The following is a 56,225-nucleotide window of genomic DNA, read 5'->3' on the forward strand; positions in this document are numbered from 1 at the left end:
ATACAGCGCCTGCGACAGCCCGCTCACATCGTCGACATAGCGCGAAATAAGCGCGGTGGGGTAGGGCTGATGGGTATCGATAGCGGTGTACAGCCCATGGGTAATCTGTTGGAGGCGCTCAGCGGAAACCTGGGCGAGCAATGCATTGACGATGTTGGTGATTTGTCCATCGTCGTAGTTGATCTTCATGAAGATCAATCGGGTGCTCAGCGCGTTCAGCACGCCGGTCAGCTGAATGGACTTCAGGTAGGCGTCTTTGCGAACGAGCGGTCTGACGTTGACGTCGATAATCTGATCGCTCAATTCCGTCAGTGACATATTCAGCCGGTTATTAAGGCGGATGGCCTCGAGAAACATAAAAGAGTCGGTATCCACCATCCGGGTATCGTAGGTGTAGCGGTAATAGCTCTTACTGGTTTGCGAGATGTAATAGGCGCTGTTGATGTTGAACAGATTGGCGTTGGTGTTATTGACCTGCGAAAGCTGCAGGTTGTCATTATCCAGCAGCTGTTCCATCAGGCTGATCATCGACAGCGCGGCGATTTTTTGCCGAACCCCGAGCTGTCTGGCGACCTCATCGTCCAGATGTTCGCGGATGCGGGTAATTCTTTCGCGCGCCGCCCAATCGGCGGCCAAACATTGCGCTCGGGTGATTTGCGGATCGATCAGGCTCAAGCGTTTGAGGCGGTGCGCCTGCAAGGCAGCCTGAAAGGCTTCGGAGATTTCTTTGGCGCGATCAATTTTGTACAGATTGAGTTGGTTATCGCGGTAGTCGGTATGGGCTTCGAGCAGCTCATCGACGATGAACAGAGAGAAGGAAGTCATCAGGCACAGGGTAAAAAAATAGATTGCGTATTTAATTTTCATAGTGCGAGTCATCCTGAGCCTGATGCCGCAATTATACCACCATGCCGCCTGCGTCGCCTCAACTATGCCGGCGCCCTCCGGTGGCGGTTTTTTAGCATTAAATGCTGATTTTTATTTAGCGATTGGTCACCTGCGCTATCGCCTGGCGGGCGATTTATGATTTGCCTCTGATTTCTCTCTCGTGGTCGCCCGGCGACTCTGGGCTTTTCGGCCAGCTGTGATACAGTTTATTCACAATTCAGGCCCACCGCGCGCCGCAGGGGAACACTCCGGCTGCGGTACGAAGCAGAAGAGCGGCCTGGCACCTATAACTCACCGAGACGTTTAAGGGTTTTTATGACACAACAGCCACAGGCAAAATACCGCCACGATTATCGCGCGCCCGATTACACCACGACCGATATCGATTTGGACTTCAGTCTGGACGCGGAAACTACGCGCGTGACCGCCGTCAGTAAAATCAAACGTCAGGGCGCGGCCGGCGCACCGCTGGTGCTGGATGGCGAAGATCTGACGCTGGTGAGCATTCAGGTGGACGGCCAACCGTGGAGCGCCTACCGCCAGCAGGATAACCAGCTGATCATCGAAGCGTTGCCGGCACAATTCACTCTTACCATCGTCAACGACATTCACCCGGCGAAAAACACCGCGCTGGAAGGGCTGTACCTGTCCGGCGATGCGCTGTGCACGCAATGCGAAGCCGAAGGTTTCCACCACATTACCTATTATCAGGATCGCCCGGACGTGCTGGCGCGCTTTACCACCCGCATCGAGGCCGACAAGGCGCGCTATCCGTTCCTGCTGTCGAACGGCAACCGCATCGGCCAGGGCGAATTGGCCGATGGCCGCCACTGGGTGCAATGGCAGGATCCGTTCCCGAAACCTTGCTACCTGTTCGCGCTGGTGGCGGGAGACTTCGACGTGCTGCGCGACAGCTTCACCACCCGTTCCGGCCGTAAGGTCGCGCTGGAGCTGTTCGTCGATCGCGGCAACCTGGATCGCGCCGACTGGGCGATGACGTCGCTGAAGAACTCGATGAAGTGGGACGAGACCCGCTTCGGCCTGGAATACGATCTCGACATTTATATGATTGTGGCGGTCGATTTCTTCAATATGGGCGCGATGGAGAACAAAGGATTAAACATCTTTAACTCCAAATACGTGCTGGCGAAGGCGGAAACCGCCACCGACAAGGATTACCTGAACATTGAAGCGGTGATCGGCCACGAATACTTCCACAACTGGACCGGTAACCGCGTAACCTGCCGCGACTGGTTCCAGCTCAGCCTGAAAGAGGGGCTGACGGTGTTCCGCGACCAGGAGTTCAGTTCCGATCTGGGATCGCGTTCGGTCAACCGCATCGACAACGTGCGCGTGATGCGCGGCGCGCAGTTCGCCGAAGACGCCAGCCCGATGGCACACGCCATCCGCCCGGACAAAGTGATCGAGATGAACAACTTCTACACCCTGACGGTGTATGAAAAGGGTTCCGAAGTGATCCGCATGATGCACACCTTGCTGGGGGAGGAGAACTTCCAGAAAGGGATGCAGCTCTATTTCGAACGCCACGACGGCAGCGCCGCCACCTGCGACGATTTCGTGCAGGCGATGGAGGACGCGTCCAACGTCGATCTGTCGCGCTTCCGCCGTTGGTATAGCCAGTCCGGCACGCCGCTGTTGACGGTGCGCGACGATTACGACGCGGAAACCCAGCAGTATCGTCTGCATGTCAGCCAGCAAACCGCGCCGACCGCCGATCAGCCGGAGAAATTGCCGCTGCATATCCCGCTGGATATCGAACTGTACGACAGCGAAGGCAACGTCATTCCACTGCAAAAGGGCGGCCTGCCGGTCAATAACGTGCTGAACGTTACCGAAGCGGAGCAAACCTTCGTGTTCGACGGCGTGGCGCATAAGCCGGTGCCGTCGCTGCTGCGTGAATTCTCCGCGCCGGTGAAGCTGGACTATCCGTACAGCGATCAGCAGCTGACCTTCCTGATGCAGCACGCGCGCAATGAATTTGCGCGTTGGGATGCGGCGCAGAGCCTGCTGGCGACCTATATCAAGCTGAACGTGACGCGGCACCAGCAGAAGCAGCCGCTGTCGCTGCCGCTGCACGTGGCCGATGCGTTCCGCGCAGTGCTGCTGGACGAAAAACTGGATCCGGCGCTGGCTGCGCAGATCCTGACGTTGCTGTCGGAGAACGAAATCGCCGAGCTGTTCGCCACCATCGATCCGGAAGCGATCGCCGCGGTACATGAAGCGATCGTTCGCTGCCTGGCGCGGGAGCTGGCCGATGAGTGGCTGGCGGTATATCACGCCAACAAGACCGACGGCTACCGCGTGGAGCACGCCGAGATCGCCAAGCGCGCCTTGCGTAATGTGTGCCTGGGCTATCTGGCGTTCGGCGAAGATGTGGCGCTGGCGGACCAACTGGTAAGCGAACAGTATCGCCAGGCGGACAACATGACCGACTCGCTGGCGGCGCTGTCTGCTGCGGTCGCGGCCCAGTTGCCTTGCCGCGATGCGCTGCTGGCGGCGTTCGACGAGCGCTGGCATCAGGATGGCCTGGTGATGGATAAATGGTTCGTGCTGCAGGGCAGCAGCCCGGCGGCAGACGTGCTGAGCAAGGTGCGCGCGCTGCTGCAACACCGTTCGTTCAGCCTGAGCAACCCGAACCGCACCCGTTCGCTGATCGGCGGCTTCGCTTCCGGTAACCCGGCGGCGTTCCATGCCGCGGACGGCAGCGGCTATCAGTTCCTGGCGGAGATCCTCAGCGATCTCAACCAGCGCAACCCGCAGATCGCCGCGCGCCTGATTGAACCGCTGATTCGCCTGAAGCGTTACGACGCGGGCCGCCAGGCGCTGATGCGCAAGGCGCTGGAACAGCTGAAAGGATTGGAAAACCTGTCCGGCGATCTGTACGAGAAGATCAGCAAGGCGCTCGACGCCTGATCTTTTCGCGCTGGATAGATCAAGGGACGGCCTGCGCCGTCCCTTTTTTCATCCTTTCAATTCGCCGCCCGACGGCCGCTGGCCGCTGTGGCCGGCGGTGATAACACCCGCTCCAGCACTTCGGCCTCCAGTTCCGCCAGGCGGGCGGAACCCTTGCGGCGCGGCCGCGGCAGATCGAGAGTCAGATCCAGCCCGATGCGCCCCTCTTCGATCAGGATCACCCGATCCGCCAGCGCGATGGCTTCGCTGACGTCGTGCGTGACCAGCAGTACGGTAAAACCGTGCTGTTGCCACAGCGTTTCTATCAGCCCCTGCATCTCGATGCGCGTCAGGGCATCCAACGCCCCGAGCGGTTCGTCCAGCAGCAGCAGGCGAGGGCGGTGGATCAGCGCGCGCGCCAGGGCGACCCGCTGCTTTTGCCCGCCGGACAGCGCCGCCGGCCAGTCGCGGGCGCGATCCGCCAAGCCGACCGCGTCCAGCGCCTGCAGCGCCGCATCGCGCCACTGGCCGCGCAGCCCCAGGCCCACGTTGTCGATCACCGTTTTCCACGGCAGCAGGCGCGCATCCTGAAACATCAGCCGGGTATCCTCTTTAGCGGCGGCAAGCGGCGCGTTGCCGCTGAGCAGCGCGCCGCTGCTGGGTTGTTCCAGGCCGGCCAACAGGCGAAGCAGGGTGCTCTTGCCGCAGCCGCTGCGGCCGACCACCGCCACGAATTGCCCGGCGGAAATGCGCAGTTGAATATTGTCCAGCACGGTGCGGTTGCCGTAACCTTTGCCGATGGACTCCAGCGTCACCGGTGTGCCTTGCGCAAGGCGAGCGGGAAGGGTCATAGCGCTTCTCCCTGTTTCAGTTGATAGGCCGGATGCCAGCGCAACCAGACGCGCTCCAGCAGTTGCGCGCCCACGTCCGCCAGCTTGCCGAGCAGGGCGTACAGCACGATCGCCACCACCACCACGTCGGTTTGCAGGAATTCACGCGCGTTCATCGCCAGGTAGCCGATGCCCGAATTGGCCGAAATGGTTTCGGCGACGATCAGCGTCAGCCACATGAAGCCGAGAGCGAAACGCACGCCGACCATAATCGACGGCAGCGCGCCCGGCAGCACCACCTGCGTAAACAGGCGGAAACCGCTCAGGCCGTAGCTGCGGGCCATCTCCAACAGGCCGCGATCGATGTTCTTGATGCCGTGATAGGTATTGAGATAAATCGGGAATAGCGTACCGAGCGCCACCAGAAAGATCTTGGCGGATTCATCGATGCCGAACCACAGGATCACCAGCGGGATCAGCGCCAGGTGCGGCACGTTGCGGATCATTTGCACCGAGCTGTCCAGCAGGCGTTCGCCCCAGCGCGACAGCCCGGTAATAAAGCCGAGGATCAGCCCGATGCTGCCGCCGATGGCAAAGCCGATCAGCGCGCGCTGGCTGCTGATGCTCAGGTGCTGCCATAGTTCGCCGCTTTGGCTCAGGCTCCAGAAGGCGGCCAGCACCGCGCTCGGCGCCGGCAAAATGCGGTTGGACAGCCAGCCGGTTTCTACGGCGATCTGCCAGAGGATCACCAGCGCCAGCGGCAGCGCCCAAGGGGCCAGCCGATACAGGATGCGTTGCGCGTTCTTTGCCATCGGGGCGCTCCTCAGCTCTGCGACACTTTTTGCGGAACATAAATGTTGGCCACCACTTCGCCCTGCGGGCGCACCGGCTGAAGGCGCGCGGGCGTTTCCTCCTGCGCCAGATCGAGGTGCGGGAACAGCAGTTCGCCGACGCGGTAGGCCTCTTCCAGATGCGGATAGCCGGAGAGAATAAAGGTGTCGATGCCCAGATCGGCATATTCCTGCATGCGCGCCGCGACCGTCGGGCCATCGCCCACCAGCGCGGTGCCGGCGCCGCCGCGCACCAGGCCGATGCCGGCCCACAGGTTCGGGCTGATCTCGAGGTTGTCCTTCTTGCCGCCGTGCAGCGCCGCCATGCGCCGTTGGCCGACGGAATCGAAGCGCGCAAAGGCCTGCTGCGCGTCGGCGATGGTTTCCTCATCGAGGTGGGCGATCAGCCGATCGGCGGCGCGCCAGGCCTCTTCGGTGGTTTCCCGCACGATGACATGCAGGCGGATACCGAAGCGTACCTGGCGGCCTTTCGCCGCCGCTTTGGCGCGCACCTCTTCGATTTTCTCTTTAACCTGCGCCGGCGGCTCTCCCCAGGTGAGATACATTTCTACCTGTTCGGCGGCCAGATCCTGCGCGGCGGCGGAGGATCCGCCGAAATAGAGCGGCGGGCGCGGCTGCTGCACCGGCGGGAACAGCAGTTTGGCGCCTTTCACCTGAATGTGCTTGCCGTCGAAATCGACGGTTTCGCCTTCCAGCACCCGGCGCCAGATGTGGGTGAACTCGGTTGAGGCTTCGTAACGCTCTTCATGATTGAGATGCAACCCCTCCGCCGCCAGCTCTTCCGGATCGCCGCCGGTGACCAGATTGAACAGCGCGCGCCCGTTGGACAGGCGATCCAGCGTCGCCGCCTGGCGCGCCGCCAGCGTAGGGGAGATGATGCCCGGCCGCAGCGCGACCAAAAACTTCAGCCGCTGGGTGACCGGGATCAGCGAGGCGGCCACCAGCCAGGAGTCTTCGCACGAGCGGCCGGTGGGGATCAATACGCCGCCGAATCCCAGCCGATCCGCCGCCTGGGCGATCTGCTGCAAGTAACCGTGATCGACGCTGCGCGCCCCCTGTGCGCTGCCGAGATAGTGGCCATCGCCGTGGGTGGGTAAAAACCAGAAAACGTTCAGGCTCATCGTCAGTGTTCTCCCATTGTTTATTGCGCGCTTGGGCGCCAGATGCGTTGTGAGATGTCGACCTTCACCGGCACCAGCCGGTTGGCGTAAAACAGGTCGGCGGTTTGCTGCTGCGCGGCGATCGTCTGCGCATCGAGCGGTGTGATGGCGGTCGGCGGGCGGTGATCCAGATAGCTGGCGATCACCGGCTCCGGCAGCCCCATGGCGTTGGCCAGCAGGGTCACGCTTTGCGCCCGGTCGCTGCGGGTGAGCGCATCGGCCTGGGTCAGCACGGTCAGAACCTGGCTGATAAAGCTGCCGTTGGCTTCGGCGTAGGGGCGCGCCGCCAGATAGAAGGAACCGGTCTGGTTCAGATCGGTGCCGTCGCCGAGCACCCGTACGCCGCCCTGCAGCAGCGCGGCGGAATAATAAGGATCCCAGATGGCCCAGGCATCGACGTTGCCCTGCTGGAAGGCGGCGCGCGCATCGGCGGGGGTCAGATAGGCGGGCTGGATATCCGTAAATTTCAGGCCGGCCTTTTGCAGCGATCGCAGCAGCAGGTTGTGCGAGCTGGATCCTTTCTGGAAAGCGACCTTATGGCCTTTCAGATCGGCGACGGTTTTGATCGGGCTATTTTCCGGCACCAGGATCACCTCCGCCTTCGGTTTGGGCGGCTCAACGCCGACATACAGCAGGTCCGCGCCGGCGGCCTGCGCGAAGATCGGCGGAATATCGCCGGTGCTGCCCAGATCGATGCTGCCGACGTTCAAGGCCTCGAGCATTTGCGGGCCGGCGGGAAACTCGATCCAGCTAATGCGGGTAGCGGGGAAACGTTCCTCCAGCAGCCGGTGGCTCTTCGCCAGCACCAGGCTGACCGATCCTTTTTGGTAGCCGATGCGGAACTGCGCCGGATCCTGCGCGGCGGCGGCAGTGGCCCAAACCAACGACAGCAGGCCGGTGAGGGTAGCGGCGCTCAGCCAGCGCCGTAAAACGATGTGTTTTTTCATTCAGGCTCTCCTTTTCCAGGCCTTTCAGGCAGTCTGTCGCGCCGCCAGCGGCGAGGCGACGCGCAGCGCGGGCGGTTTGCGGCGGCCAAGCGCCAGATAGAAACTGGCCAGCGCCTCTTCCAGCCGGGCGGCGACGGCGTCGGTGAGCGTGGCGCCTTCGCCGGCCAGTTGGATCTGGCTGTCGTCGGCGAACACGCCGTGCAGCACCTCTTGCGCTTTCAGCGCCGCCAGCACCGGTTTCAGCGCGTAGTCCACCGCCAGCATGTGGCCGATCGAACCGCCGGTCGCCAGCGGCAGCACCACCTTATGATCCAGCGCGCGTTCCGGCAGCAGATCCAGCAGGGTTTTCAGCGCGCCGGAGAACGACGCTTTATAAACCGGCGTGGAAATCAGCAGGCCGTCGGCCTGCGCCAGCTGCTCGGCAAACGCCTTGATCGCCGGGCTGTTGAAGTTGGCGTACAGCAGGTCTTCGGCATCGAAGTCGTGCAGGGTATAAGCCGTCACTTCCACCCCTTGCTGCCGCAGCCAGTTCTGACTCAGCGCGAGCAGCGCGGCGGAACGTGATGGGATGCGTGGGCTGCCGGCCAGTGATATAACGCGCATTGCCACTCCTTATAACTAAAAGTTAGGTTTAATTAGAAAATCAAAAAGAAGTGTTTTAAACCTACCAGCAACCGGGCGCGTTTTTTAAATCTCATTTTTTGATTTCGATATGCGCAAAAGCGGATTGGCGCCGATTTGGCGGTGAAGAGAGAAAACGATTGCGTAAAAACGGCTTTTTTTGCCTTTAATCAATTCCAATTGGGCGGGGGATACCGGATAATACGCCCCCGGTTTGCAACCGGGAAATCAGGAGAGTCCATGTACTACCCCCTCATCAGGAAAGCGTTGTTCCAGCTCGATCCCGAGCGCGCGCACGAAGTGACCTTTCGTCAGCTCAGCCGTATTGCCGGCACCCCATTAGCGTTTCTTGTCCGTCAGTCCGTGCCGACCAAACCGGTCAGCTGCATGGGGCTGTCGTTCAAAAACCCGCTGGGATTGGCCGCCGGTCTGGATAAAAACGGCGAATGCATCGATGCGTTCGGCGCGATGGGCTTCGGCCATGTGGAAGTCGGCACCGTGACGCCGCGCCCGCAACCGGGCAACGACAAGCCGCGCTTGTTCCGCGTGGTTGAGGCGGAAGGCCTGATCAACCGCATGGGGTTCAATAACCATGGCGTGGACAATCTGGTTGAAAACGTTAAGAAATCCCATTTCGGCGGCATTCTTGGGATCAATATCGGCAAGAATAAAGACACCCCGGTCGAACAGGGTAAAGACGATTATTTGATCTGCATGGATAAAGTTTATCCGTATGCCGGTTATATCGCGATTAACATCTCTTCACCGAATACCCCGGGGTTACGATCCTTACAGTATGGCGAAGCGCTGGACGATCTTTTAGCTGCGATTAAAAATAAGCAGCAGGAATTACATGCGCGCCATCACAAATATGTGCCGGTGGCGGTAAAGATCGCGCCGGATCTTTCAGAAGAAGAATTGATCCAAATTGCCGATAGCTTGGTGCGGCATAATATCGATGGCGTGATCGCCACCAATACCACTTTGGATCGAAAATTGATCCAGGGGTTAAATTACTGCGAACAAGCGGGCGGGTTAAGTGGGCGTCCGTTGCAATCACGCAGCACGGAAGTGATCCGTCGTCTTTCCACCGAACTGCAAGGGCGCCTGCCGATTATCGGCGTGGGCGGCATCGATTCGCTGACGGCGGCGCGCGAAAAAATGGAGGCCGGCGCGAGCCTGCTGCAAATTTATTCCGGATTTATCTATCACGGCCCGCGTTTGATTAAAGATATCGTTACCCATATCTAATATTTTTCCTCTCATTTTATTCCGGGGGTTTATTTCTGCCCCCGGCTCGTCTATATTTTGTTCGTTAGCATAAATATCGTTCGCGGAATTATCCGATGTTTAAGCTATTTTATCGGTGATAAAATCGCCTTTTAGGGTGAGTGCGGCGTTGGCATAGGCAGCGAGAAGGATACGAAATGAAGATAAAACCTGACGATAATTGGCGTTGGTATTTTGATGCCGAACACGATCGGCTAATGCTGGATTTAGCTAATGGTATGATCTTCCGTTCACGTTTCCCGGCCAAAATGTTAACGCCGGATGCCTTCGATGAATGCGCTTTTTGCGTGGATGACGCCGCCCTTTATTTCACCTATGAAGAACAGTGCAAGCAGATCAAACTCAGCCATGAGCAGCGCGCCGAGCTGGTGTTGAATGCGCTGGTCGCCTACCGCTTCCTGAAACCGCTGATGCCGAAGAGCTGGCATTTCTCGCAGCAGCATTACCCGCTGCAGCCGAAAAACGGCGAGCTGGCGGCGGTGAAGGTGATGGAAAGCGGCGTGGAAGCGCGCTTGCTGGTGGTAGAGGCCGGGGATAACGCCAGCCTGTGCCTGCTGGCGCAAAATCAACTGACTGTCGCCGGCCGCACCATGGTATTGGGCGACGCCATCAAGGTGATGCACGATCGGCTGAAACCCTGCGCGCAGGATGAAAGCGCCGCCCCGGCTTACGACAGGGCGGTATAGGGCGGATTACGCCAGGGTCAAATCACTTTTCGGGATACAGCTGCAGCACAGGATGGTGCCGTTGTCGCCCAGCGCGCTTTTCTTCAGCGGCGCGACTTCACCGCTCAACAACGTAATGCGGCAGCTGCCGCAAATCCCGGCGCGGCAGGAGTAAGGCACGCGAATGCCTTGCTGTTCCAGCTGTTCGAGCAGGATCTGCTGGTTGTTGCCGGTAAACACCTTTCCTTCGTATTCGATAGTGACGCTGTGCTCGCTGTCTTGCGGCGCTTGCACGCTCTCCACCACTTTGCCGGCGCCATAAGGGCGCGGCGGCTTGGTCGACAGCACTTCCACCGTATCGCCCACGCGGATGATGCCGCTGCTGCGCGCGATCATGTTCTGGCCGAAATCGATATCGCCGTTGTCGGCGGAGCGGAATTTTTGCAGCGTACTCAGCGGTTCGCCGCTCGGGTGCTTGCGGCCGCGCTCGGTGCTGACGGTGGTGAGCACGCAGCGGCTGCAGGGTTTCACCAGATCGAACATCACATCGCCGACGCGGATAACCTGCCAACCGTCCTCGGCCCAGGCGGCTGCGCCGCTCACCACCAGATTGGGGCGGAACTGCTCCAGCTTGATGCTGCCGGGGCAACGCCGCTGCAGATCGTTGAACGAAGCCTGGTTAATCAGCAGATAAGGATAGCCATCGGCAAAGGTCAGCGGGATTTCGGGGTGCTTCTTCACCCGGCGGGTCAACTCCGGCCCCAGCCAGCGCAGCTGAACGTCGCGCTGGAAATAGCCGCTCAGCCAGCGGTTGATCTCATCCGGCGCGATCAGTGCGGTGAAATGGTTGCCCCACACCTCGGTCGGCTGCGGCGCGGCGGTGAAGTCGCTGAAGCGAATGGCGGCGCTTTCGCCGTCCGGCGCGCTCAGGAACAGCCCGTCCGGCAGCAGCGCCGGCGTGAACAGCACCATCTGCGGGTATTGGCGCGCGGTAATAAAGGTGCCATCCGGCTCGGTGATCATAAAGTTGCGGTCGAAGGCCAGACCGCTGCTGCCGACCTGGGCGTAAGAAAGCTGCAGACCGCGCAGTGATTTAACCGGATGGACGTAGAGTCTGGAAAGCGTGATCACCCTCATCTCCGTGCGATTATTAAATAGAAGGGAGCAACTTTATGACAAGCGGTGCGGATTAGCTATAATGCGCAACAATTTTCTTTTTGGTGATAAGCACGATATGAACTCTCTGTTTGCCAGCACGGCGCGTGGATTGGAAGAACTGTTAAAAAGCGAGCTGGAAGCGCTTGGCGCTCACGACTGCAAAGTGGTGCAGGGTGGGGTACATTTTCAGGGTGACGATCGTCTTCTGTACCAAAGCCTGCTGTGGAGCCGCCTGGCTTCGCGCATTCTGTTGCCGCTGAACGAATTCCGCGTGCACAGCGATCTGGATCTGTACCTCGGGGTGCAGGCGATCGACTGGCCGAGCATTTTTGGCGTGGATAAAACCTTTGCCGTGCATTTCAGCGGCGTGAACGAAGAGATCCGCAACAGCCAGTATGGCGCGCTGAAGGTGAAAGACGCCATCGTCGACAGCTTCACCCGCAAACTCGACCAACGCCCGACGGTCGCCAAGCAGCAGCCGGATATTCGCGTTAACGTCTTCCTGCAACGCGATATGGCCAGCGTGGCCCTCGATCTGAGCGGTGAAGGCCTGCATCAGCGCGGCTACCGCGATCTCACCGGCCAGGCGCCGCTGAAGGAAAACCTGGCGGCCGCCATCGTGCTGCGTTCCGGCTGGCAGCCGGGCACGCCGATGCTCGATCCGATGTGCGGCTCCGGCACGCTGTTGATCGAAGCGGCGATGATCGCCGCCGATCGCGCGCCTGGCCTGCACCGCCAGCACTGGGGCTTCAGCGCCTGGAATGGCCACAACGCCGAACTGTGGCGTGAAGTCACCGCCGAAGCGCAGGTGCGCGCGCGCCGGGGCCTGCAGGAAACCGCCTCTCGCTTCTTCGGTTCCGATATCGATCGCCGGGTGATTGAGATGGCGCGCGGCAACGCCCGCCGCGCCGGCGTCGCCGAGCTGATCACTTTCAACGTCGGCGACGTGGCGCGGTTGACCAACCCGCTGCCGGAAGGCCCGCACGGTACCGTGATCAGCAACCCGCCGTACGGTGAGCGTCTGGAAAGCGAACCGGCGCTGATCGCGCTGCACAACATGCTGGGCCGCGTGATGAAAAGCGCCTTCGGCGGTTGGCAGCTTTCGCTGTTCAGCGCCTCGCCGGAGCTGTTGAGCTGCCTGCAGCTGCGCGCCGAGCGCCAGTTCAAGGCGAAGAACGGCCCGCTGGAGTGCGTGCAGAAAAACTATCAGCTGGCGGCGAACCCGGCCGGCGCCACTGCCGGCGGCGTGCAGGTGGCGGAGGATTTCGCCAACCGTCTGCGCAAAAACTTGAAGAAGCTCGACAAGTGGGCGAAACAGCAGGGCATTGAATGCTACCGCCTGTACGATGCCGATCTGCCAGAATACAACGTCGCGGTGGATCGTTACGGCAGCAAGGTGGTGGTGCAGGAGTATGCGCCGCCGAAAACCGTCGATGCGCAGAAAGCGCGTCAACGCCTGTTCGATGTGATCAACGCGACGCTGGCGGTGCTGGAATTGCCATCGAATCAGCTGATCCTGAAAACTCGCGAGCGGCAGAAGGGCAAGAATCAGTACGAGAAGCTGGCGCAGAAGGGCGAGTTCCTGCTGGTGGAAGAGTATAACGCCAAGCTGTGGGTTAACCTGACCGACTATCTCGATACCGGCCTGTTCCTCGATCACCGTATTGCGCGCCGCATGCTGGGCGAGATGAGCGGCGGCAAGGACTTCCTCAACCTGTTTGCCTATACCGGCACCGCCAGCGTGCACGCCGGGCTGGGCGGCGCGCGCAGCACCACCACGGTGGACATGTCGCGCACCTACCTGGAATGGGCGGAGAAGAACCTGCGCGCCAACGGCCTGACCGGCCGTCAGCATCGGCTGATCCAGGCCGACTGCCTGTCGTGGCTGAGCAACGCCAACGAACAGTTCGACGTGATCTTCATCGATCCGCCGACGTTCTCCAACTCCAAGCGGATGGAGAACACTTTTGACGTGCAGCGCGATCATCTGGCGCTGATGAAAGATTTGAAACGGTTGCTGCGCCGCAACGGAACCATCATGTTCTCGAACAACAAGCGCGGTTTCCAAATGGATATGGCAGGGCTGAGCGCGCTGGGCCTGGAGGCGAAAGAGATCACCGCCAAGACGCTGTCGCAGGACTTTGCCCGTAACCGTCAGATCCACAACTGCTGGCTGGTGACTCACGCCGGCGAAGGAAAATAATTACTATGTCGTTAATCAGCATGTCCGGCGCCTGGCTCTCTTTCAGCGATGCGCCGCTTTTAGACAACACCGAAATTCATATCGAAGACAACGAGCGCGTGTGTCTGGTCGGGCGCAACGGCGCCGGCAAATCCACGCTGCTGAAGATCCTCGGCAAAGAGATCCCGCTGGACGACGGCCGGGTGATCTACGAGCAGGATCTGATCGTGGCGCGCCTGCAACAGGATCCGCCGCGCAATATCGGCGGCAGCGTGTTCGACTTCGTGGCCGAAGGCGTCGCGGAGCAGGCGGAACACCTGAAGGCGTACCATGCGATTTCCCATCTGGTGGAGAGCGACCCGAGCGAGAAAAATCTGGCGCGCATGGCGCAAATCATGGAGATCCTCGATCACCAGGGGCTGTGGCAGCTCGACAGCCGCATCAGCGAAGTGCTGCTGCAGCTGGGGCTGAACGGCGACGCCGAGCTTTCCTCGCTGTCGGGCGGCTGGCTGCGTAAAGCGGCGCTGGGCCGCGCGCTGGTGAGCTCGCCGCGCGTGCTGTTGCTCGACGAACCGACCAACCACCTGGATATCGAAACCATCGACTGGCTGGAAGGCTTCCTGAAAGAGTTCGACGGCAGCATCGTCTTCATCTCGCACGACCGTTCGTTTATCCGCAACATGGCGACGCGCATCGTCGATCTGGATCGCGGCAAGCTGGTTTCCTGGCCGGGCAATTACGATCTGTATCTGCAGAGCAAAGAAGAAGCGCTGCGGGTGGAAGAGCTGCAAAACGCCGAGTTCGATCGCAAGCTGGCGCAGGAAGAGGTCTGGATCCGTCAGGGCATCAAGGCGCGCCGTACCCGTAACGAAGGCCGCGTGCGTGCGCTCAAGGCGCTGCGCGTCGAGCGTTCGCAGCGCCGCGAAGTGATGGGCACCGCCAAGATGCAGGTGGAAGAGGCGACCCGCTCCGGCAAAATCGTGTTCGAGCTGGAAGACGTCAATTATCAGGTGGGCGAAAAAGTGCTGGTGCGCGATTTTTCCGCCCAGGTACAGCGCGGCGACAAGATTGCGCTGGTGGGGCCGAACGGCTGCGGCAAAACCACGCTGCTGAAACTGATGCTCGGTCAGCTGAAAGCCGACAGCGGCCGCGTGCACTGCGGCACCAAGCTGGAAGTGGCCTATTTCGATCAGCACCGCGCGGATCTCGATCCGGAGCGCACGGTGATGGACAACCTGGCGGAAGGCAAACAGGAAGTGATGGTCAACGGTCGCCCTCGCCACGTATTGGGCTACCTGCAGGACTTCCTGTTCCACCCGAAACGCGCGATGACGCCGGTGAAGGCACTGTCGGGCGGTGAGCGTAACCGTCTGCTGTTGGCTAAGCTGTTTCTGAAACCGAGCAATCTGCTGATCCTCGATGAACCAACCAACGATCTCGACGTCGAAACGCTGGAGCTGCTGGAAGAGCTGATCGACGGCTATCAGGGCACCGTGCTGCTGGTCAGCCACGATCGTCAGTTCGTCGACAACTCGGTGACCGAGTGTTGGATCTTCGAAGGCAACGGCGTGATCAACGCCTTCGTCGGCGGTTACTACGATGCGCATCATCAGCGCGCCACGGCGAAACCGATTCGTCAGGCGGCACCGAGCGCGAGCAAACCGGCGGCGGAGAAAAAGGCCGAACAGCCGAAGAAAGCGGCGGCCAAGCTGAGTTACAACCTGCTGCGCGAACTGGAACAGTTGCCGCAGCGGCTCGAACAGCTGGAGGCGGAGATCGAAGCGCTGCAGGCGCAGATGAGCGACGCCGACTTCTTCACGCGGCCGCACAGCGAAACGCAACAAGTGCTGACGGCGCTGGCTAACGCCGAGCAGGCGCTCGAGCAGGCCTTCGCCCGCTGGGAAGAGCTGGAAGCGATGAAAAACGGCTGACCGTTGCGATACCGCCCGCGCGCTGCTGCGGGCGGTATCGACGTGCCGGTGAGCAACGTTATTTAGGAGGAATATGGTGTGTTCCCACAACAATCATCAGCAGCATAGTCATTCCGCACCTTCGGCGGAGCACCAGGATAACCTGATGCTGTGCCCGCAGTGCGACATGCTGGTGGCGCTGCCGCCGCTGGCCTATGGCAGCAAAGCGGTCTGCCCGCGCTGCAAAACCACGCTCAGCGCCCGCTGGGACGAGCCGCGCAAGCGGCCGATCGGTTACGCCCTCAGCGCCCTGTTCATGCTGGTGCTGGCCAACATTTTCCCGTTTATCAACATGCGCGTCGCCGGCATCGGCAATGAAATCCGGCTGATTCAAATTCCGGAAGTCATGGTGGCGGAAGACTACGCCACCATGGCCACGCTGTTTATGGTGTTCGTGCAGCTGATCCCGGCGTTTTGCATGGTGGCGATCATTCTGCTGTGTGCCAAAGTGCGTTTGCCGCTGGGGCTGAAAGAGTGGATGGCCCGGGTGCTGTTCCAGTTCAAGACCTGGTGCATGGTGGAAATTTTCCTCGCCGGGGTGCTGGTCAGCTTCGTCAAGCTGATGGCCTACGGCGATATCGGCATCGGCAGCAGCTTCGTGCCCTATTGCCTGTTCTGCCTGCTGCAGGTGCGCGCCTTCCAGTGCGTGGATCGGCGCTGGCTGTGGCAGGACATCGAACCGGCGCCGCGTATCGATCGCCCGCTGACGGTGGGGCGCACCGGCATGCGGCAGGGCGTGCGCTCTTGCGCCTGCTGCACGGCGATCCTGCCGGCCAATCAGGTGCGCTGCCCGCGCTGCCACACCAACGGCTACGTGCGTCGCCGCCACAGCCTGCAGTGGACGCTGGCGCTGCTGGTGACCTCCGTCATGCTGTACATTCCGGCCAACCTGATGCCGATCATGGTGACCGAGGCGCTGGGCAACAAAATGAACTCCACCATCATGGCGGGGGTGATCCTGCTGTGGGGCGACGGCTCTTATCCGGTGGCGCTGGTGATTTTCATCGCCAGTATCATGGTGCCGTCGCTGAAAATGCTGGCGATCGGCTGGCTGTGCTGTGATGCCAACGGCAGGAAGAAACCGCGTGCCGACAGCGAGCGCATGCATCTGATTTATGAAGTGGTCGAATTCGTTGGCCGCTGGTCAATGATCGACGTGTTTGTGATCGCCGTATTGTCGGCGCTGGTGCGAATGGGGCAGTTGATGAGCATTTACCCCGCGACGGGCGCCGTGCTGTTCGCGCTGGTGGTGATCCTCACCATGTTCGCCGCCATGACATTTGATCCCCGGCTGACCTGGGATCGCGCAAGTGAAACAATCAACAAGGAGCCGCAAGGTGACGGAAAATAATCATAGCGTCGCGGACGTCGAGAAGATCAAGCGCTGGTCGCCGGTGTGGATCATTCCCATCGTGACCGCGCTGATCGGCGCCTGGATCCTGTTTTACCACTTCAGCCATCAGGGGCCGGTAGTGACGCTGGTCACCACGACGGCGGAAGGGCTGGAAGCGGGTAAAACCAAAATCAAAAGCCGCAGCGTGGACGTCGGCGTGGTGGAAACCGTCACGCTGAGCGAGGATCTGAGCAAGGTGATGGTGCAGGCGCGCCTTAATTCCGGCATGGAGAAATTGCTGCGCCAGGACTCCGCCTTCTGGGTGGTGAAACCGCAGATCGGCCGTGAAGGCGTCTCCGGGCTGGGCACGCTGCTCTCCGGCGCCTATATCGAACTGCAGCCGGGCAACAAGGGCAAAGACGGCAAAGACAACTATCAGCTGCTCGACGCGCCGCCGCTGGCCTCTCCGGATGCCAAAGGGCTGCGCATCGTGCTGGACAGCGAAAGATCGGGCCAGCTCAACGCCGGCGATCCGGTGCTGTTCCGCGGCTACCGCGTCGGCTCGGTGGAAACCAGCTATTTCGATCCTAAAACGCGCGCCATGCGCTATCAGCTGTTCATTACCGCGCCTTACGATCAGCTGGTTACCACCAACGTGCGCTTCTGGAAAGACAGCGGCGTGGCGTTCGACATGTCGGCGCAGGGCATGCGGGTGGAGATGGGGTCGCTGACCACCCTGTTCAGCGGCGGCGTCAGTTTTGACGTGCCGGAGGGCTGGGATCGCGGCGAACAGGCGAAAGAGAAGGCGGAGTACCAGCTGTTCGACAACCAGCGCAGCACGCAGGATTCGCTGTATACCGTGCATAAGGACTACCTGCTGTTCTTCTCCGATTCGGTGCGCGGCCTGCAGCCGGGCGCCCCGGTCGAGTTCCGCGGCATTCGTTTGGGCACGGTGGCGCAGGTGCCGTTCTACAAAGAGGGCATGGCGCAGCGCCTGGACAACGATTACCGCATTCCGGTGTTGATCCGCATCGAGCCGGATCGCTTCCAGAAAGAGCTGGGCGGCAATTTCGATATCGAAGGGCATTTGAAAGACGCCGAGTCCCGCGGCATGCGTGCCTCGATGAAGTCCGCCAACCTGCTGACCGGTTCGCTGTACATCGATCTCGACTTCTATCCGCAGGAGAAACCGTGGAAAGGGCCGCGCGAGCTGTTCGGTTATCCGCTGATGCCGACCACCAGCGGCGGTCTGGCGCAGATCCAGCAGAAACTGATGCAGACGTTGGATAAGATTAATTCGATGCCGATCAATCCGATGATCAACGAAGCGACCAAGACGCTGGCGGAAAGTCAGAAAACCATGAAATCGACGCAGCAAACCATGAAGTCGCTGAACGACATCATCGCCAGCAAAGAGATGCAGGCGCTGCCGCAGGACATGCAGAAAACCCTGCTGGAGCTGAACCGCAGCATGAAAGGGTTCCAGCCTGGTTCGCCGGCTTACAACAAGATGGTGGGCGATATGCAGCGCCTCGACCAGGTGTTGCGTGAGCTGCAACCGGTGCTGCGCACCCTGAATGAGAAGAGCAACGCGCTGGTGTTTGAAGCCGCCGGCAGCACTGACCCTCAGCCGAAGAAGGCCACGAAATGATGAAATGGATCCCGGTAGCCCTGGCGCTGTTGCTCAGCGCCTGCAGCAGTTCGCCACAGAAGACCTACTATCAGTTGCCGGCGCTGGGTGCGCCGGCCGCGGCCAGCAGCAGCGGTGCCTCCCCGCGCCAGCTGTGGCTGGAGCACGTGAGCGTGGCGGATTATCTGGCGCAGAGCGGCGTGGTGTATCAGACCAACGACGTGCAGTATGTGATAGCGCAGAACAATCTGTGGGCCAGCCCGCTCGACCAGCAGCTGCAGCAAACGCTGGTCACCAACCTGAGCAGTGCGCTGCCGGGCTGGGTGGTCTCTTCGCAGCCGATGAGTAGCGATCAGGATGTGCTCAACGTCACCGTCAGCGGCTTCCACGGCCGTTTTGACGGCAAGGCGATCGTTCGCGGCGAGTGGGTGCTGAACCGCCAGGGGCGTTTGATCAAACGGCCTTTCAGCCTGGAATTGAAACAGGGCGAGGACGGCTATGATGCCCTGGTGCGCACCCTGGCGCAGGGCTGGCAGCAGGAAGCTCAGGCTATCGCAGCACAGATGGGCGGCATTTAGTCATAATTTGGTCTAAAATCGTCTAATCCCTGTCAGCGTGAAAATTCGTTTTTTTTCGCTGGCAGGGATTTCTATTTAATTTCAAAAAGTTAAACCCTTCCCCGGCAGATCAGCCACTTAGCACTTTCCTCGGGCGTAGCTCACAAATATGACATTGGCGTGAATTTTGCGCATTGATCTTCTCTTCTTTTAGCGCTATTGATTACTCGTGGCTGCGCAAAAAGCAGCCATTGTTTTCTTTCCACCAGACCAAAATGAGGGAAACGAGGCATGAAGAGACAGAAACGCGATCGTCTGGAAAGGGCGCATTCGAGAGGGTATCAGGCAGGTATTTTAGGGCGTTCCAGGGAACATTGTCCCTACCAATCATCGGTGGACGCCCGGTCTCAATGGCTGGGAGGTTGGCGAGAAGCCATGGAAGACAGGGCTGTGACCGCTTAAGCGGCTCCCTGTCAAATAAAAGGAATAACCTCCGCCCTTGGCGGAGGTTTTTGTTTGTGCCGTTTATTTGTCCTGCCAGCGTTTCAGTAAAATACTCGCATTCACGCCGCCAAAGCCGAAGCCGTTTGATAAGGCGTAGGTCATGTCCATCGATTCAGCCCGTTTCGCGACCAGATGCAAGCCTGCCGCCGCCGGATCGGGATTGTCCAGATTCAGCGTTGCAGGAGCTATCTGATCGCGCAGAGCCAGGGCGGTAAAGATGGTTTCCAGCCCGCCGGCGGCGCCGAGCAGGTGCCCGGTCGCTGATTTCGTCGAGGTCACGGCGACAGTCCCGGCAGTGCCAAACAGGTGCTTGATGGCATTGATTTCGCCTAAATCGCCTACGGGTGTCGAAGTCGCGTGCGCGTTTAAATGCTGAACCTCTTCTGGGGCGACATTCGCCTGCTTCAACGCGATTTTCATCGCCCGATAGGCGCCGTTGCCGTCTTCAGCGCCGGAGGTCATGTGGTAGGCGTCGGCGCTGGTGCCATAGCCGACGATTTCCGCGAGCGGCGTAGCGCCGCGCGCCCGCGCATGTTCCAGCGTTTCAATCACCAGCATGCCGGCGCCTTCCCCCATGACAAAACCGTCCCGGGCGCTGTCGAAAGGCCGGGAGGCCTGTCGCGCCAACTCGGCCGGTGCGGTGGACATGGCGCGCGCGGCGGCGAATCCGCCCAGGCTTACGGTGTCGATAGCGGCTTCGGTACCGCCGCACAGGGCGATATCGGCCTCATCATTGCGGATCATACGCACCGCGTCGCCAATGGCCTGCACGCCGGCCGCACAGGCGGTGACCGGTGCGCCAATCGGGCCTTTGAAGTGATGCTTGATGGAAACGTGACCGGCCGCCAGATTGACCAGGAAAGAGGGGATGGTGAATGGCGACAGGCGCTTGGCGCCGCGGCTGTCCGTAGTGCGCACCGCCTGGGCAATGGCCGGGAAGCCGCCAATGCCCGAGGCGATGACGGTGGCGGTTCGCTCTTGTTTTTCTTCCGTATCGGCTATCCAGCCGGCCTGACGAACGGCTTCATCCGCCGCCGCCATGGCAAACAGAATAAAGCGATCCATTTTCTTTTGGTCCTTGGGGGCGACGGACGCGTCTGGGTTGAATCCCGCCTCGGCATCTTGCGCCAGTTCGGGGACTTGCCCCCCGACCTTGACCGGCAAATCTGCAACGATCTCGTCAGGCAAAGCCCGAATGCCGGACTCTCCTTTTAATAAACGTTGCCAGATGGTCTCCACGCCGCACCCTAACGGTGAAACGGCGCCCATGCCGGTAATAACGATACGACGATTGCTCATGACTGCTCCTTGGTGAGTTCGGATAAATCGGCGAGGCGCCGCTGCCGCATTAGTTCGGCGCGTTGACGTATGCCGTCATTTGCCGCAGGCCCCGGTGCCAACGTAATAAACTGCGGCGGCACCTGCTGTTGGGTCTCGACGTTGATCAACTGGACCTGGATCGGCCGATCGGTGCGGCCGTCGACTAACAAGGCGCTAATGTCACCGTCGATCAAATGGCGATTGCCCCATTGTGAGAGAGCGGCCAGTACGGGAAGAAAATCGTTGCCGCGTTCGGTGAGCAGATATTGATAGCGAACCGGCCGCGTTTGATAACGTTGCTTATGCAGAATGCCGTGGGCCACTAAATCCTTCAGGCGTCGGGCCAGGAGAGTGGGTGAAATCCCCAGACTTTGTTGGAATTCGTCGAACTTGGACAATCCCTGAAAGGCATCACGCAGGATCAGGATGCTCCACCATTCTCCGACGCGATCTAACGAACGTGCGACGGGGCAAGGTGTATCGCTAAAGCGGGTTTTTTGCATATCGCCTCTTTGTGGATACATTTATTGTAGTTACATGATAGCTATACTAGGCGATTTTGAGGGGCAAGAAAATGACCGGATGGAAAAAACCGCTATCGCGTCGGTGCGGGCTGCGGGGAGAGGCCTCGCTCAACTGGCCTGCGTTCGGGTAGGAATAGGGTGGAGACAGGGGGAAAAACGTTTCGGCAGCGGGCAATTAAAGGAGGTGAGTAGTCTTTAAACGAGAAGTGAAAGAAATGCCATCACGCTGGGCGTGATGGCATGCGAAGAGGAAGACGATGGCCGCCTTCTCCTCAGCGTGATCAGAACGCTGTGGTGTCCTTGAACAGGCCCACTTTCAGATCGGTGGCGGTATAGATCACTTCGCCGTCAACCAGCACTTCGCCATCGGCGACGCCCATGATCAGCTTGCGGGTGATGACGCGTTTGAAGTTAATGCGGTAGGTCACTTTCTTCGCGGTTGGCAGCACCTGGCCGGTAAACTTGACTTCACCGACGCCCAGCGCGCGGCCTTTGCCTTCGCCACCCAGCCAACCGAGGTAGAAACCGACCAGCTGCCACATCGCATCCAGGCCCAGGCAGCCTGGCATGACCGGATCGCCGATAAAGTGGCAACCGAAGAACCATAGGTCCGGATTAATATCCAGCTCCGCTTCCACATAACCTTTGTTGTGAGTTCCGCCGTCTTCGGTCATCTTGACCACGCGGTCCATCATCAACATGTTACCTGCCGGCAACGGTGGGCCACCGGCGCCGAACAGCTCGCCACGGCCGGATGCTTCGAGGTCTTCTTTCGTATAGGAATCGCGTTTATCTACCATGTTCTCAGTAAGCCTTATTTTAATGAAGGACGCAGGTTAGCTAACACGTGTACGCTGAACAAGTCCGATCAGCCGTGGTTGAACCAGTTGAGCCAGCGCAGCGGCCACGGACGACGGCGTTCCTGCAGGCTCACCTGCGCAATCCGTTCCTGAATGGCCGCCAACAAGTTCGGCTGTTGTTCGTCAGAGTAGAGGCAACCTGTGAGCAAAGGCAAGGCTTCCGCCGCGCTCTCTACCGCCCACAGATGGAATTGCCCTTCGCGTACCGCGTCGACGACATCCTGGCGCAGGCACAGGTGGCGCACGTTGGTCGCGGGCAATACGACGCCCTGTTTACCCGTCAGGCCGCGGCGCAAACAAACCTCGAAGAAACCTTCGATCTTTTCGTTAACGCCACCTATCGGCTGTACGTTGCCGAATTGGTCGACGGAGCCGGTGACGGCGATCTGCTGGGTGATCGGTTGCTGTGACAGGGCGCTGATCAACGCGCACAGTTCAGCCAGCGAGGCGCTGTCGCCGTCTACTTCACCGTAAGATTGCTCAAAGACGATGGAAGCGGAGAAGGGTAACTGCTGATCCAGATCCAGTTCGGCAATCAAGAACGCCTGCATGATCATCATGCCTTTAGCGTGCAGGTTGCCGCCCAGTTCGGCTTTGCGCTCGACGTCGGTGAACTCGCCATCGCCGAGGTGCACAACGCAACTGATGCGCGACGGTTCGCCAAAACTGCGTGGATGGCCGGGATAATCCAGGACTGACAGGCCGTTGATTTGCCCGATCACTTCACCCTCGGTCTCAATCAGAATCTGGCCCAGCTCGATTTCATCCTGCATACGTTCGGCCAGATAGCTTTCACGCCATTCGCGGGCATTTAACGCCGCTTCGAACGCTTTGGCCGTAATGCGATCTTCTTCGGCATACAGTGCGGCTTCGGACAGCTGCTGGCCAAGCCAAACCGGCGAGAGTGGCAGGATGCCCTGGTCGCCACTGTAACGCACGGCCTGAACGATCAGCGGCGCCCAGGCGTCGCTCGCCAGCATCGGCAACTGCTGGTCGGCAATCACGCCGTTGACGTAGCCGCACCACTGCGCCATATCATCAACTTCAGTCAGCTGCAGATCGTCTTCGAATTCACCGTAGACCGCTTGTTCACTCAGTTCCGGCTCGATATCGTGAAAATCGGCCAGGCCGTGGCGATCGCCGACCACAATCAGCCGCAGCTCCAGCGGCATTGGCGGAATGGCTACCGGCAGCGGGCGGGTTTCGTCTGGCGAAACCCAATGGAACTGACGTTGGCCGATCATTTGCTTCAGCCGCAGCCATAGCAACGGCTGAGCCAACAGGGCGCGGGCCGACAGAATCAAAATGCCGCCGTTGGCCTGGTGCACCAGACCCGGCTGCAGGGTGATGTCGCCATTGTGGATCCGTACGCAGCCAAACAGTTGCTCCGGCTCAACCCACTCCTGGAACAGGCAAGCGCCGCCGGCGGCAAAAGGTTCATCGCCACGGCTGGCCGGCTCTACGCTGACTTTGCCATCCTGAATGACATAGTGGCTGCCGCGGCATGCCGTGTTTTTCGGCAGCAGTGGCGTGACGGCGTGAGCGATCAGTTCCAGATACTCTCGTGTTTCTTGCGCCTTCAACAGCATGAAACGCGGTGGCGATTGGGGGTGGCAAAATAGCGTCAGGGCATTTTCCAGCCGAGGCTGAATGGCGGAAAAGGGCACGGGTGCCAACTGAGCGGCGGTATCAAATATCGCCTGATAAGGCGTTACGTCCGGCAATAAAGATTGCCATTCAAGTCGGTTATTGGTCAAAGTGTTAGATGCAATCGTTAAAAAGGGAAAGGGCGATTATACAAGAATAACGGCGGCTTGATACATGCGGAGTGCCAGTTGGCATCAGGGAGTTTGACATCGCGCGGTGACTGTGCAAAAAACAGTCTAAAAGACGGCTTAATTGCCGGGGAAATTTGGCGCAAAGCTGTTATGCTTATTTGAAGTTACGCGGTCACTGAAGAGCTCAAGATGAAATATCAGCAACTGGAAAATCTGGAGAGCGGTTGGAAATGGAAGTACCTGGTGAAGAAACATCGGGAAGGGGAACTCATTACCCGCTACATTGAAAACAGCGCTGCTCAGGAGGCGGTTAACGAGCTGCTGAAGCTGGAAAATGAGCCGGTAAAGGTACTTGCATGGATTGCCGCTCACATGAATCCGGAACTGGATAACCGGATGAAACAAACGATCCGCGCCCGCCGTAAACGTCATTTTAACGCAGAACATCAGCATACGCGTAAAAAATCTATCGATCTGGAGTTTTTGGTTTGGCAACGATTGGCTGCCCTGGCGCGCCGACGTGGCGTTACGCTGTCGGAAACCGTCGTGCAGCTTATCGAAGACGCTGAACGCAAAGAAAAGTATGCGAACCAGATGTCGTCGTTGAAAGAAGACTTGAAGGCGATTCTTGGCAAAGATCCCAAGTAAGTGCGTGAGCGCGCCTTTGTTGCGCTTGGTTTCAACAATAGGACGAAAAAAAACCCCGCTATGCGGGGTTTTTATTAGGCAAGTAAACTTAGCCCTGAGGCTGAGTTACAACGTCTTTGATACCTTTAACTTCGATCTCTACGCGACGATCTGGTGCCAGGCAAGCGATCTGAGCTTTGGTAGCGCGGCCAGATTTGTAGCCACAGGTGTTGCCAGTAACTGCATCTGCTTCACCCATACCACGTGCAGAGATTTTGTCTGACGGGATGCCTTTGGAGACCAGGTAGTCAACAACGCTCTGTGCACGTTGTTCGGACAGTTTCTGGTTGTACTGGTCAGAACCAACGGCGTCGGTGTAACCCAGAACAACTACGGAACCGTCTTTAGGATCCATGGAGCTCAGCTGGCTGTACAGCTGATCCAGAGCCTGTTGGCCTTCTGCTTTCAGAGTAGACTTGTTGAAGTTGAACAGCACGTCAGACTTCAGAGTGAAACGCTTGGTTTCAACAACTGGAGCCGGAGCTGGAGCTGGTGCTGGAGCAACTACGTCATCCTGACCGAAGCGGTAAGAAACGCCCAGGCTCAGCATGGTGTTGTCTGGACGCGCGCCAACGGTACCTGCGTCACCGATGTTGCTTACGAACTGGTAATCCAGGCGAGTAGCCCAGTTTTTGGTCAGTGCGTATTCAACACCAACAGCAGCCAGCGGAGAAACGCCGGTGTCGTGGTCGCTCAGACGCTGACCAGTACGGCCGTAGTTAGCTTTGGAATCTGCACGCCATACCATACCACCCAGACGAGTGTAGATGTCCAGATCGTCAGCAATTGGGTAGCTCAGTTTAGCGGCCAGTTGAACGCCCTGCGCTTTGAAAGCACCGTTGTTCACGCTGCCTTTGTAAGGCATGCGGCCGAGCCAGTCATAGCCCAGTTCGAAGCCCAGGTATTGGTTTGCCTGGTAGCCCAGGAACGCGCCGGCACCCAGCTGATCTTTGTGGGTAGGGCCGTTGCCGATACCGTTCTGGTAACCGTTGCCGTAGAAGCCAACGTCATGGTACTGGGACCAGCCCAGTTTAGCACCGGTGTACCAAGTGTTATCTTTTGGAGCGGCTTGCGCTACGGTAGCGAAACCTGCCAGTGCCACTGCTAATGCGATAGCTGTCTTTTTCATTTTGCGCCTCGTTATCATCCAAATAGGCAATGAGCTTTAAAGCTGTTTTAAGCCCTTGGTTAAATTCCTTCGCCAAGGTTTAAGCCCTCGTTTGTTACTCGCCAGTTTTTCTGACGTTATAGAGCAACCTTGGCGATGTAAAGTCTACAACGTGGCGCGAAAGTTACAAGTGTGATGTGATAAGGCTCTAAAAAAAAACGCGGAATCGTACATATTTGCTAACATTCTTAGCCTAAAAAAACGGCGATTCTTTGGGCGTTTTTACTTGCCAAACCGCAGCAGGACTAGCTTTGTGCCTTCCACCGCAAAGGTTCCGCTTATGGGGTGCGAAAATGATGGGAAAAATCCTAAATTTACTTAATGATACAAAGAAGAGTGAATTTTTAGGGTGGAACAGTGTCCGTGAGTCGGGTTAATGTCACGTTGAGGGCGCATGATAAACCCATAGGCATTACCCAATTCTGCCGCACGTCTTAATTTTAGACGATCCTCCTCCGTTAGCTCGGGCAACCAGCCAAGAACCACGCTGTAATTTCCCGTTTGCAGCGCTTTTTCCATAGCCTCGACCGTATTCACCGGGCTGATTTGGCTCAATTGCACCATCTTATCTACAGGCAGGCCGGATTGCTGCAGCCATTGCTTGCTTAATTTTTGCTGCGGTGTCAGCCACAGAAGCCAGCGAGACTGCTTGCCCAGTTGCAGCAGCAGGGGCAACAGCAATTGAGCCACTGCGGGCTGGCGCTCGTTGTAAACAAGTTCACTGATCAAGCCATTCTCTTTGCCGACATCCGTGTTCTTCTCAACATTGCGCGCTGTAAAAGAGCCTTGGCTGAAATGAGGTTGGTAGAGTGATTGAGTACGCATAAAGTTCCCGCCCGTCGTGTTACTGTATGTTTATACAGTATCCCTGATTTGGGATAAGATCAACCCAAATTTTCGTAGCGGCTCGCATAATTGCGATCATTTTTTGTACCGGTGTTTTTTGTGATTGGCATGCGGGTGGATAGTGCGTATTTTCCTAATTAGTTGTTCACGTTACTCTTTTCATTGATAAGAGAAATAATACGACCGGAACCTAAAAAGGAGAAACGCTATGAAAAGGATGTCGATACGAAGGATCGCACAGGCTAAAAATTGCTTCGCGGCGCTGGGCGCCATCACCACGCGGTCACAGTTTGGCGGCTACGGCCTGCTGGCCGAGGGGGTAATGTTTGCAGTGATAGCGGAAGGAGAGTTGTACCTGCGGGCTACGGCGAGCATGGAACCGGCTTTTCGCGCCAGAGGGATGGTCAATATGGTCTATTCCAAGCGTGGAGTGCCCATCACTTTGCGTTATTACTGGGTTGACGAGTCGCTGTGGCGGGAACGCAACGAGCTGGTGGGGCTGGCCTGGCAGGCCGTCAGGGAAGCGCGTCGAGAGCAGCGGCTTAAGGCCGGCGATCACGGTCGATTGAAGGCGTTGCCGAATATCGATGTCAACATGGAGCGCTTGCTATGGCGAGCGGGTATCCGCAACGCCTATGACCTGCGGCTGCAAGGCGCTAAACGCAGCTATCTCCGCCTGCTGCAACAGCAGACCAATCTGGGGCTGCGCGTGCTGCTGTCGCTGGGCGGCGCGATAGCCGGTTATCATCAGGCGGCGTTGCCGGCCGAATTGCGCAACGAACTGGTGCGCTGGTTCGATCATACGATGGCGATGCGCCGCCATGGGCATGAGCCAGTGGTTCAGGGCCCATCGAGCGAGCCCTGAATAATTAGATTGCCTTATTGATTTGGGCGTGGAGTGTGGTGAGCTCCGGCAGCAGTTCGAGCATCAACCCCACCTGTTGCAACACCAACTGCTCTTTGCTTTCAGGTTCCGGAACGGCTCTGCGAATGCGCTCCGCCAGCTGTTCCAGCGCTTGCGCAATGCGCTGGCTGTTCCGTTCTTCCTGATGCAAGGCGCCGTCCACGTAACACACGGCATCATTGAGCAGATCGAGGGTGACAGGGGTATTCAGCCGCTCGCGGTGCGCCCCCAACGCCGAGATATAACTCAGGAGAGTGTGGTTGAGGCAAAGCAGGCGGAAGGCGGCTTCCTGCAATTCCTTGTCGGCCTTGGGATCGGCGGACATGTTGGAGATGACCGAAGCCAGTTCGGCATCGCTGTTGTGGGCATCTCGCCGCGCAATGCGGTAGGCGAGGCCGTTATCCTTACCCTGGTGGTATTGCACCAGAATGGCGTCCAGATAACGGCAGTTGGCATTCAGGGTTTTATCCACCACCGCCGGCAGTTGGCGGAATTTCCAGTCCGGCCAGATAAAGCTGACCGCCGCCCAGGCGATGGCGCAGCCCAACAAGGTGTCGTAAACGCGCGGGGCGGCTACTTCGAATCCTTCACCCAACAGGTTAAAGCATAACAAGACCAGTAGCGTGATGAACATGGTGGCGTGGGCATACTGGACGGTGCGGAAAGCGAAAAATAGAACGCCGGTGATGACGATCAACACCAGCTGTCCTTCCAGTGAAGGCACGAAATAGAGGATCGGCAGGCCGATCAGGATACCGGCCAGGGTGCCGATGATGCGCAGCGCCAGGCGTCGGCGGGTAGCGTTGTAGTTCGGTTGACAGACGAACAGGCTGGTCAACAGGATCCAGTAACCGTGCTGCATGCCGGTGAACTGGATGAAAGCGTAACCCACGCACAGCACCACCGACATGCGGATCGCGTGGCGGAACAGGGCCGATTGCGGCGTCAAATGGCGGCTGATGCGCAGACGGATGTCGCTCCAGCCGGTTAAGCGATCGTCGGCCAGGCTGTTCTCTTCCGCTTGCCCGTTTGCCAGCGTCTGCTCTGACTCAATATTGGCCAGCTGCGCATCGATCGCATGCAGGTTTTTCAGCAGGTGCGCCAGCGCCTTGGTTTGTTCTGAATTGCCCTGGGTTTCGGCGATGCGCGCCAAGGCCTCCTGAATGCGGCTGAAGGCCGGCTCAAAACGCGGGTTGTGCTGGTATTTTTGCCGCAGCAGGATCGATTGTGCCAGTTGGCGGCAGGCACGCGCCTGCATGCTCAGCAAACGCTGGAAGCGGAATAAAATATCGCTGTGGCGAAATTGCCGGCTGAGCGCGTGATACTGAACGTGGGAAGAGCTGGCGCGTTCGTGGATATCCTGCGCGACAAAATAGTAGTGCAAGGTACGGCGGGTGCCGCGCTGGCCGCGATCGCCTTTCAGGCGCGTCAGCAGCGAGGCTTTGGTCTGGTTAAGCAACGCGACCAACGCGCTGTTGGCCATCGCAACATCCATCCATGGCAGGTCGGCGTCGCGTTCGGCGTCGGGATCGAACAGGTTGGCTTTGGCATCCAGATAGTTGGCCAGTTGATCGTAGCAGCGCGCCAGGTTCTCTTGCAGTGGCCGGATAGGGAACAGCAAGTGGCCCGCCAGCGTCAGCAGGTTGTACCACAGCGCACCGATCACCAGCAGCAGCGGTTGCTGATACCAGGCATCGTACATGGTGGTGCCGAGCATGGTGTAAACCGCGATCAGCAGTGCGCCGAAGGCGATGGTGGCGTAACGTTGCCCCAAGGCGCCCAGAAGGATAAAACCGCAGGTCGACGTGGTTAAGCCAAGGGCGAACAACCAGGGATAGGGGAACAGCAGCTCGATTGAAGCTGAGGCGACAAAGAAGCACACCAGCGTGATCAGCAAGTTGCGTAACCTGCCGGCCAGGCGGTCATCCAAGTCGGTCAGGGCCGCTGCCACCACGCCCAGCGTCAGCGGGATGGTCAGCTTGGGAATGCCCAGCCACCAGGGAACGGTGGTGGTGCCGATCAGCGCAATAAGGATGCGCAGGTGATACAGCAGATTGCTGTTATAGGTGTAACGACGTACTGCGGGTGCAAAAGAGCGCACGAAAAACTCCTCAAACGGAGAAAAAATTAACGCTGATGATAGTGGCGGCGAGCATTCTCAATACGCGCTTGCTGAGCCATTTCTACCGAGACGACGCGGCGCCCCACCGGCCACAGCGCGATGGCGGCAATTTTGAAATTGGCGATGCCGACCGGAATGCCGATGATCGAAACGCACTGCACGATACCGGCGGCGATGTGTGACAGGCACAGCCACCAGCCGAACAGCACCAGCCAGATAACGTTGAGCAGTGAGCCGCCGGCGGAGAGCAGCGCATTGCTTTTTTCCGGGTAGAGCTCATCGACGTGGATTGCCTCATTGCCGAACGGCACCAGCGACAGCTTGGTGATTTCCCAGCAGGAGCGGGTGAGCGGCAGCGTGATGACCAGCAGCACGCTGAACACCGTGGCGATGAGCCAACCCAGCGTGGTGAAGAAACCGCCCAACACAAAATTAAGAATATTCAGTACAGTACGCATAGACGTCATTCTGCTCTAATGTTGGCCAAACCGCGATGCGGGCGTATTCACGATAAAAACGCAAAATCTATTCTACCCTTTTTTTAGCGCTAGAGTGCCACTGCTTATCGCAGGTAAACTGGCAGATATCCGTTATTTAATCTCAACATAGTCATGGCGCGACGATATGGAACTTAAAGCGACATCGCTGGGGAAACACCTGGCTCAGCACCCTTATAACCGCGTGCGGTTGCTGCACGCCGGCGTTGAGGTGAGCGGGGAAAAACATGAATACCTGATCCCCTTCAATCAACTGATTCAGGTCAGGTGCAAGCGCGGCATCGTCTGGGGCGAGCTGGAATTTGAATTGCCGGACGAAAAAGTGGTGCGACTGCACGGCACCGAGTGGCAGGAAACGCAGCGTTTTTATCACTATCTGCAGCAGGCGTGGCAGCAGTGGAGCGCCGAAATGAGTGAGGTCAGTGCCGGCGTGTTGCAACAGCAGGTGGCACAGATTCAGCGCATTGAGCAGCAAGATAAATGGTTCAAAAAGTCTGAGCTGGGCAAGCTGCAGCAGCAAATCCGTGAAGCCTTCTCCGCGCTGCCAATGCCGGTGGCGCGCCTGGAGGAATTCGATAACTGCCGGGCTGATTACCATCTGTGTCTGCAATGGCTGCAGCAGGGGCAACGCAGTGTCGACCAACGCAACCGGCAGTGGACCGATCGCATGCTGGAGCAACATCACGACTTCTTCCAGACCGTCGAGAGCTCACCGCTCAATGACTCTCAGAGCCGTGCGGTGGTCAACGGCGAGGATTCCGTCCTGGTATTGGCGGGGGCCGGCAGCGGCAAGACGTCGGTGCTGGTGGCGCGCGCCGGCTGGCTGCTGCGCCGTCAGGAGGCGGAGCCGGGCCAAATCTTGCTGTTGGCGTTCGGCCGTCAGGCTGCGAGTGAGATGAATGATCGCATCATAGAACGTTTGGGCGATGTCGGTATTCAGGCCAAAACATTCCATGCATTGGCGCTGCAGATCATTCAACAAGGCAGCCGCAAAGCCCCGGCCATCAGCAGGTTGGAAACCGATGCCAGCGCGCGCAAAGCGTTGTTGATTGCCCATTGGCGCGAGCAATGTGCAGAGAAAAAAGCCCAGGCCAAGGGGTGGCGTCAATGGTTGACCGAGGAGCTGGAATGGGACGTGCCGGAAGGCGACTTCTGGCAGGATAAACGCCTGGCGGACCGGCTGGCGGGCCGGTTGGAACGCTGGCTGGGGCTGATGCGCATGCACGGCGGCAGCCAGGCGGAAATGATTGAGCAGGCGGATGAAGAAATCCGCGATCTGTTTTCGAAACGCATTCGGCTGATGGCGCCACTGTTGAAAGCCTGGAAAAGCGCCTTGAAAGAGGAAGGAGCGGTGGACTTCTCCGGCCTTATTCACCAGGCGGTCAACATTCTCGACAAGGGGCGCTTCGTCAGCCCGTGGAAACATATTCTGGTCGATGAGTTTCAGGATATCTCGCCGCAGCGTGCGCTGTTGCTGGCGGCGCTGCGGCGGCAGAACAAGCAGACCTGCCTGTTTGCGGTGGGGGATGACTGGCAGGCGATTTATCGCTTCAGCGGCGCAGAGTTGACGTTAACCACGGCTTTTGCCACCCACTTCGGCGAAGGGGCGCAGTGCGCGCTGGACACCACTTATCGCTTCAACGAACGTATCGGCGAGGTGGCCAACCGGTTCGTGCAGCAGAACCCGCACCAGCTGAAAAAACCGCTCAACAGCCTGAGCAAGGGCAATAAAAAGTCGGTGGCGATCCTGCCGCACGAGCAGTTGGAGCCCTTGCTGGATAAACTGAGCGGCTACGCCAAGCCGGATGAGCGCATCCTGGTGCTGGCGCGCTACCATCATCTGAAACCGGAAGCGCTGGCGAAGGCGGCCACCCGCTGGCCCAAGCTGGATCTGGAATTTATGACCATCCACGCCAGCAAGGGGCAGCAGGCGGAATACGTCATCATCGCCGGTTTGCATGATGGGCGTGACGGCTTCCCCGCCGTGGCGCGCGAGTCGGTGTTGGAAGAGGTGCTGCTGCCGCAGCCGGAGGATTTCCCGGATGCCGAAGAGCGCCGTCTGCTGTATGTCGCGTTGACGCGCGCTAAACATCAGGTGTGGCTGTTGCAGGATCGTGAACGTCCTTCGGTGTTCGTTGAACACCTGCAAGATCTTGGCGTACCGGTGCAGAAAAAACCGTAAGCCTGGGCCTGGCGGATGCCAGGCCGCGAGGATTATTTCAGGCGGTCTTGCAGGTAGCGCTGATAGTCGGGGATGGCGATCTCCACCTCGCTTTTGAACAGCGGAGAGTCGATCAGAAAGTCGGCGGTCGAGCGGTTGGTGGCCACCGGAATATTCCATACGGTCGCCAGCCGCAGCAGCGCCTTCACGTCCGGATCGTGCGGCACCGCGTTCAGCGGATCCCAGAAGAAGATCAGCATGTCTATCTTGCCTTCCGCAATCAGTGCGCCAACCTGCTGATCGCCGCCCATCGGGCCACTTAGCATGCTGGTGACGGGAATGCCGCTGGCGCGCTGGATCAGATTACCGGTAGTGCCGGTGGCGTACAGCTGGTGCTGCGCCAGAATGGTCTTGTGGCTTTCTACCCACTCCAGCAGGGCCTGTTTGCGGTGATCGTGCGCCACCAGCGCAATGTGTTTGCGCGCGGCGATAGTGCGGGTGGTCAATTCCATCTCGGTGTCCTTCGCTAATCGGGGAATGTGCGACAGATTACTGAAACTGTTTTTCACTGCCTAGCGTTTGCGCTTGAAAATGCGAAGAAAAGACGCCTTTACGGGGAAAGGCGCCGGGAGGGATCAGCGAATCGGTTGTTTATTGGCCCAGCGCAGAAAACGCTTCTGTGTTTCCTTGTCGGCCTGTTGAAACCAGTATTGCAGCATTTGTTCCGACACGTTTTCACCTTTCAACGTCACCGTCGGGGCGTTTATCGGCGCGCCGGCCAACGCGAGGGCTGAGGCATTGCCCGCGTTCGCCTGAACAAAGCTCGGAACGGAGGCCGGGCGGTTCTGGCGGTTGTAATCGGTCATCACCTTTTCCAAATCGGTATTGAAGGTGACGCTGTCGGGATGCAGCACATCATGCCGGAACGGCAGGGTGTTGCCGTCTTTATCGACCACCAGATAATTCAACGTTCTGTCAAAGCGTTGCGCATCACGATCGTTCTCGATGCGTGGCAGTTCGATCGCCACCTGGCTGATCTTTTGCGTATTGAAGGTGGCAACCAGCGGCAAGGAAGCATAGGCCTGCGTATGCTGGCCGGAACGTACGGTTTTGGTCACTTTAAACAGCAACTGGTGCTGCCCGCCATCCAGTTCAAGGCTGTCGGCGCCTTTTAACAACGAACCTGTCATTTTCTTGCCGTCGACCACCAGCAGGTCGATGTCCGGGGAGAGTTTCAGGGTCGTAGCCGCGGCAGGCATGCTGATGCTGAGCAACGCCGCAACCACCAGACCAAATTTCATCATTATCTCCTTATAAAGTGGCGTAACGCTAAGTGTTGAACACGGCATAGGTTGTGTCAAAATTTTTCAATCGGGTATTTTGTTTACATTTTTACATATTTTATCGCGATTAGACATGACCATGCGCAGCTGAACCGCGACAGCCTCTGACCATAAGATTGCGGTGAAGTTTCCCTTGCGTTGCGTTTAACCGAACGAATGCCGATCGGTTACACTCGAAATGGAAAGTGACGCAGTGATAAACGGGAGTTGAAGATGCAAGATCAAGAGATTGTTGAGCTGTTGCAACAGGTGAAAACTATCGCGCTGGTCGGTGCCAGCGATAACCCATCGCGGCCCAGCTATGGGGTGATGGCGTATCTGTTGGCGCAAGGGTATCAGGTGATCCCGGTCAGCCCAAAACTGGCGGGGCAGACGCTGCTGGGGCAGCAGGTTTACCCTACGCTGGCCGCTATCCCGCAGCCGGTGGATATGGTTGACGTGTTTCGCAATTCAGAAGCGGCTTACGGCGTAGCGCAAGAGGCGATAGCGATCGGCGCCAGGGCGCTCTGGCTGCAGATAGGGGTGATTAACGAGCAGGCGGCAGCGCTGGCGCAACAGGCCGGGTTGCGTGTGGTGATGGATCGCTGTCCGAAAATCGAAATCCCGCGCTTAGGCTTGGAGCGCTAAATAAAAAGGGCCAGGCGCGATGCCGGGCCCTCTCGGGTTTCTCAGGTCTTGGCGCGGTCAATTGCGCAAGCGTGGCGCCTGTAGCTGGTGACGGATGGATTCCGCCAGTTCATCCAGCGATGGTTGCTCGGGGTGTGCCTCCTGGGCTTCGCTATCCAGCTGCGCTTCCGCCAGATAGGTGTGTACCGGTTGGCCTTCCTCGTCTTCCATCACCACGTGGTACCAAGGGGCTGAACGCAGTTCATCGTTCGCCGCTATTTCGTCAGCTTTGGGTTGTTCCAAAGAGTATTCCGGGTCGATATCGATCACGACGCCCAAATACCCCAGCAGTTTATGCCTAACCTGTTGTCCGATACCGAATTTGCTGGCAATCATGATGACCTCCTGAGAAACAATGCCTTGCTCATATATGGGGGCAGGGCAGCGCATTTCAAGTTACATCACCCGACAAGCGAATCCTTTCAGATACAGTCCCTCAGGGTATGTGGCGATCACCGGGTGATCGGCAGCCTGTCGGAACTGCTCTATAAATTGTACATCACGTCCGGCATCTACAGCGGCGTCGGCCAAAATTTTCTGGAACAGGTCGGTCGGCATCAGGCCGGAGCAGGAGAAGCTGAGCAGAATGCCGCCCGGATTCAGCAGCTGCAGCGCCAGCATGTTGATGTCTTTGTAGCCGCGGCAGGCGCTGGCCAACTGATTCTTGTTCTCGACGAATTTCGGCGGATCCATGATGATCAGATCGAATTTTTCGCCTTGAGTGCGGTAGTTGCGCAGCAGCTGGAACACGTCATCGCGAACGAACTCCGCTTTGTTCAGATCCAGCTTGTTGAGCTCGACGTTCTGTTTGGCGATATCCAGCGCCGCCTGCGAGGTATCCACGCTGATCACCTGCGCGCAACCGCCCATCAAAGCGGAAACGGCGAAGGCGCCGGTGTAGGAGAAGCAGTTCAGCACCCGACGGCCGGCGGAGTAATTGCGCGCCGCCAGGCGGCTGTCGCGCTGGTCGAGGTAGAAACCGGTCTTGTGCCCCTGCTGAATGTCCACCAGCAGCTTCATGCCGTGTTCGGTGATCGGCAGCAGTTCCGGCGGCAGATCGCCCAGCACCGGGCCCTGCGCCAGCGGCAGGCCTTCTTTTTTACGTACCGCAACGTCGGAGCGATCGTAGATCGAACATTCCGGGTAGCAATGCTGCAGGGCGGAAAGCAGGGCCGGGCGCTGGTATTCGGCACCGGCGGACAGCAGCTGCAGCACCAGGAAATTCTGGAAGCGATCGATAGTGATGCCCGGCAGGCCGTCGGACTCGCCGGCGATCAGGCGGTATCCGTCCAGACCGTCGCGCTGTGCGACCCAATCGCGCCAGCTTTGCGCTTGCTGCAGGCGGCGAATGAAGAAATCGATGTTAATCTCTTCATCTTGCTGGAAGGTCCAGACGCGTGCGCGGATCTGCGACTCGGGCGAATAGGCGCCGCGTGCCAGCCACTTACCCTGGCTGTCGAGGATATCAATGGTTTCACCGGAGTGGGCTTTGCCCTCAACGCGTTGAACGGCGCCGGAGAACACCCAAGGGTGGCGACGGAGTAAGGACTTTTCACGTCCTTTGGCGAGATGTAAGCGCATGGTTAAACTACTTTTTATTCAATGGGTTAATTGGCTGGATTAAGCGTTTGCCAAAATAAGTTCGTCATCATAGCTGAATCTGACAGCGTTCACTACCGCGTTGGCTCGGATTGTATCGCGTTATCTCTGCGGGCGTCGCACCGAAGAGAGAGAAAGTGCAGCCTTCAAACTGAAGAAATGGCAGCTTAAAAAGGTGTATTATAGCAAGCCAGAGATGAAAGCATGTTGATCAGTGCGTGAAGGCGCTTTGTTACCTGCAGGATTAGATGTTTGACAGGGGATTATGCTTTATAGGGCATAAGGCTACAGAGTGATATATTTATTCTTGTTAAGAGTATTTTTGGCTGTTTTTGTAATATAAAGTGAAGGGAGTGCACCAGTGAGATTCTTTTTGTTTTTCATTTTTTTTATGACGACTCACACAGTATTGGCTAACGAGTGGGTTTTTAGTGATGATGAAAACGCTATAAGTGATGGGGTATTAAAGATTTCGGTTCAGGCTGGGCATTATAAAATTTCATTTCCACCTACTGCGAACCCAAACTCAGGTGCTGTGTCGATTAACGGCGAGCGGTTTTACGGTAACCGTTCTTTTGGATTCGACGGCGAGCAAGCGGACATAATGATTGATAGGTTAATAAAGGTAAAGAGTGCTCAGGTTGAATATGATGATCGTTTTAAAACGAAAGTTGTTCGCAAGTTGGTTGATTTTTCTGACATTACATCATCCCTCGATAGCTTGAAAAATAAAAGTCATTGACACCTCTCACATCATCGACGATAGAGCAGATGGCTTTACTCGAAATAGGAATAGCGCTGTCGCTTGGTTGCCCGGTGGTATGTTTACTCACGACGGCTGGCCGACGGTACGCTTTCTTGTGAGCAAGCAGAGCCCATCATTCAAGAGTGTGGATTGAAGATTACCGTTTTGTTTTTAACTGGTTGATTATTAATGTCTTTTTTGGAATTTCATAGTAATTGACTTCAGGCTGAGGTTCGCCTCACGGAAGAAAGCCTATCTCCGGGCAGATGGGGATGTAAGCTTTTTGTAAGTTTTTTGTGAGTTTTAGGTTTTTTCGCATTGACAAAAATCTTAACTTAATCTGTTATTGAGCACCTGATGTTTATTATGCAGATATTAGGATTTTTCTTAAATGTCTAAAGAAAGAAGCTTGTCGTTTGATTTTTTGAAAGGGTTGCTTATCTTGCTCGTCATCGTGGGACATTTATTGCCAGGCAGCGCTGATGTCGGTTTGCGTGGGGCAATATATTATTTCCATATGCCGCTTTTTCTAGGGGTGACGGGCTACTTTGTTCGGCGTTATTTTCTTGATGGCGGCGTGATTAGCGTGCTGAAAAAGTATCAGTGGCGCATGATAATTCCTTATATGTTGGCATTCGTTGTTTACAGCGTTTATTCTCTTTACTCCTCAGAAGAAGTAGGTTTAAAGCAGTTCATCGGTCTATTCCTTTACCCCTACTATCATCTTTGGTATATCCCAGCAGTGATCATATTCGTGCTATATACTATGGTCATTTACAAGAGTAATTTCTTAATTGGTTTCTTTCTGTTCACTTCCGCGGTGTTATCTATTGTCTGGTACTGTTACGCCGACACGCTGGAAAACCAATATGCCTGGCTGAAATTCATTGGTGATAAGCGTTTCTATTATTACTACTCCTTCTTTTTATTAGGTTTCCTGATCGGGGATAAGAATTTTCACGGTAACCCGCTGGCGTTGTTCGCTATCGCGTTGGTCGTAGGCATATTAGGGTACTATGAACCGAACGGGGCACTGCTGGATGCCGCCTCATGGTTTGCATTTAATGCTGCGCTGTTGCTGTTGATGGTGAGTTTGTGTAAACGCCTGAAGCTGAGAATTGAGGGCTTTGTGGTCAAAATGGGGCAGGTATCTCTACCTATTTATCTTTGGCATGTGTTACCCATTTTGCTTGTCGGAGCAATGGTCGATAAGGATACGTTAGGTTTTTATCTCAGCGTAACGGCCATTATTTTCGCTCTGGTCATCATATTTATCCGCTTGCGTGGCAAAAGCAGATTTATCGACTCTTTCTTTTACGGAGAAAGGGCCAACTGGCTACCCGCCGAAAAATAGCAAGTCTGTCCCGGCCGAGGGAGCTCGGCCGTCTACTTTTTACGTAAGCCTCTATTATAGAAATTGTTGTCCTCTGGCTCCTTGCCTCTTTATCTTTTGATTGAGTTTCTATACTCAATACATACTTATTCTTTAGACAAGATAACAGGGGGCGATTATGACACAAGTTTGCATTGCTGCGTATGTGTATGGCGTGGTGCAGGGGGTTGGGTTTCGCTATTCCACCCAGCGGCAGGCCGAGGCGTTGGGGGTGACAGGCTATGCGCGCAATCTCGATGACGGCAGTGTTCAGGTGGTGGCCTGCGGCACACAGGCGCAGGTGGACAAGCTGCTGGAGTGGTTGAAACAGGGCGGCCCGCGCAGCGCGCGCGTCGAACGTGTGCTGGTGGAGCCGCAGGGCCTGGCTGATTACAGCGGGTTTGGCATTCGTTATTAAACGCTCGCCTGCAGCGGCGCTGCGGGCAGAGCGGTCAAATGCATTTTACCGGTTTCGGCAATCCGGCGATTTTGGTGGCTTGTTTGGCCGGCCCTTTCGGGAACAGGCGATACAGATAGCGGCTGTTGCCTTTTTCTTCGCCGTATTTCTGCGCCATCGCTTTGACCAGCATGCGGATAGCCGGTGAGGTATTAAATTCCTGATAGAAGTCGCGCACGAAACGCACCACTTCCCAGTGTGCTTCGGTGAGCACGATCTCTTCCTGCGCGGCCAGCAGCGGCGCCAGCCCTTCATGCCAGTCGGCGCTGTTTTTCAGATAACCCTGCGCGTCAGTGTCGATAACCTGACCTTCAAACTCCAACATACTGCCTCGATAACGGATAATTCGGAACGGCCGCCAGTTTAGCAAATTTTTTCAGCCGTAAAAAACAAAGCCCCGCCGGAGCGGGGCCTGGAAAGCTGGTGTATCGTGCGATCAGTTGCTGCGGGCGAAGCCCAGAATGCTCAACAGGCTGATGAACATGTTGTAGAGCGACACGTACAGGCTAACGGTGGCGCGAATGTAGTTGGTCTCGCCGCCGTGAATGATGTTGCTGGTTTCCCACAGGATCGCGCCGGCGGAGAACAGGATGAACAGCGCGCTGATGGCCAGGTGCAGGGCAGGGATCTGCAGGAACAGGTTGGCGATCACCGCCACCAGCAGTACCACAAAACCTGCCATCATCATGCCGGACAGGAATGACATGTCTTTACGGGTGGTCAGCACATACGCCGAGCAGCAGAAGAACACCGCTGCGGTGCCGCCCAGCGCCAGCATGATCAGATCGCCCGCGCCGGCGTTCAGGAACGAGCTGAGAATGGGGCCGAGGGCATACCCCATGAAACCGGTCAGCGCAAACGCCGCCAGGATGCCTGCCGGGCTGTTGGCCAGTTTATGGGTCAGGAACATCAGGCCGTAGAAACCAACCAGCATCAGCAGCAAGCCCGGTGCCGGCAGCCCCAGCATCGTGCTGGCGGTCGCGGTCAGCGCCGAGAAAGCCAACGTCAGGGATAACAGGAAATAGGTGTTGCGCAGGACTTTATGCGTGCTGAGCAGCGAGTCGCGCGAAGAAGATGAGACGACAATGCGGTCCATAATGCTCTCTCTTATCAAGCCATCACAAAATAATCCCGATGATAGGCAGCGCAAGCGCTTGATTAAAGTTTGTTTACCAATCTTTACCCTTAGTTATCATTGTTGCAACAGCAGGGAGGAGCGGACGCGCGTTTGTTCGCCGTTTGCTGCGTCTTCGCCGATTTTTCGCGCGGTTGAACGCGCCCGGGCTTTACAAGCGAATGAGGTCTGTTTATAGTGCGCGTCGTTGCGGAGGGGTGGCCGAGTGGCTGAAGGCAACGGTCTTGAAAACCGTCGACGGGAAACCGTTCCAGAGTTCGAATCTCTGCTCCTCCGCCATACATTCTGACCCCGTGCTCTCTGAGCACGGGGTTTTTGTTTTTGCGTGCGCAGAAACCGAGGCGCTTTTGCAGGAAACGCGATCGGCTATTGATAAGGGCCACGCATCGGTGAGATTATGCGGTCATCAAGGTTGGCTGCTCGGATGCCTGCTGCTGTCAGGCACCGCCGGGGTGATAAACAACGCCGCCTTATCGATTTCGCTTAATGCTCTTATGGAGACAGAGATGAACTGGTATCAAGTCGCCCTATGGACCATGATCTTTCTGAAGTCCGGCGCTTTCCTGGTATTCGTGTGGTGGTGGATGTTCAAACGCGCGACCAAACCTTATGTGCGCCCGCAAGACGTCGTGGTGGACGATACGCCGTATGATGAGAACCTCACCATGGAAGAGGTGATGAAAAACCATGGCATCGTCCGTACGGATATGTCGGTAAAATAGCCCTTCCTCCCCAATCGGTATCTGGGGCGCGTTTGCCATAAGCGCGCCCCGTTGCGATCCTTCGCTTTCTCTCTATGGCATTCTGTTCTCAGGTTAACGGCATAGCGTTACCGGGAAAAGCACGCCATGAACGATGTACGCATCCTGCCGAGCTTTACGCATCGAAAAAACGCCGTTCTTAATGCCGAGAGAGATCATGGGGATTTCCTGGGTCAGCTCATCCGGCGCGTTGTCGTCGGGCGTTTTGCTGATTTCTCGGTGGGTGGTCATGTAAAACCCGTCATCTAACCTCTTTATATCAAAGTTTATTTTCCTATCCAGGCTGTAGGTTTTGCCTCTCACGGTGATGTCCCCACGCTGCACGATCATGGCATGATGTTCGTCATAGATGAATAAACTGCCCGTCACTTTTAATTCCAGGTCATCGCCTGAAGCTAATCGTTTTTTAGTGATCGTATCGGCCTGGCAATTCATATGCACAGGCGCGGCGGGGGTTAAAACGCGAAACAGGACAATGAAGAGAATCACTGCCAAAAATCCGATAGTCAGCATTTTGGGGTTGAGCAATGCGGCCATTTATTTTCCGTTGAGAATTTTGTAGGTAACACACTGGGTATATCGATCTTGTGAGCCGAGATAACACACACCGAGGAAGGTGTTATAAGTCAACGTGTGTTTTACGGAGGAAAAATAGATGTCCGCTTTACTGGCTATACAATCCACACCGCTCTCTTCTAGCGCCTGGTTGACCATGCGCTTTTCCAGTTCGTCATCAATATGCTTGTCCGCATCCAGAGAATACAAGGTGCAGCGGTCTTTTTTCCCTAACGAGATTAAATTTTCTCTGGGTTGATCAGGCGGTTCAACAGGATAGAACGCCGCGACGAACAACAGCGGAATAAATGCGCCGCAGATAGCGGCAATAGCGCGAATATTTACCTGTTTCTGCGGCGGCGTGTTATGTGATTCGGCAACCGACGGGAAAGACGAAAGCGGCACTGAGGCGGAAGAAGGGGGAGTTTCGTTAACGGTTGCCTGCGGTGATGGGTAAATATCAATCATGGCGGTAAAGCAAAAACCGACTTTCGCCAGGGTCTTTATCGGCGAGGTTTCTCTCCCCAGCAGTTTGAACGCTTTCCTTATTTCACTGACGGCCACATTGAGGCTGATCGATGAGCCTGAAAAACCATACTCTTCCCATACCTTTTTTATCAATACCTCACGTTTCAATGGGATATTCGGATGAGTCAGCATTTCAATTAACAGGCGCGAGGCCGGATTGGATATCCGTATCGATGACTCATCGTTATCAATGAGTTGGAGACGACACGCATTTGCGTCATAGATCACGCAGAGGTCGATAATATATTTCATGTATTCAGGTTTTTATAATGGTATGGGCTTCCAGGTCGCGGCTAGTATTTAGTGAAACGTCGGTCAGGTCAAGGTTCTGGGTGGAAAACATAAATAATTCAGGGTGTTTTTTATTTCTTCGACGAACAGAATGCATGGTGCATTGCTCTTTTTATTATGCTTGGCAGAGTTAAATTCTGAAAATATATAATTTATTAGATTATAATAATTAAAATTTACGTTAATAAAAATAATGTTCCTGTTGTTAATGATTTGATGCAGAATTATCTTAGTGTTTTACGGCGCCTGCTTATGTGCCGGGCGCTTATTGATGGCTCCCAAACGGCAATGCGATTTTTCCAAGAAAACGGCAGGTATTTAGTGCAAGGCATCGCCGTTTTCTTTAGCCATGGATGGAGGAAGTATGCTCAGTATCGGTATCGTATCTGAAAACATCTTTTTCAGAGAGGCGATGAAAAGGATATTGGCGCCAAGGATTTTTCATAAGGATCACGTTATTGCTTACTACGACGATCTGCCTTTGGCCATGGGGCGAAATTGCCACGATATTCTAATCGTCGATGATGCGATAAAAATCCTGTTGCGTTTCAGCATGGCGGCAGCGTTATTGTCTGCTATTCATGGCGTGAAAATTTTTTTGACGACAGAAGAGAAGCGTCGTCTGTTATTTCGTTCTGTCACGCGTGATGTGGTGGTGCTCGATAAAAGAGTGCGAGTTCCCGACATGAATAAGGAATTGTCTTTGCTGCTGGCTAATATTGCGCAGCATTCTGCATTAAATGCAAACGTTGAGGGTGGGGCGGCCCGCAATACGAAAAGTTGCCTGACTGAAAGTGAAGTGGAAACGCTTCATTTGCTTTCTTTCGGCTATACGGTGACCCAGGTATCCCGAATGCTTGATAAAAGCGTAAAAACGGTCAGCACGCAGAAATGCAGTGCATTACGCAAAATGGGATTGAAGAATCGGGTGCACAATTTATTGGACATTTCATCCGGTTTCTCGGCGGTTATCTAGGAGTTCGTTATTTTGTCGCTTTTATTATCGGCTGATGAATAACGCGATGGCTTGATTTTATAAAAACAGGAATGTGTTCACCCTTTTGCCTCTGTATTACGGGGAGGGATTGTTTCATCCCGCCAGCAGCGGCTGCTTTTTATTTATTCTCTCAAACCAAACTGTTATGGAGTTTTATCTCATGATGAAGAAGATGCTTTCTGTTGCAATCATGGCGGCCGCGGTCGCTGCGCCGGTGGCTTTTGCTGAAGACAATTCCGCCGGTGGCGTGATTAACTTTACCGGCGCCATTACCGACACCACCTGTACGATTAACGGCGGCAAGAGCGCGGATTTCACCGTAGCGCTGAGCCCGATCTCGGTGACCGATGCGGGTAACACCGTCGGGCCAATCACCAAGAACAAGAAGTCCTTCTCGTTGACCTTCTCCGGCTGTTCGCCGGCGGCCGGTACCGCGGGCACCCCGCTGAAAATCTACTTCTCCTCCGCGGATAACATCTCCACCGACGGCAAATATTTGCTGAACAACTCGGTCAACGAGAACGACGCTTCCGTCGCGAAGAACGTAGGCTTCTCTCTGGCGGAAACCGGTTCTTCCACCCCGATCCAGCTGAACGTGCCTTATGTCACCGACATCATGGGCGACAAAGAGGCGCCGGATTCAGAAACCCTGACGCTGGACGCGTACTACTACAAAACCAACGCCGAAGCGGCAAAAGTGGGCGCTCTGAGCTCCAACGTGACTTACACCATTTCTTACCTGTAATCGCGCTGACAGCCAGGCCCTTGATAGGGCCTGGCCACCCGGGGGAACGATGAAAAAATACATGATGATAGCGGCGCTGTTGCTGGGTTCCGTTGGCGCGCAGGCCAATGTGGTGGTTAACGGCACGCGGGTGATCTACCCGGCAAACAACAAGGACGTGATTGTCCAATTGCTGAATAACGGTACCGACCCCTCGCTGGTTCAGGCCTGGATCGACGACGGCGATATCAATTCCACCCCGGAAACCGCCAATGTGCCGTTTTTGCTGTCGCCGCCGGTGGTGAAAGTGAACGGCAACAGCGGGCAGCAGCTGCGTATTCAGAAAGTTGGCGCCGCGTTGGCGGCGGATCGTGAATCGGTGTTCTACCTCAACGTGCTGGATATCCCGCCGACGCCGGAAAACCTGCAGGGCACCAATACGCTGCAGCTGGCGATCAAGTCGCGCATCAAACTGTTCTACCGCCCGCAGGCGTTAACCCGCGGCGTGGAAAATGCGTTGGAAGAACTGACGCTGCAAGCCAATGGCAAAGGCTTCAACGTCATCAATAAAAGCCCGTATTTCATTACGGTAGCGAATATAGGCCAGGGTGCGGACAAGCATCTGCTGGTTGATTCGCTGATGGTCGCGCCGTTTTCCACCCAGTTTGCCGCCAGCAAACGAGCGGTCAGCAAAAACGCCCGTTATGACCTGATGTATATCGACGATCTGGGGGCTTACAAGTCTAAAGCCATCACCGCACACTAACCTGAAAGAACAACAATGAAGCTGAATAAAAAAGTCCTCTCGCTGCTGACCGCCTCTTCATTCTTGTTGCCGGATACGGCCTGGGCGGTGACGTTCGATACGTCGCTGTTGGCCGGCGAATCGCGCGATTCCGATCTCTCGCGTTTTTACCTCAATAATGACATGCCTGCCGGCCGGCAGGAGATCGATGTGTATGTCAACCATGACTGGAAAGGGCGCTATGCGCTGCTGTTTGGCACCCAACGCGACGATATCCAAATCGACTACCAGGATGCGCAGCGGCTGGGCATCGATCTGAGTCAATTGCCGACGCCTCAGGCGCCCCAGACGACGCTGTCGATCGCCACGCTGGTGCAGGGCGGCCGGTTCGATATGGACGTCGGCGCGCTGAGCCTGCGGCTGACGGTGCCGCAGGCGCGGGTCAACCGATCGGAGGCGGGATACGTGGATCCGGCCTTCTGGAATCGCGGCATCTCCGCATTGACGCTGGCCTACAACGCGACGTACTACCACGCCGAGGCGCGCGGCGACGGCAATCGCAGCAACAACGACGATTTTTATACCGGGCTGGAATCCGGGATCAATCTGGCCGGTTGGCAATTTCGCGACAGCAGCAGCTTTCGCCACGGCAGCGGGCGGGGGAGCCACTGGCAGAACAACACGCGCTATCTGCAGCGCGGCTTCGCCGACATCAAATCCAACCTGACCGCCGGCGATTTTTATTCGCCGGGGGATCTGTTCGACTCGGTGCGCATCCGCGGGGTGGCGCTGGCGTCGGACATCAGCATGCGCCCCAACTCGCAGCAGGGCTTTTCACCGATCGTGCGGGGCGTGGCGCAAACCAACGCCTTGGTGAAAGTGGTGCAGAACGGCAACGTGATCTACCAGGAAAACGTGCCGCCGGGTGCCTTTACCCTCGACAGTATTCAGCCGACCGGCTCGGCGGGCGATCTGTGGGTGACGGTCAAAGAGGCGGATGGGCGTGAACAGTCGTTCAGCGTGCCGTTTTCCGCCGTACCCAACATGTTGAAACAGGGCGTCAGCCAATACAGCGTGCTGGCCGGCAAGGTGAACGAAAGCAATACCGATTACGATCCCGGCTTTGTGCAGGGCACCCTGCAGTACGGTTTCAACAACCTGGTAACCGGCTATGCCGGCAGCATTTTGAGTGACGACTATCAGGCCTGGCTGCTCGGCAGCGGCTGGAACCTGCCGATAGGGGCGGTGTCCATCGACCTGACGCATGCCGATACCCGCCTGAAAAACCGCCGTGAAAGCGGGCAGAGCTTCCGTATCGCCTACAGTAAATTTCTCGATGCCACCGCGACCAACTTCACGCTGGCGGCCTACCGTTACTCCACCCGCGGTTACTACAGCTTTACCGACGCCATTTACTCTAATGACGGTTACCGCCAGCTGGAACGGCAGTTTGACCGCTGGCGCGACGAGGAGGGTTTGTCCGAACTGGATATGAACACCTGGGATGCGCTGCGGTCCGCCCGGCCGAAAAATACCTTTACGCTTAACCTGAACCAGCGTCTTAACGAAGGGTGGGGCACGCTGTTCTTCTCCGGCTCCCAGCGCGATTACTGGACGGCCAACGCGAAAAGCCGCGAATACCAGTTGGGGTACTCCAACAATCTGGGGCGCGTCAGCTACTCCGTTTCCGCCAGCCGGGTGCGCAACAGCCAGCGTGAGGAAGAGACGCGTTATTACCTGTCGTTCAGCCTGCCGCTGTCGGTGTTCGACAACAACGCCTACCTCAGCACCGGCCTGTCGGCGACGGACTCTCACTATCAGCAAAGCACGGTCAGCCTGAGCGGCAACGCGCTGGAGTCCAACCGTCTGAGCTACTCGCTGAACGGCAGCAATCGCAGCGGCGGCGACAACATGGCCGGTGTCAATGCGGCCTACCGCACCCGTGTCTCGACGCTTGGCGTCTCCTACAGCGAAGGCAACGATTATCGCCAGAGCGGCCTCAGCGCGCGCGGCAGCCTGGTGGCGATCCCCTGGCATGTGCTGGCGTCGAACGAAATCGGCAACACCATGACGGTGGTCGAGGCGCCGCAGGCCGAAGGGCTGATGGTCAACGGCGACGAAAGCATCGTGACCAACGCCCAGGGCCTGGCGCTAGTGCCCTATGCCACGCCATACCGGCAAAACTCGGTCACGCTGTCGGATACCGGCCACAGCAGCGGGGCAGAAATCAGCGGCAACGTCGCCAACCACGTGCCTTACTACGGCGCGGTCAGCTACCTGAAATTCGAAACCGATCAACGTCAGCCATTCCAGCTGCGGGCGCAGCGCGCCGATGGTGCACCGCTGCCGTTCGGCGCCGAAGTGCTGGATGAAAACGGCCGGTCGATAGGCTTTGTCGGCCAGGCCAGCGTGCTGTACCTGCGCGTCGAACAGCCGCCAACGGCGTTGACGGTGCAACTGCGCGACGGCCGTTGCCGTATCGCCAAACCGACTCTGGCGCTCGACGCGTCGCCCGGCGTTTGCCGCTAATACAGGATAACCGAACCTATGATCAGGCTGATTTTTTTGCTGCTGCTGTCCGGGTTGTTCAGCGGCTATAGTTATGCCACCTGTTTTGGCAAAGGGATCTCATTTGCACCGGCTTTGAATGTCGATCTCTCCGATAAGCTGAATGCCAACACCCCGGTGTGGGAGGAGCAATACAGCACCCAATATGTCGGCACTTTTGACTGCAGTTCTTCAAAGAGCAAATTTACCTATACGCTCAAGCTGTCGCCCGATAATAAGAATGCGGCTATTTTTGGTTTTAACAACGGCACGCAGTGGATACGCGCGCAAATCGTCAATAAGATTGGCGATCGTGAACTGTCAAAGCGCGGCGAACATTCCGCCGCCGAGTTAAATACGCCGATGACCGTGCGCTACTCATTAGAATCGAAGCCCAAAAATGGCCGTGTGGTGCCGGGGGATACGCTGATGCTGGATGACGCGCTGATGGTCTCGGACATTACCGGCATAAAGATATGGGAATTGCCGATTTGGCTGTTGCAGCAAGTCGGGAAAATACTCAGTTGGCTCCTGACCGGCAACTGGCCTTATGACGAACGCGATATGTATGGCCAGCCGATGAACATCAAATACGCGCCCAAAACCACCACCTGCCGTTTCGACAACGCCGGCCTGACGGTCAGATTGCCGAAAATGGGCGTGGCGCAGGTGCTGAATAACAACCAACCCGGCTACACGCCGTTCTCGCTGAACATCAGCTGCCAGAACATGCAGCAGGAAGGTATCGCCGATCGTACCGTCGAGATGTTCCTGTCCAGCAATAACCTGCTGGCCTCCGACGCCAGCGTGCTGACCAATGCCAACGCGGGCGGCGCGCAAGGGGTAGGGCTGCGCCTGGTCAAACGCGATATGCCGAGCTCGCCGGTGGTACTGTCGCCCTCCAATGTCGATCGCGGCAGCGCCACCTCATTGTTTCACGTCGCCGCCGGCGGCAGCCTGAACAGTCACTTTATCATCGGCATGGGCGCTTATTATTACCCTTATCAGCGCGATGGCGTGACGCAGGGTGAAATCAACACCTCGGCCACGCTGAACATTATTTATCCCTGATGAATGGGTTGGTGCAAAAAAACCGGCAGCCGCCGCTGCCGGGGTTGGTTATTGATAAGTCATCGCGCTGGCGTGCAGCTTGTTATTGCCTACGATCGCGATGATTTTGTAGTAACGGGCGCCTGCCTTGGCGGTTTTGTCCGCCAACATCTTTTCCGCATCGCTCAGATTCGCGGCACCGCTAACGGTAATCACCTGGCGCGGCGTCAGGGCGTCCGCCTGTTGACTATTGATTTGCGTTGCCGCGACTGTTGCGCCTGAAAAGACAAAAGCCCCTAGCAGCATCGTTTTCAACATGACGTTCTTCATGATGTTCTCCCCAAGCGCAATACGCTTGTTCTTTGCTATGGTTGAATCTTTTTGTTTCGTTATGCTAAAGGATAAGCAGCGAGGTGCCGGCGCGGTAGTGCCTGAAAGCGTAATGCATCGTTTCCAAACTGGAAACGATAAGGAGGGGGCATGCAGGATTTGAACGATCTTCAACTGTTTGCTTTGGTGGTGCGACATGGTGGTTTCGCCGCAGCCGAGCGGGCGAGCGGCGAAGCCAAATCCAAACTCAGCAAACGCGTGGCTCGTCTGGAGGCGAGTTACGGTGCGCGGTTAATCGAACGTTCGACGCGCAGTTTCCGCGTCACGGATATTGGCCGCGATGTGTATCGGCAGTGTGAGGCGATTATCGAGCGGTTGGAGGCGACCGATGCCATTGTCGCCCGTGCGCGCGACGAAGTGAGCGGCTGCCTGCGCATCAGTTCGCCGCCCGGTTTGATGCAGTATTATAATTCCCATCTGCTGTTGGGGTTTATGGCGCGTTACCCGGACGTGCGCGTACAACTGTTGATCCATGAGCGCCATGTGGATCTGATCAACGAAAAGATCGATGTGGCGTTTCGCATTACGAGTCATTTCGACCAGGATCAATCATTGATTAAACGCGATCTTGGCGTACGGCAACGCATTTTGGTCGCCGGCGCGCAGCTGGTGGAGAAAGCCGGCGGCTTGCCGCAGTCGTTCGAACAGCTGGCCAGCTTGCCGACGTTGTCGATGGGGGAGTGGCTGGATCGCGATCGATGGGAATTCGAGGATAATGCAGGCAATCAACGTACTTTCGTACACGTCCCCCGGCTGTGTTGCGGGGATTACAGCACGTTGCATAGTGCGGCGATTGCCGGGATGGGCGTCGCGTTTTTGCCGATCCATTTGTGTGCCAACGAATTGCGAACGGGTCAACTGCTGCGTCTGCTGCCACAGTGGCGTGCGCCGAGCAGCATTGTTCATCTGGTGTTCACCAGCGGCAAAGGCCTGTTGCCGCCGGTGCGGGCGTTTATCGATCACAGCGTCGCGGTATTCGCCGAAGCCAATCGCCGCCTCTCGATGATGCCGGTTGCCTAGCCGCCTGTCACTGCCCATCCGGGTGTTCGAAAATATGCGCGCCGGCTCCTTGCCGGCCCAATATATCGTTCGGGTTGCGCAGCGGGCAGTCGGCGAGCGACAGGCAGCCGCAGCCGATGCAGCTATCGAGATGGTCGCGCAGCACCGTCAGCCGTTGAATACGCTCATCCAGCGTTTTGCGCCAGGCGGAGGACAGCACTCCCCATTGTTCTGAGGTCAGCTTGCTGCCGATGGGGAAACGGCTCAGCGCGGCGCGGATCTCTTCCAGCGGAATGCCCGCGCGCTGTGCGATCTTGATCACCGCGATATAGCGCAATACCACCGACGGATAACGCCGCTGATTGCCGGCGTTGCGCGTCGCCTGAATCAGCCCTTTACTCTCGTAGAAGTGCAGCGCGGATATCGCCACGCCGCTGCGTTTCGCCACTTCCCCGACGGTCAATAGCCGATTGGCGTCAATCGGTTCATTTCTTGCCATTTTATCTTCCTCAACTTGACCTCAAGTTAACCTGAGGTTTTATAGTTCAGCCTGCCGGGCTTGGCAACCGGCATCTCTCGAGACCTGCCCCCGTCTTATTGGGGAGAAGGATGGCTTTGGCTGTAAAATCAGGAAGAAACCGTTATGCAACGCTTTATCAACACCGCTCTGGACAGTTATTGGCTTTGGCTGCTCGCACGTCTGTGCTTGATGGTGATTTTCATCTCGTCGGGGCTCGCCAAGCTGTTCGACATCGAAGGGAGCCTGGCGGAGATGCGCGCCGCCGGTTTGCATCCGGCCTGGCTGTTCAACCTGGCGTCGGCGGCGGTGCTGCTGACAGGTTCGGTATTGATCCTGCTGAACCGGTGGGTGTGGCTGGGCGCCGGCATGCTGTCGGTGTTTCTGATCCTGACTATCGCGATCGTCCACACCTTCTGGAATATGTCCGCTCCCAATATGCAGATTTCTCTCTACTTCGCGCTGGAACACATCACGGTGATCGGCGGGCTGTGGGTGACGGCCATCGCCAGCCGTTTGCGTCAACGTCTGGCCAACACGCGTGAGGCTGCATGATGAAACGATATCTCATTATTGCGGCGCTGCTGGCGGTACTCGTCGTCGCTGCGGTAGCGATGCGTTCCACCGCGCGTCAAAGCGAAGGCGCACCGGCTTATCCGCCGGTGAAAGTGGCGCTGGCGCCCGCACTGCGTGAACAGGCGGCGCGCAGCTACGCCGGCGTCGGCGAGCTGGAGGCGGCCAGCCAGGTGGAGGTGGCGGCGGAAACCAGCGGCCGCATCACGCGTATCCTGTTCGAATCCGGCCAAACGGTGCGGCAGGGGCAGTTGCTGGTGCAGCTCAACGATGCGGTCGAACAGGCTGAGCTGGTGCGTCTGCAGGCGCAATTGCGCAACGCCGATCTGCTGCTGGGGCGCATGCGAAAACTGATGAACCTCAACGCCACTGCGCGGCAACAGTTGGACGATGCGCTGGCCGAGCGGGATATGGCGCTTGGCGCGGTGCGGGAAACGCAGGCCAAAATTGCGCAGAAGGCGATCCGCGCGCCGTTTTCCGGCGTCATCGGCATTCGCCGCGTGCATGAAGGGCAATATCTTAACGCCGCCGAGGCGGTGGCGAACCTGGTGGACGCCGATACGCTGCGCGTCAACTTTTCGCTGGACGAACAAAGCAGCGCCGGGTTGGCGCCAGGCCAGGCGGTGTCGGTGCAGGTTGGGGCGTATCCCGATCGCGCTTTCCCCGCCGTCATTACCGCTATCGACCCGATGATCGGCAAATCCCGCACCGTGCAGGTGCAGGCGACGTTGACCAACCGTGAGGGATTGCTGAAGGCCGGCATGTACGCCGGCATTCGCGTCACGCAGCAGCAGCGCGTGGCGGTGCTGACGGTGCCGGAAACGGCGCTGACCTACACGGCCTACGGCGATACCGTGTTTCTGGCCCAGCAGGGTGAAAAGGGCATGACGGTCAAGCGCGTTTCGGTCACCGTGGGTGAGCGCAACGACGGGCGCGTCGAGATCGTCAATGGCCTGCAGGAAGGCGATCGGGTGGTGACTTCGGGCCAGCTCAAGCTGAGCGACGGCATGGCGGCCGAGCCGGTGGCGCAGGATACCCTGAACGCCGCCCAGGCCGGTTCCTGAGGAGAGACCGATGACATTTACCGATCTGTTCGTGCGTCGGCCGGTGCTGGCGCTGGTGGTCAGCACCCTGATCCTGCTGTTCGGCGCGCTGGCGCTCAGCAAGTTGCCGATCCGCCAATACCCGCTGCTGGAAAACTCGACCATTACCATCAGCACTGAATATCCCGGCGCGTCGTCCGAGCTGATGCAGGGCTTTGTCACGCAGCCGATCGCCCAGGCGGTGTCCTCCGTCGAGGGCGTTGACTACCTTTCTTCCTCTTCGGTGCAGGGGCGCAGCGTAGTGACGGTGCGCATGGCGCTGAACCGCGACTCCACCCAGGCGCTGACCGAAGTGATGGCCAAGGTCAATCAGGTGCGCTACAAGCTGCCGGAGCAGGCGTACGATCCGGTGATTGAACGTTCCGCCGGTGAGGCCACCGCCGTGGCTTATGTCGGCTTTTCCAGTAAAACGCTGTCCACGCCGGCGCTGAGCGAATACCTGACGCGGGTGGTGGAGCCGATGTTCACCACCATCGACGGCGTCGCCAAGGTGGAAGTGTTCGGCGGGCAAAAAATGGCGATGCGCCTGTGGCTGGACAGCGATCGGCTGGCCGGCCGCGGCCTGACCGCCGCCGACGTGGCCGACGCGGTGCGGCGCAACAACTACCAGGCGGCGCCGGGCAAGGTGAAAGGGCAGTATGTGGTTGCCAACGTGCGGGTGAATACCGATCTCACCAGCGTTGAGGAATTTCGCAATCTGGTGGTGCGCAACGACGGCAATGGCCTGGTGCGTTTAAAAGACGTCGGCACTGTGGAGCTGGGCGCCGCGGCCACGGAAACCAGCGCCCTGATGGATGGCGAACCGGCGGTGTTCCTCGGCGTCTTCCCTACGCCGACCGGCAACCCGCTGGTGATCGTCGACGGCATTCGCCACCTGATGCCGGCGATCGACAAGATGCAGCCGCCGGGCGTGAAGATGGCGCTGGCGTTCGAAACCGCGCGCTTTATTCAGGCCTCGATCGATGAAGTGGTGCATACCCTGCTCGAAGCGCTGGTGATCGTGGTGGCGGTGATCTACCTGTGTCTGGGGTCGCTGCGCACCGTGTTGATCCCGGTGGTGACCATTCCGCTGTCGATCCTTGGCGCTGCCGGGCTGATGTTGGCCTTCGGCTTCAGCGTCAATTTGCTGACGCTGCTGGCGATGGTCCTGGCGATCGGCCTGGTGGTGGACGACGCCATCGTGGTGGTGGAGAACGTGCATCGTCATATCGAAGAGGGGAAAACGCCGCTGGCGGCGGCGATGATCGGCGCGCGCGAGGTGGCGGGGCCGGTGATCGCCATGACCCTGACGCTGGCGGCGGTCTATGCGCCGATCGGCCTGATGGGCGGGCTGACCGGCGCGCTGTTTCGCGAGTTTGCGTTGACGCTGGCCGGGGCGGTAGTGGTGTCCGGCGTGGTGGCGCTGACGCTGTCGCCGGTGATGAGCTCGCTCCTGCTGCCGGCCAAACAGAGCGAAGGGCGCGTGGCGCACGCCGCCGAGTGGTTCTTCGGCGGTCTGACGCGGCGCTATGCGCGCGCGCTGGATTTTTCGCTGCGCCACCGTTGGTTGACCGGCGCGCTGGCGTTGCTGGTGATGATCAGCCTGCCGCTATTGTACCTGATGCCGCAGCGCGAGCTGGCGCCGACCGAGGATCAGGCCATCGTACTGACCGCCATCAAGGCGCCGCAGCACGCCAACCTGAACTATGTCGAACGCTTTGCCTACAAGCTGGACGAGGTTTACAACCGCATGCCGGAAACCGAAAGCCGCTGGATCATCAACGGCAGCGACGGCACGGCGTCCGGCATCGGCGGCATCAACCTGACGCTGTGGCAGGCGCGCCAGCGCTCGGCGTCGGCGGTGCAGGCCGATCTGCAGCGGGCGGTGAACGACGTCGAAGGCACCAGCATTTTCGCCTTCCAGCTGCCCGCCTTGCCGGGCTCCACCGGCGGGCTGCCGGTGCAGATGGTGCTGCGCACGCCGCAGGACTACCCGCAGCTGTATCGCACCCTGGAAGAGGTGAAGCAGAACGCCAGAAACAGCGGCCTGTTTATGGTGGTGGACAGCGATCTGGACTACAACAACCCGCTGGCGGAGGTGCATATCGATCGCGCCAAGGCCAACAGTCTGGGGATCCGCATGAGCGACATCGGCGAATCGCTGGCGGTGCTGGTGGGGGAAAACTACCTCAACCGCTTCGGCATGGACGGCCGCGCCTATGACGTGATCCCGCAGAGCCTGCGTGAACAGCGGCTGACGCCGCAGGCGCTGGCGCGACAGTACGTCCGCACGCAGGACAATACGCTGGTGCCGCTCTCCACCGTGGTGTCGGTGGCCGTTAAGGTCGAGCCGAACAAGCTGACCCAGTTCAACCAGCAGAACGCCGCCACCCTGCAGGCCATTCCCGCGCCCGGCGTTTCGATGGGCGAAGCGGTGGCCTTCCTCGAACGGCAGGCCAATGCGCTGCCGTTCGAGTTTAGCCACGACTGGCAGGGGGATTCGCGCCAATATACCCAGGAAGGCAGCGCGCTGGCATTCGCGTTCCTGGCGGCGTTGGTGATCATCTATCTGGTGCTGGCGGCGCAGTACGAGAGCCTGAAAGATCCGCTGATCATCCTCATCACCGTGCCGCTGTCGATCTGCGGCGCCTTGCTGCCGCTGGCGCTGGGCTACGCCACGATGAACATCTATACCCAGGTCGGGCTGGTGACCCTGATCGGGCTGATCAGCAAGCACGGCATTTTGATGGTGGAGTTCGCCAACGAGTTGCAGATGCATCAGGGGCTGACGCGCCGCGCCGCGATTTTGCAGGCGGCGCAAATTCGCCTGCGGCCGGTGTTGATGACCACCGGGGCGATGGTGTTCGGCTTGATTCCGCTGCTGTTCGCCAGCGGCGCCGGCGCCGCCAGCCGCTTCGGCCTGGGGCTGGTGATCGTATCCGGCATGCTGGTGGGCACGCTGTTTACCCTGTTTGTGTTGCCGACGGTGTATACGCTGCTGGCGCGCGATCACGCGGTGGCGTCGCCCCGGCAGCGTGAACTGGCCGCGGCGCAAAAGGCGCTGGCGGAATAAACCGCCGGCGCCCGTATGAAAAATAAACCCGCCTTGGCGGGTTTTTTCGTCAGTTTTTGCAGCCCATCAATTCCGGCAGGACGCCGGGCTTGCTCTTCAGCGAGGCCTGCACGTCGTCCGGCAGACCGGCCCAGATGATCAGACCGGTGCGTTTCTCGATCTCGTCCACCGTCACGCGGAATTGGCAAAAATCGGCACCCTTCGGCGTGTTCTGATCGAACAGGAAAGCGGCATAGTGGTTCACCGCCGGGCTGTTGTTGATGAAAATCACTTTCCAGTAGGCGCTGGGGATGGTGTGCGCTTTCTGGGTGCCCGGCAGTTTGCCCATATCGCGCTCATACAGCGGCCCGGTCACGGTATAGACCGAGGAAATATCGGCGCGATCGATCAGCTTGCGTTCCTGATCTTCCAGCCGCGCCCAGGCGCCCTGGTTCAGATCGGACTTTTGCGGCGTGATGTTGGACTGGTAGTTCAGCGACTCCCAGTCGGAAACGCCCGCCAGCGAGGCCAGCGGCGCCTGATGACCGCGATCGACCTTCAACGCCGCATTGGCGCCGGTGTAATCGGCGGGCGCCAAAGTGTCCGCCGGGTTGAGCGCCGGATCGGTTTTCCAGTTGCGCGTCTTGCCGCTGGCCGGCGTGTCTTTGGTGATGTGATAGGCCACCCAGTTGGCGAACTTGGTGGTGCTGTTGTTGTTCAACGTATAAGCGTGACGCACGATCGATACGTTGCTGCTGCCGCCGGTCGGGCAGCCGACCGCGCAGTTGTCGATGGACTCGAGCGTGTCGGCCGACGCCTGCGCGGCGAACAGCAGGGCGGCCAGGGCCAACATCTTGTTGTTAAAACGCATATTCATATCCTCAATAAGTTAAAAAACACTGTATATATTTACAGTGAATTAAACTTATCGCAGTGAAACGAATACAACAATGCAACACATTCATGTTGTGAATGTGTCGGCGTTGACAGAGCGGAACGGCGCCCTGTACGCCGCTCGGACTATCAAAAACGCCAAAACGCGCGTGAACAGAGGATCAACATCGGATAGATCTCGAGGCGGCCGAGCAGCATGGCGGCGCACATCAGCCATTTCGCCGCGTCGTTCAGCGTGCCGAAACCGGCGGCGGTTTCTCCGTACCCCAGCCCCATATTGTTGATGCAGGCGGCGACGGTGGCGAAAGCGGTGACCAGATCATAGCCCATCAAGTTCAGCAGCCAGATAAACAGACAGGTGAACAGCACGTAAAGGAAGAAGAAGCTCCAGACGGAGCGCAGCGTCCGATCCTGGATCGGCGCATTGCCGACCTTGATGGTGTACATGGCGTTGGGATGCACCAGCTGGTTGATCTCGAGCCGGCTTTGTTTGTACATGATCAGAAAACGCAGCGCTTTAATGCCGCCGCAGGTGGAGCCGACGCAGCCGCCGAAGAAACTCGCCGCCAGCAGCAGCATGATGGTGTGGGACGGGATCCGGGTGTAATCGGCGATGGCCAGACCGTTGTCGGTCATCATCGAACTGGTGAGGAAAAAGCCGTGCACGAAGGCGTCTTTGACGCCGTACATGCCCGAGCGGTACAGCTCGATACACACGATCGCCACGACGATGGCCAGAATCAACAGGAAAAAGCGCAGCTCGGGGCTGCGGTACAGCGGTTTCAGGCTGCGACGGCCGACGGCAATGAAATAGAGCGTGAAGTTCACCGCCGCCAG

General features: G+C 57.8%; 53 protein-coding genes and 1 tRNA gene (2 of these 54 cut by a window edge). 27 read left to right on the top strand and 27 right to left on the bottom strand.

Going from position 1 to position 56,225, the window contains the following annotated elements:
- Window positions 1–867, bottom strand: partial view of a GGDEF domain-containing protein gene (locus tag SSARUM2_RS08600; protein ID WP_060453031.1) — the 5' portion only. Its footprint begins 834 nt before the window's first position; only the first 867 of its 1,701 coding nucleotides appear in the window; it begins with the start codon at window positions 865–867; the stop codon falls past the left edge of the window.
- Between the two features lie 336 nt (window positions 868–1,203).
- Between SSARUM2_RS08600 and pepN the strand changes: the two genes are divergently transcribed.
- Window positions 1,204–3,822, top strand: coding sequence for an aminopeptidase N (gene pepN, locus SSARUM2_RS08605; protein WP_060453030.1), 2,619 nt, complete (start codon window positions 1,204–1,206; stop codon window positions 3,820–3,822).
- A 56-nt stretch (window positions 3,823–3,878) separates the two neighbouring features.
- Here the strand turns inward: pepN and ssuB are convergent, their stop codons facing one another.
- Genes ssuB through ssuE form a run of 5 tightly spaced genes read right to left on the bottom strand, consistent with a single transcriptional unit; the run spans window position 3,879 to window position 8,192 of the window.
- A complete protein-coding gene (gene ssuB / locus SSARUM2_RS08610; protein WP_033637874.1) occupies window positions 3,879–4,652 on the bottom strand; it encodes an aliphatic sulfonates ABC transporter ATP-binding protein in 774 nt (257 codons plus the stop codon).
- Window positions 4,649–5,443 carry an aliphatic sulfonate ABC transporter permease SsuC gene (gene ssuC, locus SSARUM2_RS08615; protein WP_033646585.1) on the bottom strand — a complete coding sequence of 265 codons (795 nt, stop codon included), beginning with the start codon at window positions 5,441–5,443 and terminating at the stop codon, window positions 4,649–4,651. The genes ssuB and ssuC overlap by 4 nt, the downstream gene beginning before the upstream one ends.
- An 11-nt stretch (window positions 5,444–5,454) precedes the next feature.
- On the bottom strand, window positions 5,455–6,603 hold the full coding sequence (ssuD, locus tag SSARUM2_RS08620; protein WP_033646584.1) for an FMNH2-dependent alkanesulfonate monooxygenase: 1,149 nt from the start codon (window positions 6,601–6,603) through the stop codon (window positions 5,455–5,457).
- A 20-nt stretch (window positions 6,604–6,623) separates the two neighbouring features.
- Window positions 6,624–7,589, bottom strand: a complete 966-nt coding sequence (locus SSARUM2_RS08625; protein WP_049213677.1) for a sulfonate ABC transporter substrate-binding protein — start codon at window positions 7,587–7,589, stop codon at window positions 6,624–6,626.
- Window positions 7,590–7,613: 24 nt separating this feature from the next.
- Entirely contained in the window at window positions 7,614–8,192 is a 579-nt protein-coding gene (ssuE, locus tag SSARUM2_RS08630; RefSeq protein ID WP_033654227.1) for an NADPH-dependent FMN reductase, read from the bottom strand.
- Between the two features lie 258 nt (window positions 8,193–8,450).
- Here ssuE and pyrD point away from each other — a divergent pair, with 258 nt between their 5' ends.
- Window positions 8,451–9,461: a quinone-dependent dihydroorotate dehydrogenase gene (gene pyrD, locus SSARUM2_RS08635; RefSeq protein WP_047568298.1), complete on the top strand. Its 1,011-nt coding sequence runs from the start codon at window positions 8,451–8,453 to the stop codon at window positions 9,459–9,461.
- A gap of 176 nt (window positions 9,462–9,637) precedes the next feature.
- The gene (locus SSARUM2_RS08640; RefSeq protein ID WP_033637882.1) at window positions 9,638–10,186 is read left to right on the top strand and encodes a cell division protein ZapC; all 549 of its coding nucleotides are present in this window, start codon (window positions 9,638–9,640) and stop codon (window positions 10,184–10,186) included.
- A 6-nt stretch (window positions 10,187–10,192) separates the two neighbouring features.
- Here SSARUM2_RS08640 and SSARUM2_RS08645 read toward each other — a convergent pair whose 3' ends face one another.
- Window positions 10,193–11,296, bottom strand: coding sequence for a YcbX family protein (locus SSARUM2_RS08645; RefSeq protein WP_049213679.1), 1,104 nt, complete (start codon window positions 11,294–11,296; stop codon window positions 10,193–10,195).
- Window positions 11,297–11,399: 103 nt separating this feature from the next.
- Between SSARUM2_RS08645 and rlmKL the strand changes: the two genes are divergently transcribed.
- The 6 genes from rlmKL (at window position 11,400) to rmf (ending at window position 19,457) form a co-directional block, all read left to right on the top strand.
- Window positions 11,400–13,526: a bifunctional 23S rRNA (guanine(2069)-N(7))-methyltransferase RlmK/23S rRNA (guanine(2445)-N(2))-methyltransferase RlmL gene (gene rlmKL / locus SSARUM2_RS08650; RefSeq protein ID WP_086581038.1), complete on the top strand. Its 2,127-nt coding sequence runs from the start codon at window positions 11,400–11,402 to the stop codon at window positions 13,524–13,526.
- 5 nt (window positions 13,527–13,531) lie between these two features.
- Window positions 13,532–15,436 (top strand): ABC transporter ATP-binding protein, encoded by a 1,905-nt coding sequence (locus tag SSARUM2_RS08655; protein WP_041034458.1) that lies wholly within the window; start codon window positions 13,532–13,534, stop codon window positions 15,434–15,436.
- A 73-nt stretch (window positions 15,437–15,509) separates the two neighbouring features.
- Window positions 15,510–16,826, top strand: a complete 1,317-nt coding sequence (gene pqiA / locus SSARUM2_RS08660) for a membrane integrity-associated transporter subunit PqiA (RefSeq protein WP_060429875.1) — start codon at window positions 15,510–15,512, stop codon at window positions 16,824–16,826.
- Complete coding sequence (pqiB, locus tag SSARUM2_RS08665; RefSeq protein WP_033646578.1) at window positions 16,813–18,459, top strand: intermembrane transport protein PqiB; 1,647 nt, start codon at window positions 16,813–16,815, stop codon at window positions 18,457–18,459. Before pqiA ends, pqiB begins: the two co-directional genes overlap by 14 nt.
- A complete protein-coding gene (gene pqiC, locus SSARUM2_RS08670) occupies window positions 18,456–19,016 on the top strand; it encodes a membrane integrity-associated transporter subunit PqiC (RefSeq protein WP_049235524.1) in 561 nt (186 codons plus the stop codon). The genes pqiB and pqiC overlap by 4 nt, the downstream gene beginning before the upstream one ends.
- 270 nt (window positions 19,017–19,286) lie before the next feature.
- Window positions 19,287–19,457 carry a ribosome modulation factor gene (gene rmf / locus SSARUM2_RS08675; RefSeq protein WP_004928150.1) on the top strand — a complete coding sequence of 57 codons (171 nt, stop codon included), beginning with the start codon at window positions 19,287–19,289 and terminating at the stop codon, window positions 19,455–19,457.
- 63 nt (window positions 19,458–19,520) lie between these two features.
- Here rmf and fabF read toward each other — a convergent pair whose 3' ends face one another.
- From fabF to SSARUM2_RS08695, 4 genes are all read right to left on the bottom strand, one after another.
- Window positions 19,521–20,798, bottom strand: coding sequence for a beta-ketoacyl-ACP synthase II (gene fabF / locus SSARUM2_RS08680; RefSeq protein ID WP_060429018.1), 1,278 nt, complete (start codon window positions 20,796–20,798; stop codon window positions 19,521–19,523).
- Window positions 20,795–21,322 carry a helix-turn-helix domain-containing protein gene (locus SSARUM2_RS08685; RefSeq protein ID WP_033637890.1) on the bottom strand — a complete coding sequence of 176 codons (528 nt, stop codon included), beginning with the start codon at window positions 21,320–21,322 and terminating at the stop codon, window positions 20,795–20,797. Before SSARUM2_RS08685 ends, fabF begins: the two co-directional genes overlap by 4 nt.
- A gap of 302 nt (window positions 21,323–21,624) precedes the next feature.
- The gene (gene fabA / locus SSARUM2_RS08690) at window positions 21,625–22,143 is read right to left on the bottom strand and encodes a bifunctional 3-hydroxydecanoyl-ACP dehydratase/trans-2-decenoyl-ACP isomerase (protein WP_004928144.1); all 519 of its coding nucleotides are present in this window, start codon (window positions 22,141–22,143) and stop codon (window positions 21,625–21,627) included.
- A 68-nt stretch (window positions 22,144–22,211) separates the two neighbouring features.
- Complete coding sequence (locus SSARUM2_RS08695; protein ID WP_033646573.1) at window positions 22,212–23,960, bottom strand: Lon protease family protein; 1,749 nt, start codon at window positions 23,958–23,960, stop codon at window positions 22,212–22,214.
- Window positions 23,961–24,170: 210 nt separating this feature from the next.
- Here SSARUM2_RS08695 and matP point away from each other — a divergent pair, with 210 nt between their 5' ends.
- Window positions 24,171–24,629 (top strand): macrodomain Ter protein MatP, encoded by a 459-nt coding sequence (gene matP / locus SSARUM2_RS08700; RefSeq protein WP_004928138.1) that lies wholly within the window; start codon window positions 24,171–24,173, stop codon window positions 24,627–24,629.
- Window positions 24,630–24,717: 88 nt separating this feature from the next.
- Here matP and ompA read toward each other — a convergent pair whose 3' ends face one another.
- Both ompA and sulA read right to left on the bottom strand, forming a co-directional pair.
- The gene (ompA, locus tag SSARUM2_RS08705) at window positions 24,718–25,797 is read right to left on the bottom strand and encodes a porin OmpA (RefSeq protein WP_033638719.1); all 1,080 of its coding nucleotides are present in this window, start codon (window positions 25,795–25,797) and stop codon (window positions 24,718–24,720) included.
- Between the two features lie 357 nt (window positions 25,798–26,154).
- A complete protein-coding gene (gene sulA / locus SSARUM2_RS08710; RefSeq protein ID WP_033654220.1) occupies window positions 26,155–26,661 on the bottom strand; it encodes an SOS-induced cell division inhibitor SulA in 507 nt (168 codons plus the stop codon).
- 229 nt (window positions 26,662–26,890) lie between these two features.
- Here sulA and SSARUM2_RS08715 point away from each other — a divergent pair, with 229 nt between their 5' ends.
- The gene (locus SSARUM2_RS08715) at window positions 26,891–27,547 is read left to right on the top strand and encodes a TfoX/Sxy family DNA transformation protein (protein ID WP_033646570.1); all 657 of its coding nucleotides are present in this window, start codon (window positions 26,891–26,893) and stop codon (window positions 27,545–27,547) included.
- Between the two features lie 4 nt (window positions 27,548–27,551).
- On the opposite strand, the gene yccS is transcribed toward SSARUM2_RS08715, so the two are convergent.
- Together yccS and SSARUM2_RS08725 are read right to left on the bottom strand one after the other, a co-directional pair.
- Window positions 27,552–29,687 (bottom strand): YccS family putative transporter, encoded by a 2,136-nt coding sequence (gene yccS / locus SSARUM2_RS08720; RefSeq protein WP_049213684.1) that lies wholly within the window; start codon window positions 29,685–29,687, stop codon window positions 27,552–27,554.
- Window positions 29,688–29,713: 26 nt separating this feature from the next.
- Window positions 29,714–30,166 (bottom strand): YccF domain-containing protein, encoded by a 453-nt coding sequence (locus SSARUM2_RS08725; RefSeq protein ID WP_033637896.1) that lies wholly within the window; start codon window positions 30,164–30,166, stop codon window positions 29,714–29,716.
- A gap of 166 nt (window positions 30,167–30,332) precedes the next feature.
- Between SSARUM2_RS08725 and helD the strand changes: the two genes are divergently transcribed.
- A complete protein-coding gene (gene helD, locus SSARUM2_RS08730; RefSeq protein WP_060429880.1) occupies window positions 30,333–32,387 on the top strand; it encodes a DNA helicase IV in 2,055 nt (684 codons plus the stop codon).
- A 32-nt stretch (window positions 32,388–32,419) separates the two neighbouring features.
- Here the strand turns inward: helD and SSARUM2_RS08735 are convergent, their stop codons facing one another.
- Together SSARUM2_RS08735 and SSARUM2_RS08740 are read right to left on the bottom strand one after the other, a co-directional pair.
- On the bottom strand, window positions 32,420–32,878 hold the full coding sequence (locus tag SSARUM2_RS08735; protein WP_015377363.1) for a methylglyoxal synthase: 459 nt from the start codon (window positions 32,876–32,878) through the stop codon (window positions 32,420–32,422).
- A 123-nt stretch (window positions 32,879–33,001) separates the two neighbouring features.
- Window positions 33,002–33,667: a DUF2057 family protein gene (locus SSARUM2_RS08740; protein ID WP_060429882.1), complete on the bottom strand. Its 666-nt coding sequence runs from the start codon at window positions 33,665–33,667 to the stop codon at window positions 33,002–33,004.
- Between the two features lie 255 nt (window positions 33,668–33,922).
- Here SSARUM2_RS08740 and SSARUM2_RS08745 point away from each other — a divergent pair, with 255 nt between their 5' ends.
- Window positions 33,923–34,336, top strand: coding sequence for a CoA-binding protein (locus tag SSARUM2_RS08745; RefSeq protein WP_033637899.1), 414 nt, complete (start codon window positions 33,923–33,925; stop codon window positions 34,334–34,336).
- Window positions 34,337–34,393: 57 nt separating this feature from the next.
- On the opposite strand, the gene hspQ is transcribed toward SSARUM2_RS08745, so the two are convergent.
- On the bottom strand, window positions 34,394–34,711 hold the full coding sequence (gene hspQ, locus SSARUM2_RS08750) for a heat shock protein HspQ (protein WP_033637900.1): 318 nt from the start codon (window positions 34,709–34,711) through the stop codon (window positions 34,394–34,396).
- Between the two features lie 60 nt (window positions 34,712–34,771).
- Window positions 34,772–35,956, bottom strand: coding sequence for a 23S rRNA (cytosine(1962)-C(5))-methyltransferase RlmI (rlmI, locus tag SSARUM2_RS08755; RefSeq protein WP_033637902.1), 1,185 nt, complete (start codon window positions 35,954–35,956; stop codon window positions 34,772–34,774).
- A gap of 379 nt (window positions 35,957–36,335) precedes the next feature.
- Here rlmI and SSARUM2_RS08760 point away from each other — a divergent pair, with 379 nt between their 5' ends.
- The 3 genes from SSARUM2_RS08760 (at window position 36,336) to yccX (ending at window position 38,509) form a co-directional block, all read left to right on the top strand.
- A complete protein-coding gene (locus tag SSARUM2_RS08760; RefSeq protein WP_049213690.1) occupies window positions 36,336–36,716 on the top strand; it encodes a hypothetical protein in 381 nt (126 codons plus the stop codon).
- Between the two features lie 394 nt (window positions 36,717–37,110).
- Entirely contained in the window at window positions 37,111–38,073 is a 963-nt protein-coding gene (locus SSARUM2_RS08765; protein ID WP_049213692.1) for an acyltransferase, read from the top strand.
- Between the two features lie 157 nt (window positions 38,074–38,230).
- Window positions 38,231–38,509, top strand: a complete 279-nt coding sequence (gene yccX, locus SSARUM2_RS08770) for an acylphosphatase (RefSeq protein ID WP_033646563.1) — start codon at window positions 38,231–38,233, stop codon at window positions 38,507–38,509.
- Between the two features lie 34 nt (window positions 38,510–38,543).
- Here the strand turns inward: yccX and tusE are convergent, their stop codons facing one another.
- Together tusE and yccA are read right to left on the bottom strand one after the other, a co-directional pair.
- A complete protein-coding gene (gene tusE, locus SSARUM2_RS08775) occupies window positions 38,544–38,873 on the bottom strand; it encodes a sulfurtransferase TusE (protein ID WP_004928095.1) in 330 nt (109 codons plus the stop codon).
- Window positions 38,874–38,984: 111 nt separating this feature from the next.
- Complete coding sequence (gene yccA, locus SSARUM2_RS08780; protein ID WP_004928091.1) at window positions 38,985–39,644, bottom strand: FtsH protease modulator YccA; 660 nt, start codon at window positions 39,642–39,644, stop codon at window positions 38,985–38,987.
- 230 nt (window positions 39,645–39,874) lie between these two features.
- On the opposite strand from yccA, the gene SSARUM2_RS08785 reads away from it, so the two are divergent.
- A tRNA-Ser gene (locus tag SSARUM2_RS08785) sits at window positions 39,875–39,962 on the top strand.
- Between the two features lie 227 nt (window positions 39,963–40,189).
- On the top strand, window positions 40,190–40,405 hold the full coding sequence (locus SSARUM2_RS08790; RefSeq protein WP_016928277.1) for a hypothetical protein: 216 nt from the start codon (window positions 40,190–40,192) through the stop codon (window positions 40,403–40,405).
- Between the two features lie 93 nt (window positions 40,406–40,498).
- On the opposite strand, the gene SSARUM2_RS08795 is transcribed toward SSARUM2_RS08790, so the two are convergent.
- Together SSARUM2_RS08795 and SSARUM2_RS08800 are read right to left on the bottom strand one after the other, a co-directional pair.
- A complete protein-coding gene (locus SSARUM2_RS08795) occupies window positions 40,499–40,981 on the bottom strand; it encodes a hypothetical protein (RefSeq protein WP_033646562.1) in 483 nt (160 codons plus the stop codon).
- The gene (locus tag SSARUM2_RS08800; RefSeq protein WP_051917629.1) at window positions 40,982–41,779 is read right to left on the bottom strand and encodes a winged helix-turn-helix domain-containing protein; all 798 of its coding nucleotides are present in this window, start codon (window positions 41,777–41,779) and stop codon (window positions 40,982–40,984) included.
- 403 nt (window positions 41,780–42,182) lie between these two features.
- Here SSARUM2_RS08800 and SSARUM2_RS08805 point away from each other — a divergent pair, with 403 nt between their 5' ends.
- The 5 genes from SSARUM2_RS08805 to SSARUM2_RS08825 all read left to right on the top strand — a co-directional run bounded on the left by SSARUM2_RS08805 (window position 42,183) and on the right by SSARUM2_RS08825 (window position 47,902).
- Window positions 42,183–42,794, top strand: coding sequence for a LuxR C-terminal-related transcriptional regulator (locus SSARUM2_RS08805; protein WP_060453028.1), 612 nt, complete (start codon window positions 42,183–42,185; stop codon window positions 42,792–42,794).
- A 181-nt stretch (window positions 42,795–42,975) separates the two neighbouring features.
- Window positions 42,976–43,560: a fimbrial protein gene (locus SSARUM2_RS08810; RefSeq protein ID WP_033637910.1), complete on the top strand. Its 585-nt coding sequence runs from the start codon at window positions 42,976–42,978 to the stop codon at window positions 43,558–43,560.
- Between the two features lie 49 nt (window positions 43,561–43,609).
- A complete protein-coding gene (locus SSARUM2_RS08815; RefSeq protein ID WP_033637911.1) occupies window positions 43,610–44,305 on the top strand; it encodes a molecular chaperone in 696 nt (231 codons plus the stop codon).
- 15 nt (window positions 44,306–44,320) lie between these two features.
- Window positions 44,321–46,813: a fimbria/pilus outer membrane usher protein gene (locus SSARUM2_RS08820; protein WP_049195825.1), complete on the top strand. Its 2,493-nt coding sequence runs from the start codon at window positions 44,321–44,323 to the stop codon at window positions 46,811–46,813.
- An 18-nt stretch (window positions 46,814–46,831) separates the two neighbouring features.
- On the top strand, window positions 46,832–47,902 hold the full coding sequence (locus tag SSARUM2_RS08825) for a fimbrial protein (RefSeq protein WP_049212751.1): 1,071 nt from the start codon (window positions 46,832–46,834) through the stop codon (window positions 47,900–47,902).
- Window positions 47,903–47,950: 48 nt separating this feature from the next.
- On the opposite strand, the gene SSARUM2_RS08830 is transcribed toward SSARUM2_RS08825, so the two are convergent.
- On the bottom strand, window positions 47,951–48,211 hold the full coding sequence (locus SSARUM2_RS08830; protein WP_033637916.1) for a DUF1471 domain-containing protein: 261 nt from the start codon (window positions 48,209–48,211) through the stop codon (window positions 47,951–47,953).
- Window positions 48,212–48,361: 150 nt separating this feature from the next.
- Between SSARUM2_RS08830 and SSARUM2_RS08835 the strand changes: the two genes are divergently transcribed.
- Window positions 48,362–49,291 (top strand): LysR substrate-binding domain-containing protein, encoded by a 930-nt coding sequence (locus SSARUM2_RS08835; RefSeq protein WP_033646557.1) that lies wholly within the window; start codon window positions 48,362–48,364, stop codon window positions 49,289–49,291.
- Between the two features lie 7 nt (window positions 49,292–49,298).
- On the opposite strand, the gene soxR is transcribed toward SSARUM2_RS08835, so the two are convergent.
- Window positions 49,299–49,769, bottom strand: a complete 471-nt coding sequence (soxR, locus tag SSARUM2_RS08840) for a redox-sensitive transcriptional activator SoxR (RefSeq protein WP_033637918.1) — start codon at window positions 49,767–49,769, stop codon at window positions 49,299–49,301.
- Between the two features lie 144 nt (window positions 49,770–49,913).
- Here soxR and SSARUM2_RS08845 point away from each other — a divergent pair, with 144 nt between their 5' ends.
- From SSARUM2_RS08845 to SSARUM2_RS08855, 3 genes are read left to right on the top strand one after another with little or no spacing between them, the layout of a single operon-like run.
- The gene (locus SSARUM2_RS08845) at window positions 49,914–50,342 is read left to right on the top strand and encodes a DoxX family protein (protein ID WP_033654208.1); all 429 of its coding nucleotides are present in this window, start codon (window positions 49,914–49,916) and stop codon (window positions 50,340–50,342) included.
- Entirely contained in the window at window positions 50,339–51,424 is a 1,086-nt protein-coding gene (locus SSARUM2_RS08850) for an efflux RND transporter periplasmic adaptor subunit (RefSeq protein WP_033646555.1), read from the top strand. Before SSARUM2_RS08845 ends, SSARUM2_RS08850 begins: the two co-directional genes overlap by 4 nt.
- A 10-nt stretch (window positions 51,425–51,434) precedes the next feature.
- Entirely contained in the window at window positions 51,435–54,515 is a 3,081-nt protein-coding gene (locus SSARUM2_RS08855) for a MexW/MexI family multidrug efflux RND transporter permease subunit (RefSeq protein ID WP_060453025.1), read from the top strand.
- Window positions 54,516–54,564: 49 nt separating this feature from the next.
- Here the strand turns inward: SSARUM2_RS08855 and SSARUM2_RS08860 are convergent, their stop codons facing one another.
- Both SSARUM2_RS08860 and SSARUM2_RS08865 read right to left on the bottom strand, forming a co-directional pair.
- On the bottom strand, window positions 54,565–55,365 hold the full coding sequence (locus SSARUM2_RS08860; protein ID WP_282488652.1) for a DNA/RNA non-specific endonuclease: 801 nt from the start codon (window positions 55,363–55,365) through the stop codon (window positions 54,565–54,567).
- Window positions 55,366–55,517: 152 nt separating this feature from the next.
- On the bottom strand, window positions 55,518–56,225 hold the end of the coding sequence (locus SSARUM2_RS08865; RefSeq protein WP_033654205.1) for a TrkH family potassium uptake protein. 753 nt of this gene lie beyond the right edge of the window; the window shows 708 of its 1,461 coding nt (coding positions 754–1,461); its start codon lies off the right edge, out of view — the gene reads right to left on this strand; it ends in the stop codon at window positions 55,518–55,520.

The sequence above is a fragment of the Serratia sp. K-E0102 genome, from assembly GCF_029962625.1.
GTDB classification, from domain to species: Bacteria; Pseudomonadota; Gammaproteobacteria; order Enterobacterales; family Enterobacteriaceae; genus Serratia; species Serratia sarumanii.

Bases quoted from the DNA above. Each gene is read 5' to 3' on its own strand.
- pepN (WP_060453030.1), top strand. From the start codon at position 1,204: ATGACACAACAGCCACAGGCAAAATACCGCCACGATTATCGCGCGCCC.
- ssuB (WP_033637874.1), bottom strand. From the start codon at position 4,652: ATGACCCTTCCCGCTCGCCTTGCGCAAGGCACACCGGTGACGCTGGAG.
- ssuC (WP_033646585.1), bottom strand. From the start codon at position 5,443: ATGGCAAAGAACGCGCAACGCATCCTGTATCGGCTGGCCCCTTGGGCG.
- ssuD (WP_033646584.1), bottom strand. From the start codon at position 6,603: ATGAGCCTGAACGTTTTCTGGTTTTTACCCACCCACGGCGATGGCCAC.
- SSARUM2_RS08625 (WP_049213677.1), bottom strand. From the start codon at position 7,589: ATGAAAAAACACATCGTTTTACGGCGCTGGCTGAGCGCCGCTACCCTC.
- ssuE (WP_033654227.1), bottom strand. From the start codon at position 8,192: ATGCGCGTTATATCACTGGCCGGCAGCCCACGCATCCCATCACGTTCC.
- pyrD (WP_047568298.1), top strand. From the start codon at position 8,451: ATGTACTACCCCCTCATCAGGAAAGCGTTGTTCCAGCTCGATCCCGAG.
- SSARUM2_RS08640 (WP_033637882.1), top strand. From the start codon at position 9,638: ATGAAGATAAAACCTGACGATAATTGGCGTTGGTATTTTGATGCCGAA.
- rlmKL (WP_086581038.1), top strand. From the start codon at position 11,400: ATGAACTCTCTGTTTGCCAGCACGGCGCGTGGATTGGAAGAACTGTTA.
- SSARUM2_RS08655 (WP_041034458.1), top strand. From the start codon at position 13,532: ATGTCGTTAATCAGCATGTCCGGCGCCTGGCTCTCTTTCAGCGATGCG.
- pqiA (WP_060429875.1), top strand. From the start codon at position 15,510: ATGGTGTGTTCCCACAACAATCATCAGCAGCATAGTCATTCCGCACCT.
- pqiC (WP_049235524.1), top strand. From the start codon at position 18,456: ATGATGAAATGGATCCCGGTAGCCCTGGCGCTGTTGCTCAGCGCCTGC.
- rmf (WP_004928150.1), top strand. From the start codon at position 19,287: ATGAAGAGACAGAAACGCGATCGTCTGGAAAGGGCGCATTCGAGAGGG.
- fabF (WP_060429018.1), bottom strand. From the start codon at position 20,798: ATGAGCAATCGTCGTATCGTTATTACCGGCATGGGCGCCGTTTCACCG.
- SSARUM2_RS08685 (WP_033637890.1), bottom strand. From the start codon at position 21,322: ATGCAAAAAACCCGCTTTAGCGATACACCTTGCCCCGTCGCACGTTCG.
- fabA (WP_004928144.1), bottom strand. From the start codon at position 22,143: ATGGTAGATAAACGCGATTCCTATACGAAAGAAGACCTCGAAGCATCC.
- matP (WP_004928138.1), top strand. From the start codon at position 24,171: ATGAAATATCAGCAACTGGAAAATCTGGAGAGCGGTTGGAAATGGAAG.
- ompA (WP_033638719.1), bottom strand. From the start codon at position 25,797: ATGAAAAAGACAGCTATCGCATTAGCAGTGGCACTGGCAGGTTTCGCT.
- sulA (WP_033654220.1), bottom strand. From the start codon at position 26,661: ATGCGTACTCAATCACTCTACCAACCTCATTTCAGCCAAGGCTCTTTT.
- SSARUM2_RS08715 (WP_033646570.1), top strand. From the start codon at position 26,891: ATGAAAAGGATGTCGATACGAAGGATCGCACAGGCTAAAAATTGCTTC.
- SSARUM2_RS08725 (WP_033637896.1), bottom strand. From the start codon at position 30,166: ATGCGTACTGTACTGAATATTCTTAATTTTGTGTTGGGCGGTTTCTTC.
- helD (WP_060429880.1), top strand. From the start codon at position 30,333: ATGGAACTTAAAGCGACATCGCTGGGGAAACACCTGGCTCAGCACCCT.
- SSARUM2_RS08735 (WP_015377363.1), bottom strand. From the start codon at position 32,878: ATGGAATTGACCACCCGCACTATCGCCGCGCGCAAACACATTGCGCTG.
- SSARUM2_RS08740 (WP_060429882.1), bottom strand. From the start codon at position 33,667: ATGAAATTTGGTCTGGTGGTTGCGGCGTTGCTCAGCATCAGCATGCCT.
- SSARUM2_RS08745 (WP_033637899.1), top strand. From the start codon at position 33,923: ATGCAAGATCAAGAGATTGTTGAGCTGTTGCAACAGGTGAAAACTATC.
- hspQ (WP_033637900.1), bottom strand. From the start codon at position 34,711: ATGATTGCCAGCAAATTCGGTATCGGACAACAGGTTAGGCATAAACTG.
- rlmI (WP_033637902.1), bottom strand. From the start codon at position 35,956: ATGCGCTTACATCTCGCCAAAGGACGTGAAAAGTCCTTACTCCGTCGC.
- SSARUM2_RS08765 (WP_049213692.1), top strand. From the start codon at position 37,111: ATGTCTAAAGAAAGAAGCTTGTCGTTTGATTTTTTGAAAGGGTTGCTT.
- yccX (WP_033646563.1), top strand. From the start codon at position 38,231: ATGACACAAGTTTGCATTGCTGCGTATGTGTATGGCGTGGTGCAGGGG.
- tusE (WP_004928095.1), bottom strand. From the start codon at position 38,873: ATGTTGGAGTTTGAAGGTCAGGTTATCGACACTGACGCGCAGGGTTAT.
- yccA (WP_004928091.1), bottom strand. From the start codon at position 39,644: ATGGACCGCATTGTCGTCTCATCTTCTTCGCGCGACTCGCTGCTCAGC.
- SSARUM2_RS08790 (WP_016928277.1), top strand. From the start codon at position 40,190: ATGAACTGGTATCAAGTCGCCCTATGGACCATGATCTTTCTGAAGTCC.
- SSARUM2_RS08795 (WP_033646562.1), bottom strand. From the start codon at position 40,981: ATGGCCGCATTGCTCAACCCCAAAATGCTGACTATCGGATTTTTGGCA.
- SSARUM2_RS08800 (WP_051917629.1), bottom strand. From the start codon at position 41,779: ATGAAATATATTATCGACCTCTGCGTGATCTATGACGCAAATGCGTGT.
- SSARUM2_RS08805 (WP_060453028.1), top strand. From the start codon at position 42,183: ATGCTCAGTATCGGTATCGTATCTGAAAACATCTTTTTCAGAGAGGCG.
- SSARUM2_RS08810 (WP_033637910.1), top strand. From the start codon at position 42,976: ATGATGAAGAAGATGCTTTCTGTTGCAATCATGGCGGCCGCGGTCGCT.
- SSARUM2_RS08815 (WP_033637911.1), top strand. From the start codon at position 43,610: ATGAAAAAATACATGATGATAGCGGCGCTGTTGCTGGGTTCCGTTGGC.
- SSARUM2_RS08820 (WP_049195825.1), top strand. From the start codon at position 44,321: ATGAAGCTGAATAAAAAAGTCCTCTCGCTGCTGACCGCCTCTTCATTC.
- SSARUM2_RS08825 (WP_049212751.1), top strand. From the start codon at position 46,832: ATGATCAGGCTGATTTTTTTGCTGCTGCTGTCCGGGTTGTTCAGCGGC.
- SSARUM2_RS08830 (WP_033637916.1), bottom strand. From the start codon at position 48,211: ATGAAGAACGTCATGTTGAAAACGATGCTGCTAGGGGCTTTTGTCTTT.
- SSARUM2_RS08835 (WP_033646557.1), top strand. From the start codon at position 48,362: ATGCAGGATTTGAACGATCTTCAACTGTTTGCTTTGGTGGTGCGACAT.
- soxR (WP_033637918.1), bottom strand. From the start codon at position 49,769: ATGGCAAGAAATGAACCGATTGACGCCAATCGGCTATTGACCGTCGGG.
- SSARUM2_RS08845 (WP_033654208.1), top strand. From the start codon at position 49,914: ATGCAACGCTTTATCAACACCGCTCTGGACAGTTATTGGCTTTGGCTG.
- SSARUM2_RS08850 (WP_033646555.1), top strand. From the start codon at position 50,339: ATGATGAAACGATATCTCATTATTGCGGCGCTGCTGGCGGTACTCGTC.
- SSARUM2_RS08855 (WP_060453025.1), top strand. From the start codon at position 51,435: ATGACATTTACCGATCTGTTCGTGCGTCGGCCGGTGCTGGCGCTGGTG.
- SSARUM2_RS08860 (WP_282488652.1), bottom strand. From the start codon at position 55,365: ATGCGTTTTAACAACAAGATGTTGGCCCTGGCCGCCCTGCTGTTCGCC.